The 55,309-nt window shown below is 68.7% G+C and carries 53 protein-coding genes and 5 pseudogenes (1 of these 58 cut by a window edge); 30 read left to right on the top strand and 28 right to left on the bottom strand.

The window, feature by feature from the left end; all coding sequences use genetic code 11:
- Positions 1-517: 517 nt before the first annotated feature.
- Positions 518-1,615 (bottom strand): LacI family DNA-binding transcriptional regulator, encoded by a 1,098-nt coding sequence (locus ACFYWY_RS29285; RefSeq protein ID WP_389191415.1) that lies wholly within the window; start codon positions 1,613-1,615, stop codon positions 518-520.
- A 246-nt stretch (positions 1,616-1,861) separates the two neighbouring features.
- Between ACFYWY_RS29285 and ACFYWY_RS29290 the strand changes: the two genes are divergently transcribed.
- The 7 genes and pseudogenes from ACFYWY_RS29290 to ACFYWY_RS29320 all read left to right on the top strand — a co-directional run bounded on the left by ACFYWY_RS29290 (position 1,862) and on the right by ACFYWY_RS29320 (position 10,195).
- Positions 1,862-2,779 (top strand): carbohydrate ABC transporter permease, encoded by a 918-nt coding sequence (locus ACFYWY_RS29290; RefSeq protein WP_389191419.1) that lies wholly within the window; start codon positions 1,862-1,864, stop codon positions 2,777-2,779.
- A 2-nt stretch (positions 2,780-2,781) separates the two neighbouring features.
- Positions 2,782-3,729, top strand: a complete 948-nt coding sequence (locus ACFYWY_RS29295) for a carbohydrate ABC transporter permease (RefSeq protein WP_389191422.1) — start codon at positions 2,782-2,784, stop codon at positions 3,727-3,729.
- A 56-nt stretch (positions 3,730-3,785) separates the two neighbouring features.
- Positions 3,786-5,129 (top strand): ABC transporter substrate-binding protein, encoded by a 1,344-nt coding sequence (locus ACFYWY_RS29300; protein ID WP_389191425.1) that lies wholly within the window; start codon positions 3,786-3,788, stop codon positions 5,127-5,129.
- A 676-nt stretch (positions 5,130-5,805) separates the two neighbouring features.
- Entirely contained in the window at positions 5,806-7,293 is a 1,488-nt protein-coding gene (locus tag ACFYWY_RS29305; RefSeq protein WP_389191428.1) for a ricin-type beta-trefoil lectin domain protein, read from the top strand.
- A gap of 164 nt (positions 7,294-7,457) precedes the next feature.
- The gene (locus tag ACFYWY_RS29310; RefSeq protein WP_389191431.1) at positions 7,458-8,906 is read left to right on the top strand and encodes a GH1 family beta-glucosidase; all 1,449 of its coding nucleotides are present in this window, start codon (positions 7,458-7,460) and stop codon (positions 8,904-8,906) included.
- A 332-nt stretch (positions 8,907-9,238) separates the two neighbouring features.
- Positions 9,239-9,379, top strand: a pseudogene (locus ACFYWY_RS29315) (transposase); the annotation flags it as partial.
- A gap of 123 nt (positions 9,380-9,502) precedes the next feature.
- Positions 9,503-10,195: an alpha/beta fold hydrolase gene (locus ACFYWY_RS29320; protein WP_389191646.1), complete on the top strand. Its 693-nt coding sequence runs from the start codon at positions 9,503-9,505 to the stop codon at positions 10,193-10,195.
- A 117-nt stretch (positions 10,196-10,312) separates the two neighbouring features.
- Here ACFYWY_RS29320 and ACFYWY_RS29325 read toward each other — a convergent pair whose 3' ends face one another.
- A complete protein-coding gene (locus tag ACFYWY_RS29325) occupies positions 10,313-10,942 on the bottom strand; it encodes a hypothetical protein (protein ID WP_389191434.1) in 630 nt (209 codons plus the stop codon).
- An 853-nt stretch (positions 10,943-11,795) separates the two neighbouring features.
- On the opposite strand from ACFYWY_RS29325, the gene ACFYWY_RS29330 reads away from it, so the two are divergent.
- Together ACFYWY_RS29330 and ACFYWY_RS29335 are read left to right on the top strand one after the other, a co-directional pair.
- Positions 11,796-11,981 carry a hypothetical protein gene (locus ACFYWY_RS29330; protein WP_389191437.1) on the top strand — a complete coding sequence of 62 codons (186 nt, stop codon included), beginning with the start codon at positions 11,796-11,798 and terminating at the stop codon, positions 11,979-11,981.
- Positions 11,982-12,359: 378 nt separating this feature from the next.
- Positions 12,360-12,749 carry a hypothetical protein gene (locus tag ACFYWY_RS29335; RefSeq protein ID WP_389191441.1) on the top strand — a complete coding sequence of 130 codons (390 nt, stop codon included), beginning with the start codon at positions 12,360-12,362 and terminating at the stop codon, positions 12,747-12,749.
- 106 nt (positions 12,750-12,855) lie between these two features.
- On the opposite strand, the gene ACFYWY_RS29340 is transcribed toward ACFYWY_RS29335, so the two are convergent.
- Positions 12,856-13,614, bottom strand: coding sequence for a hypothetical protein (locus ACFYWY_RS29340; protein ID WP_389191444.1), 759 nt, complete (start codon positions 13,612-13,614; stop codon positions 12,856-12,858).
- A gap of 240 nt (positions 13,615-13,854) precedes the next feature.
- Here ACFYWY_RS29340 and ACFYWY_RS29345 point away from each other — a divergent pair, with 240 nt between their 5' ends.
- Positions 13,855-14,745 carry a hypothetical protein gene (locus ACFYWY_RS29345; protein ID WP_389191447.1) on the top strand — a complete coding sequence of 297 codons (891 nt, stop codon included), beginning with the start codon at positions 13,855-13,857 and terminating at the stop codon, positions 14,743-14,745.
- Positions 14,746-15,860: 1,115 nt separating this feature from the next.
- On the opposite strand, the gene ACFYWY_RS29350 is transcribed toward ACFYWY_RS29345, so the two are convergent.
- Complete coding sequence (locus ACFYWY_RS29350; RefSeq protein ID WP_389191450.1) at positions 15,861-16,640, bottom strand: hypothetical protein; 780 nt, start codon at positions 16,638-16,640, stop codon at positions 15,861-15,863.
- Positions 16,641-17,032: 392 nt separating this feature from the next.
- On the opposite strand from ACFYWY_RS29350, the gene ACFYWY_RS29355 reads away from it, so the two are divergent.
- Entirely contained in the window at positions 17,033-17,224 is a 192-nt protein-coding gene (locus ACFYWY_RS29355; RefSeq protein ID WP_389191453.1) for a hypothetical protein, read from the top strand.
- Between the two features lie 355 nt (positions 17,225-17,579).
- Here ACFYWY_RS29355 and ACFYWY_RS29360 read toward each other — a convergent pair whose 3' ends face one another.
- Both ACFYWY_RS29360 and ACFYWY_RS29365 read right to left on the bottom strand, forming a co-directional pair.
- Positions 17,580-18,089 carry an RICIN domain-containing protein gene (locus ACFYWY_RS29360; RefSeq protein ID WP_389191456.1) on the bottom strand — a complete coding sequence of 170 codons (510 nt, stop codon included), beginning with the start codon at positions 18,087-18,089 and terminating at the stop codon, positions 17,580-17,582.
- Positions 18,090-18,168: 79 nt separating this feature from the next.
- Positions 18,169-18,423 carry an RICIN domain-containing protein gene (locus ACFYWY_RS29365; RefSeq protein WP_389191458.1) on the bottom strand — a complete coding sequence of 85 codons (255 nt, stop codon included), beginning with the start codon at positions 18,421-18,423 and terminating at the stop codon, positions 18,169-18,171.
- 12 nt (positions 18,424-18,435) lie between these two features.
- On the opposite strand from ACFYWY_RS29365, the pseudogene ACFYWY_RS29370 reads away from it, so the two are divergent.
- A pseudogene (locus ACFYWY_RS29370) lies at positions 18,436-19,016 on the top strand (IS5 family transposase); the annotation flags it as partial.
- A 205-nt stretch (positions 19,017-19,221) separates the two neighbouring features.
- On the opposite strand, the gene ACFYWY_RS29375 reads toward ACFYWY_RS29370, so the two are convergent.
- Positions 19,222-20,115 (bottom strand): LGFP repeat-containing protein, encoded by an 894-nt coding sequence (locus tag ACFYWY_RS29375; RefSeq protein WP_389191461.1) that lies wholly within the window; start codon positions 20,113-20,115, stop codon positions 19,222-19,224.
- Positions 20,116-20,285: 170 nt separating this feature from the next.
- Here ACFYWY_RS29375 and ACFYWY_RS29380 point away from each other — a divergent pair.
- The 4 genes and pseudogenes from ACFYWY_RS29380 to ACFYWY_RS29395 form a co-directional block, all read left to right on the top strand.
- Positions 20,286-20,974 (top strand): annotated as a pseudogene (locus tag ACFYWY_RS29380) (IS5 family transposase); the annotation flags it as partial.
- A gap of 628 nt (positions 20,975-21,602) precedes the next feature.
- Positions 21,603-21,803, top strand: a complete 201-nt coding sequence (locus ACFYWY_RS29385) for a hypothetical protein (RefSeq protein WP_389191463.1) — start codon at positions 21,603-21,605, stop codon at positions 21,801-21,803.
- A gap of 97 nt (positions 21,804-21,900) precedes the next feature.
- Positions 21,901-22,188 (top strand): hypothetical protein, encoded by a 288-nt coding sequence (locus ACFYWY_RS29390; RefSeq protein WP_389191466.1) that lies wholly within the window; start codon positions 21,901-21,903, stop codon positions 22,186-22,188.
- A 10-nt stretch (positions 22,189-22,198) separates the two neighbouring features.
- Positions 22,199-23,605 carry a caspase domain-containing protein gene (locus tag ACFYWY_RS29395; protein WP_389191469.1) on the top strand — a complete coding sequence of 469 codons (1,407 nt, stop codon included), beginning with the start codon at positions 22,199-22,201 and terminating at the stop codon, positions 23,603-23,605.
- A gap of 347 nt (positions 23,606-23,952) precedes the next feature.
- Here ACFYWY_RS29395 and ACFYWY_RS29400 read toward each other — a convergent pair whose 3' ends face one another.
- Complete coding sequence (locus ACFYWY_RS29400) at positions 23,953-24,855, bottom strand: helix-turn-helix domain-containing protein (protein WP_389191472.1); 903 nt, start codon at positions 24,853-24,855, stop codon at positions 23,953-23,955.
- Between the two features lie 408 nt (positions 24,856-25,263).
- Here ACFYWY_RS29400 and ACFYWY_RS29405 point away from each other — a divergent pair, with 408 nt between their 5' ends.
- Both ACFYWY_RS29405 and ACFYWY_RS29410 read left to right on the top strand, forming a co-directional pair.
- A complete protein-coding gene (locus ACFYWY_RS29405) occupies positions 25,264-25,842 on the top strand; it encodes a hypothetical protein (protein ID WP_389191475.1) in 579 nt (192 codons plus the stop codon).
- A gap of 604 nt (positions 25,843-26,446) precedes the next feature.
- Entirely contained in the window at positions 26,447-26,617 is a 171-nt protein-coding gene (locus ACFYWY_RS29410) for a hypothetical protein (RefSeq protein WP_389191478.1), read from the top strand.
- Between the two features lie 866 nt (positions 26,618-27,483).
- Here the strand turns inward: ACFYWY_RS29410 and ACFYWY_RS29415 are convergent.
- Complete coding sequence (locus ACFYWY_RS29415; protein ID WP_389191481.1) at positions 27,484-27,735, bottom strand: hypothetical protein; 252 nt, start codon at positions 27,733-27,735, stop codon at positions 27,484-27,486.
- Between the two features lie 383 nt (positions 27,736-28,118).
- On the opposite strand from ACFYWY_RS29415, the gene ACFYWY_RS29420 reads away from it, so the two are divergent.
- Positions 28,119-28,361: a hypothetical protein gene (locus ACFYWY_RS29420; protein ID WP_389191484.1), complete on the top strand. Its 243-nt coding sequence runs from the start codon at positions 28,119-28,121 to the stop codon at positions 28,359-28,361.
- Between the two features lie 730 nt (positions 28,362-29,091).
- Here the strand turns inward: ACFYWY_RS29420 and ACFYWY_RS29425 are convergent.
- Positions 29,092-29,241: pseudogene (locus tag ACFYWY_RS29425) on the bottom strand (MoxR family ATPase); the annotation flags it as partial.
- A 1,305-nt stretch (positions 29,242-30,546) separates the two neighbouring features.
- On the opposite strand from ACFYWY_RS29425, the gene ACFYWY_RS29430 reads away from it, so the two are divergent.
- Positions 30,547-30,942 (top strand): hypothetical protein, encoded by a 396-nt coding sequence (locus ACFYWY_RS29430; RefSeq protein WP_389191487.1) that lies wholly within the window; start codon positions 30,547-30,549, stop codon positions 30,940-30,942.
- Here ACFYWY_RS29430 and ACFYWY_RS29435 read toward each other — a convergent pair.
- On the bottom strand, positions 30,901-31,863 hold the full coding sequence (locus tag ACFYWY_RS29435; RefSeq protein ID WP_389191489.1) for a hypothetical protein: 963 nt from the start codon (positions 31,861-31,863) through the stop codon (positions 30,901-30,903). The two genes, ACFYWY_RS29430 and ACFYWY_RS29435, sit on opposite strands and share 42 nt — an antisense overlap.
- Between ACFYWY_RS29435 and ACFYWY_RS29440 the strand changes: the two genes are divergently transcribed.
- Positions 31,862-32,581: a hypothetical protein gene (locus ACFYWY_RS29440; protein ID WP_389191491.1), complete on the top strand. Its 720-nt coding sequence runs from the start codon at positions 31,862-31,864 to the stop codon at positions 32,579-32,581. The two genes, ACFYWY_RS29435 and ACFYWY_RS29440, sit on opposite strands and share 2 nt — an antisense overlap.
- Complete coding sequence (locus tag ACFYWY_RS29445; RefSeq protein ID WP_389191669.1) at positions 32,578-33,255, top strand: hypothetical protein; 678 nt, start codon at positions 32,578-32,580, stop codon at positions 33,253-33,255. The genes ACFYWY_RS29440 and ACFYWY_RS29445 overlap by 4 nt, the downstream gene beginning before the upstream one ends.
- Positions 33,256-33,324: 69 nt before the next feature.
- On the opposite strand, the pseudogene ACFYWY_RS29450 reads toward ACFYWY_RS29445, so the two are convergent.
- The 3 genes and pseudogenes from ACFYWY_RS29450 to ACFYWY_RS29460 all read right to left on the bottom strand — a co-directional run.
- A pseudogene (locus ACFYWY_RS29450) lies at positions 33,325-33,567 on the bottom strand (helix-turn-helix domain-containing protein); the annotation flags it as partial.
- A 9-nt stretch (positions 33,568-33,576) separates the two neighbouring features.
- Complete coding sequence (locus tag ACFYWY_RS29455) at positions 33,577-33,741, bottom strand: hypothetical protein (RefSeq protein ID WP_389191493.1); 165 nt, start codon at positions 33,739-33,741, stop codon at positions 33,577-33,579.
- 992 nt (positions 33,742-34,733) lie between these two features.
- Positions 34,734-35,342 (bottom strand): DUF2867 domain-containing protein, encoded by a 609-nt coding sequence (locus tag ACFYWY_RS29460; protein ID WP_389191496.1) that lies wholly within the window; start codon positions 35,340-35,342, stop codon positions 34,734-34,736.
- Positions 35,343-35,438: 96 nt separating this feature from the next.
- Between ACFYWY_RS29460 and ACFYWY_RS29465 the strand changes: the two genes are divergently transcribed.
- Positions 35,439-35,996 carry a TetR/AcrR family transcriptional regulator gene (locus ACFYWY_RS29465; RefSeq protein WP_389191499.1) on the top strand — a complete coding sequence of 186 codons (558 nt, stop codon included), beginning with the start codon at positions 35,439-35,441 and terminating at the stop codon, positions 35,994-35,996.
- Here the strand turns inward: ACFYWY_RS29465 and ACFYWY_RS29470 are convergent.
- The 5 genes from ACFYWY_RS29470 to ACFYWY_RS29490 all read right to left on the bottom strand — a co-directional run bounded on the left by ACFYWY_RS29470 (position 35,901) and on the right by ACFYWY_RS29490 (position 39,824).
- A complete protein-coding gene (locus tag ACFYWY_RS29470) occupies positions 35,901-36,605 on the bottom strand; it encodes a transposase (RefSeq protein ID WP_389191502.1) in 705 nt (234 codons plus the stop codon). The genes ACFYWY_RS29465 and ACFYWY_RS29470 overlap by 96 nt on opposite strands.
- Entirely contained in the window at positions 36,575-36,763 is a 189-nt protein-coding gene (locus tag ACFYWY_RS29475) for a winged helix-turn-helix domain-containing protein (RefSeq protein ID WP_389191505.1), read from the bottom strand. The genes ACFYWY_RS29470 and ACFYWY_RS29475 overlap by 31 nt, the downstream gene beginning before the upstream one ends.
- Positions 36,727-36,984: a transposase gene (locus ACFYWY_RS29480; RefSeq protein ID WP_389191649.1), complete on the bottom strand. Its 258-nt coding sequence runs from the start codon at positions 36,982-36,984 to the stop codon at positions 36,727-36,729. The genes ACFYWY_RS29475 and ACFYWY_RS29480 overlap by 37 nt, the downstream gene beginning before the upstream one ends.
- A gap of 372 nt (positions 36,985-37,356) precedes the next feature.
- Positions 37,357-38,373: an endonuclease domain-containing protein gene (locus tag ACFYWY_RS29485; RefSeq protein ID WP_389191508.1), complete on the bottom strand. Its 1,017-nt coding sequence runs from the start codon at positions 38,371-38,373 to the stop codon at positions 37,357-37,359.
- 869 nt (positions 38,374-39,242) lie between these two features.
- Positions 39,243-39,824, bottom strand: coding sequence for an XRE family transcriptional regulator (locus tag ACFYWY_RS29490; RefSeq protein ID WP_389191511.1), 582 nt, complete (start codon positions 39,822-39,824; stop codon positions 39,243-39,245).
- A gap of 489 nt (positions 39,825-40,313) precedes the next feature.
- Between ACFYWY_RS29490 and ACFYWY_RS29495 the strand changes: the two genes are divergently transcribed.
- Positions 40,314-40,661: a DUF6415 family natural product biosynthesis protein gene (locus ACFYWY_RS29495; protein ID WP_389191514.1), complete on the top strand. Its 348-nt coding sequence runs from the start codon at positions 40,314-40,316 to the stop codon at positions 40,659-40,661.
- A gap of 487 nt (positions 40,662-41,148) precedes the next feature.
- Here the strand turns inward: ACFYWY_RS29495 and ACFYWY_RS29500 are convergent, their stop codons facing one another.
- Both ACFYWY_RS29500 and ACFYWY_RS29505 read right to left on the bottom strand, forming a co-directional pair.
- Entirely contained in the window at positions 41,149-42,120 is a 972-nt protein-coding gene (locus tag ACFYWY_RS29500; protein ID WP_389191517.1) for a DNA-3-methyladenine glycosylase family protein, read from the bottom strand.
- A 2-nt stretch (positions 42,121-42,122) separates the two neighbouring features.
- A complete protein-coding gene (locus tag ACFYWY_RS29505; RefSeq protein WP_389191520.1) occupies positions 42,123-42,494 on the bottom strand; it encodes a VOC family protein in 372 nt (123 codons plus the stop codon).
- Positions 42,495-42,578: 84 nt separating this feature from the next.
- Between ACFYWY_RS29505 and ACFYWY_RS29510 the strand changes: the two genes are divergently transcribed.
- Together ACFYWY_RS29510 and ACFYWY_RS29515 are read left to right on the top strand one after the other, a co-directional pair.
- Positions 42,579-43,067: a MarR family winged helix-turn-helix transcriptional regulator gene (locus ACFYWY_RS29510; RefSeq protein WP_389191523.1), complete on the top strand. Its 489-nt coding sequence runs from the start codon at positions 42,579-42,581 to the stop codon at positions 43,065-43,067.
- Positions 43,068-43,430: 363 nt separating this feature from the next.
- Positions 43,431-44,684 (top strand): class I SAM-dependent methyltransferase, encoded by a 1,254-nt coding sequence (locus ACFYWY_RS29515; RefSeq protein WP_389191652.1) that lies wholly within the window; start codon positions 43,431-43,433, stop codon positions 44,682-44,684.
- A 43-nt stretch (positions 44,685-44,727) separates the two neighbouring features.
- On the opposite strand, the gene ACFYWY_RS29520 is transcribed toward ACFYWY_RS29515, so the two are convergent.
- From ACFYWY_RS29520 to ACFYWY_RS29540, 5 genes are all read right to left on the bottom strand, one after another.
- Entirely contained in the window at positions 44,728-46,098 is a 1,371-nt protein-coding gene (locus tag ACFYWY_RS29520) for a cryptochrome/photolyase family protein (RefSeq protein WP_389191526.1), read from the bottom strand.
- Positions 46,099-46,196: 98 nt separating this feature from the next.
- Complete coding sequence (locus ACFYWY_RS29525; RefSeq protein ID WP_389191529.1) at positions 46,197-46,943, bottom strand: anti-sigma factor domain-containing protein; 747 nt, start codon at positions 46,941-46,943, stop codon at positions 46,197-46,199.
- Positions 46,940-47,524, bottom strand: coding sequence for a sigma-70 family RNA polymerase sigma factor (locus ACFYWY_RS29530; RefSeq protein WP_389191532.1), 585 nt, complete (start codon positions 47,522-47,524; stop codon positions 46,940-46,942). The genes ACFYWY_RS29525 and ACFYWY_RS29530 overlap by 4 nt, the downstream gene beginning before the upstream one ends.
- A gap of 292 nt (positions 47,525-47,816) precedes the next feature.
- Positions 47,817-48,659, bottom strand: a complete 843-nt coding sequence (locus ACFYWY_RS29535; protein ID WP_389191535.1) for a siderophore-interacting protein — start codon at positions 48,657-48,659, stop codon at positions 47,817-47,819.
- Between the two features lie 51 nt (positions 48,660-48,710).
- A complete protein-coding gene (locus tag ACFYWY_RS29540) occupies positions 48,711-49,616 on the bottom strand; it encodes a 5'-3' exonuclease H3TH domain-containing protein (protein ID WP_389191655.1) in 906 nt (301 codons plus the stop codon).
- A gap of 345 nt (positions 49,617-49,961) precedes the next feature.
- On the opposite strand from ACFYWY_RS29540, the gene ACFYWY_RS29545 reads away from it, so the two are divergent.
- From ACFYWY_RS29545 to ACFYWY_RS29555, 3 genes are all read left to right on the top strand, one after another.
- Positions 49,962-50,552, top strand: coding sequence for a helix-turn-helix domain-containing protein (locus tag ACFYWY_RS29545; protein ID WP_389191658.1), 591 nt, complete (start codon positions 49,962-49,964; stop codon positions 50,550-50,552).
- A gap of 12 nt (positions 50,553-50,564) precedes the next feature.
- Complete coding sequence (locus ACFYWY_RS29550; protein ID WP_389191539.1) at positions 50,565-51,290, top strand: helical backbone metal receptor; 726 nt, start codon at positions 50,565-50,567, stop codon at positions 51,288-51,290.
- A gap of 233 nt (positions 51,291-51,523) precedes the next feature.
- Positions 51,524-52,783, top strand: coding sequence for a S8 family serine peptidase (locus ACFYWY_RS29555; protein WP_389191542.1), 1,260 nt, complete (start codon positions 51,524-51,526; stop codon positions 52,781-52,783).
- Between the two features lie 77 nt (positions 52,784-52,860).
- On the opposite strand, the gene ACFYWY_RS29560 is transcribed toward ACFYWY_RS29555, so the two are convergent.
- On the bottom strand, positions 52,861-54,000 hold the full coding sequence (locus ACFYWY_RS29560; protein WP_389191545.1) for a TDT family transporter: 1,140 nt from the start codon (positions 53,998-54,000) through the stop codon (positions 52,861-52,863).
- Between the two features lie 70 nt (positions 54,001-54,070).
- On the opposite strand from ACFYWY_RS29560, the gene ACFYWY_RS29565 reads away from it, so the two are divergent.
- On the top strand, positions 54,071-55,009 hold the full coding sequence (locus ACFYWY_RS29565; RefSeq protein ID WP_389191548.1) for a LysR family transcriptional regulator: 939 nt from the start codon (positions 54,071-54,073) through the stop codon (positions 55,007-55,009).
- A gap of 86 nt (positions 55,010-55,095) precedes the next feature.
- Here ACFYWY_RS29565 and ACFYWY_RS29570 read toward each other — a convergent pair whose 3' ends face one another.
- On the bottom strand, positions 55,096-55,309 hold the end of the coding sequence (locus ACFYWY_RS29570) for a gamma-glutamyl-gamma-aminobutyrate hydrolase family protein (RefSeq protein WP_389191550.1). The gene runs 464 nt beyond the window's last position; the window shows 214 of its 678 coding nt (coding positions 465-678); its start codon lies beyond the right edge, outside the window — the gene reads right to left on this strand; its stop codon occupies positions 55,096-55,098.

Raw genomic sequence — 55,309 nt, forward strand, 5'->3', positions numbered from 1 at the left:
CATGCCCGAGAGTCTGACCAGCATGCCGCCAACGCGCATCGCAATTTGCCTCATCGCGCGGCCGTCCGTCGCGGCGCGAGGTTAAAGGACAAGCTCAGTAGCTGTTGTCTTTCCGATCTTGAGAGATGCGCGTCGAACGGGAGTCCCAATTAGGTGGTCCTGGGTGCTTGGGGGCGCGTTCGCATCCCGCGGATCCGGGGTGACCCCCGTGCCGACGGTGTTGCCGCCGTCCGGAGCCAAGCACCGTGTTGACCCGCCTGCGGGCGATCACCCACTCCTGCCATTCCAGCTCGGCCGCGGCCAGCTCGGCCTGGATACGGCAGCCTCCTCACGCAGCCCGTCGACTCGACGGCGAGCGGCGAACTCGTACTGTTTCCAGTAGCCCGACCCCGACGGCATTCGAGGCCTCCCGGCGAGCGACAACACGACAGGCCACAGCTCCCACGGAATCACCGACCCTAAGCTTGACCAGCTGAAACGCCGTCCTCAAGTTCGGCAAGCCAACAGCCACCCACCCTTACCGCTTCAGGGGCGGCGGCGCCGTGCTGCTTCTGACCACCAGGCGGGTGGGAACGATGTCCGTGCCGGATCGGGGGACGTCGTGTTCGTGGATCTGCCGCAAGACCTCCTGGGCACTTTTCCGGCCCACCTCGGCGAAGTCCTGGTGGACGGTGGTCAGGGGCGGGGCGAAGTGGGCGGCATCGGGGAGGTCGTCGAAGCCGACCACGCTGATGTCGCCGGGGACGGCCTTGCCTCGTTCTTGGAAGGCGTGCAGGAGACCGAGTGCCATCTGGTCGTTGGAGGCAAACACCGCGGTGCAGTCCGGCTCTTGTGCGAGTTCGAGGCCGGCCGCGTAGCCCGATGCGGCGGTCCAGTCGCCGTGCAGGGGCGGTGGCACAGGCCGTCCGGCTTCCTCGAGCACGGTCTGCCATGTCTGGGCTCGGCGCTGGCTTGCGTACGACGTCTCCGGACCGGTCACGTGCCAGACGGTCTCATGTCCGAGTTCCAGCAGGTGGCTGATGGCCTCTCGGGTGCCGCCGGCCTGGTCGGTATCGACCACGCGATAGCGGTCTCCGGCGTCGGAGTCCACGACGACCACGCACACGCCGGGCGGCAGCTTCACGGTTCCCGCGTCAAGCAGGTGGACCTCGATGAAGACGATGACTGCGTCGACGGCCAGTTCGCCCATCCGGGTGAAGGCGCCCAGCACACTGTCCTGGGTCGGAATATCGACGGGGATCACCGTGATCGCGTATCCCTCGGCCGCGGCCTGGGCCGCGATCGCTTGCACGGTGTCGCTGTGGCCGGTGGCGGAGAGGCTGTGGAGGATCACGCCGATGGTCTTGAACTGCCCGTACCTGAGGGCGCGCGCGGCACTGTTGGGCCGGTAGCCCAGTTCCCGCATCGCAGCCTGCACCCGCTCCCGGGTCGAACCGATCACGCTGGGATGGCCGTTGGCCACCCTGGACACGGTCTGACGTGAAACGCCGGCAAGCGCGGCGACGTCGGCCCTCGTGACGTGCTGCCTGTGGCGCCCGCCCGGTACGGCCGAGCCGACTTGCTGTGCGCCCACCGCAGGACCAGGATCCTGCTGTCCCAGCTCACTCAGGTCCATCGAGCCTTCGCTCCTGTCTGTCCACTCGTCCCCGTCCGCTGAAGGCTCGGGCGGAAGTTTTAACGTGCGAGAAACCTTGACCTCCCACTGTGACGGGTGCCACGCTACCGCTTCATGTTCACGTGACCAACCGTTCTGCGGGCTGAATGGTCACGTGAACAAGGTTCAGGTCGGTGCGCTGAGCCGGACTCGATGTTCACGTGACCACGCAGTGTGGTCAGTGTTCGCGCAGCAAGGAGTGAAGCGGTGGTCGCAGTACCACAGGCAGGGGTTCTAGGTACCGGGAGGCCGTCGGCCTCGCGTCGGCGGTCATGGGTCGGCTGGCGGTTCGTCGGGCCGTTCGTGGCGGTGTTTGCGCTGGTCTTCCTCGCGCCGATCGGCTACTCGATCTACCTGAGCCTGTTCCGTACGCAGCTGATCGGCGGAACGGCCTTCGTCGGTGCCGACAACTACACCGAGGTGCTGGGGGACGCGCAGTTCTGGTCGGCCTTCGGGCGGGTGGCGGTCTTCCTGGCCGTGCAGGTCCCGATCATGTTGTTCCTCGCGCTTCTGCTGGCCCTGGCGATCGACAGCGGCCGCCTGTACGGGGCGGGCTTCTTCCGGATCTCGGTGTTCCTGCCTTACGCGGTGCCGGCCGTCGTCGCAACGCTGATGTGGGGCTTCATGTACGGAACCCGGTTCGGCCTGGTCGGCAACCTCAACGAGGCGTTCGGGATCTCGCTTCCCGACCCGCTGTCGCCCGGTCTGGTCCTCGCGTCGATCGGCAACATCGTGACCTGGCAGTTTGTCGGCTACAACATGCTGATCCTCTACTCGGCGCTGAAGGTGGTCGATCCGGCGCTGTACGAGGCCGCGGAGATGGACGGGGCCGGGCAGCTGCGGATCATCCGGGCGATCAAGCTCCCGGCGCTGCGCGGGGCTCTGTCGATCGCGACGATCTTCTCGATCATCGGGAGTTTCCAGCTGTTCAACGAGCCGAGCGTCCTCAAGAACCTGGCGCCGAATGCGATCACGTCCTACTTCACGCCGAACCTCTACGCCTACTCGCTGTCGTTTGCCGGACAGAAGTTCAACTACTCGGCCACGGTCGCCATCGTCATGGGCGTGATCACGATGATCATCGCCTACGCCGTCCAGCTGCGCGGCATGCGAAAGGAATCCTGATCATGGCGACCACGACTCCCCGGGTCGGGCACAAGCCGCGCACCGCACGGCACGCGGGTGCCTCTTCGGGCCCGCTGGTGGTCCGCCCCGCCCGGCGCGCCTCCCGCCGGAAGCGGCGCAGCGCCACGCTGACCGCCCTGACGGTGGTCATGCTGGTATACACGCTGCTGCCGCTGGCCTGGCTGGCGATCAACGCGACCAAAACGCAGAAGGGGCTGTTCGACTCCTTCGGCCTGTGGCTGGATGGCGACTTCGCCCTGTTCGGCAACATCGCCGACACCTTCAGCTACGACGACGGGATCTTCACCCGCTGGCTGCTCAACACCGTGCTGTATGTGGTGGTCGGGGCGGGCGGCGCTACCTTCCTCGCGACGCTCGCCGGGTACGGGCTGGCCAAGTTCGACTTCCCCGGCAAGAAGGCCGTCTTCGCGACCGTCATCGGAGCGGTCGCGGTGCCCGGTACCGCACTGGCGGTTCCCACCTTCCTGATGTTCTCCGAGATGGGGCTGACCAACACCCCGTGGGCGATCATCATCCCGTCGCTGGTCTCACCGTTCGGCCTCTACCTGATGTGGACCTTCGCCACCGACGCCGTCCCGAAAGAGATCCTGGAGTCGGCGCGCGTCGATGGCGCCGGCGAGTTCCGCACGTTCTTCCAGATCAGCATGCCGATGCTGGCGCCGGGAATCGTCACCGTTCTCCTCTTCAACGTGGTCGCGACCTGGAACAACTACTTCCTGCCGCTGATCATGCTGAAGGATCCCGACTGGTACCCGCTGACCCTCGGCCTGAACAGCTGGAACGCCCAGGCTTCCACCGTGGGCGGCGAAGCGGTCTTCAATCTCGTGATCACTGGATCACTGCTCACCATCGTCCCGCTGATCGCGGCGTTCCTGCTGCTCCAGCGGTACTGGCAGTCCGGCCTGTCCGCCGGAAGCGTCAAGGGCTGATCTGCGCCCGCCGACTGCCACCCCTCCCAGGTACACCGCACGAAAGGAAACACCCCATGACGAGAACCCGTCGTCACGCCCTGCTGCTGGGCGCCGCGGCCCTGTCGGTGGCACTCACCGCCACCGCCTGCAGCTCCTCCGGCACCGAGGACTCGGGCAGCGCCAAGCCGGCGTCCAACGCCGACATCCAGGCCGCCCTGAACACCGGCGGCGAGATCACGGTCTGGGCCTGGGACCCGACGCTGAAGAAGGTCGTCAGCGACTTCGAGGCCAAGTACCCCAAGGTCAAGGTCAACCTGGTCAACGCCGGTACCAACAACGACCAGTACACCGCGCTGCAGAACGCGGTCAAGGCCGGTTCGGGTGTCCCCGACGTCGCCATGATCGAGTACTACGCCCTGTCGCAGTTCTCGCTCGCCAAGTCCCTCACCGACCTCAGCGCCCTGGGTGCGGACAAGCTCAAGGGCACCTTCACTCCTGGCCCGTGGAGCGCCGTCCACGCCGGCACCGAGGGTATCTACGCCCTGCCGATGGACTCCGGCCCGATGGCCCTGTTCTACAACAAGGAGGTCTTCGACAAGCACAAGATCAAGGTGCCGGCCACCTGGGAGGAGTACATCGCCGCGGCCAAGAAGCTGCACAAGGCGGACCCCAAGGCGTACCTCACCGCCGACACCGGCGACGCCGGCTTCACCACCAGCATGATATGGCAGGCCGGCGGCAAGCCGTACACCGTCGACGGCACCGACGTCGGCGTGAACTTCGACGACGCCGGCACCAAGAAGTTCACCACCGCCTGGCAGCAGCTCATCAGCGACAAGCTGCTCGCCCCGGTCCCCGCCTGGAGCGACGCCTGGTACAAGGGCCTCGCCGACGGCACGATCGCCTCCCTCGTCACCGGCGCGTGGATGCCCGCGCCCCTCGAATCGGGCGTCAAGGCCGGCGCCGGCAAGTGGCGTGTGGCGCCCATGCCGCAGTGGAAGAGCGGGGACGCTGTCACCGCCGAGAACGGCGGCAGCTCGCTGGCCGTCATGCAGGCCAGCACCAAGAAGAAGCTCGCCTACGCCTTCCTCAAGTACGCCACCGTCGACGAGGGCGCGCAGACCCGCGTCGACGCCGGGACGTTCCCCTCCACCACCAAGCAGCTGAAGTCCGTGGAGTTCCTCAACAAGCAAGACCCGTACTTCGGTGGCCAGAAGATCAACAAGGTGCTCGCCAAGTCGGCCAACGACGTCCTCATCGGATGGTCCTACCTGCCCTTCCAGGTCTACGCCAACAGCATCTTCAACGACACCGTCGGCAAGGCCTACGTCAGCGACACCACCCTCCAGGACGGCCTCAAAGCCTGGCAGGACGCCTCCACCAAGTACGGCCAGGAACAAGGCTTCACCGTCAAGTAACACGCCCCCGGCCCGTGTCCCGCCCGCCTGTTGGCTGGACAGCAGGACCGTCCAACGGCACTTCTTCGCACCTCCACCCTGAGGGCACGAGGTCGCACCGACCGGCCCGCCACCGGACGCCGCTGACGACGACCTACGCGACCCGCCCCCACCATCGCCCCGCCGGCCACCTGACAGGCCGGCGGGGTCCCACCCCGGGCTCACCGAGCCACACGCGGCCTCCCTCCCCCATGCCCTGAGCCGCCCATTCCCGAAGGAGTAACCCGGATGCACGGACGCTCGCCCAGCATCCTGCCCAGGCCACCGCCCGCGCGGATTCGGCACCAGTGGTCGCGATCACCGCGGTCGGCCACGCAGCCGCCAACAGCATCCCGCGCCCGCCGCCCCGAGCAAGGACACTCAGCGGGCGGTGACAACGCCGTAGCGGGCCCCACCCGCAGTGGCTCCTTCTCCACAACAAAGGCCGTGCCCGCCAGCCCCCAGCGAGCACGTCAACTCAGCCGACCCCACGTTCCCCGGCTGCCCGGCGCCCATCACCACCTCGCGCTGTGCCTTCTCCGGAACACACCCAGGCGCCACCACCGCATCACAACCGCCCACCGCGGCAGATCGCTTCGTGGCGCCCAAGGCGGCAACGACCGCCTGCACAGAGCCGCATGCAGACAAGGAACACGACATGCCCAACTCCCCAAGCACCCGGCCAGGTCCTCACTCCGCCGTACTGCCTCCCGCCCGTACCCGCTTCCTCCGCCGCGCGCTGGCCTGCCTCGCGGCCGCACTGATCGCCGCGCCGATCACCATGCTGTCCACCGCGTCGCCGGCGGCTGCGGAAACCAACCCGACGGACGCCAGCAAGTTCAAGGGCGTGAACTGGGCCGTGCCGGGGGACAACTATGTCCACGGCGCCGTCGTCCCCGAGGGGTTGGACAGCTCCGACAGCTACGACACCGTCAAAGCCAAGGCCAACGCCATCCTCGGCGGATTCCAGAGCACGCTTGGCGCCAACACCGTCCGGCTGCCGATCAACACCCACTCCGTCCCCGGCACGACGTGGGGCGACAAGTACACCGGCGCCATCGACGCCGCAACCGCCAAGGGCTTCAAGGTCATCCTCTCCTACTGGGAGGACGATGCGGCCCAGAGCGGCAGGATCACCGATATGGCCGCCTTCAACTCGATGTGGGACTCGGTCATCGGTAAGTACGGCTCCAACAGCCTGGTCTACTTCGAGCCGATGAACGAGCCCAACGGCTACAGCGCCACCGACTGGGCGAACCTCGCCGCCAAGTGGATCACCGACCGCCCCTCGGTCCCCAAGAACCGGATCATCGTGAGCGGACCCGGCTCGAACGACTACGTCACGACCGTGTGCGCCGACTCCCGCCTCGACGGGACCTACCTCTCGCTCCACCACTACGCCTTCGGTAAGCCGGCGAAGACCTACAGCGAATGGGTCACCGACTTCAAGAGCAAGGTCGGCACCTGCGGCACGCGTACCATCCTGGACGAGTTCGGCGCGCCGATGGACACAGGTCTCAACTACAACGACGCGACGAGCACCGACAACTTCGTGCGGTACCTGCGTGCCGACACCGACACCGCCCGTTCCCTCGGCATGGGCGCGGTCTACTGGCCGGCCCTCGGCGGTAAGCGCATCGACCGGCCCACCTACGACTGGTACTCCCTGTTCGACCTCAAGGGCAGCGGCACCAACCTGGCGCTGGGCGTTCGCAACATCAGCGGCATCGACCGCCTGAAGTACGCCTGGGGCAGCGACCCCGGCTCGCACACGAGCATCCTGCGCAACGTCGGCAGCAACGGCTGCCTCGACGTCCCCGACCTCAGCCACAACAACGTCCCGGTCCAGGTCTGGGCCCAGTGCTGGGGCGGCGACAACCAGCAGTGGACCCTGACGCCCTCCGGGCAGATCACCGTCTACGGCGGAACGAAGTGCCTGGACGCCTACGGAGCAGGCACCAACGACGCCACCGTGGTCGGCACCTATGACTGCAACGGCGGGGCCAACCAGAAGTGGATGTTCTACTCCGACGGCACGATCCGGGGAGTGCAGTCCGGTCTTTGCCTGGACAGGGACGGGGCCACCTCCAAGGTCCAGCTCTGGTCCTGCTGGGGCGGCAACAACCAGAAGTGGCAGACCAGCTGAGAGGCCACCCCCCGCCTGACACACCCACAGGCCGGGCGCGGACGTCAAGAGCCGCGACCGGCCTCATCCCCGGGGCGCTCCCCTCCGGGCCCGAGCAGCCGACCGGTCCATCCACGGTCCCATCGGCACTCCGAACGTCTCCCCACCACGAAGCGAGGAAAGCTGTGCCCCTTGACGACCTGACCGCATTCCACCCCGGCTTTGCCTGGGGAGCGGCCACCTCCGCCTACCAGATCGAAGGCGCGGTCGCCGAGGACGGCCGAGCACCATCCATCTGGGACACCTTCTGCAAGCAGCCCGGCACCATCGCCGGCGGGGACACCGGCGACATCGCCTGCGACCACTACCGCCGGTGGCCCGACGACGTGGCGTTGATGAAGGCCCTCGGCCTCAACGCCTACCGATTCTCCATCGCCTGGCCCCGCGTCATGCCGGACGGGAACAGCCGCGTGAACCCGGCAGGGCTGGCCTTCTACGACCAACTGGTCGACGCACTGCTGGAAGCGGGCCTTGCTCCTCATGCCACCCTCTACCACTGGGACCTGCCCCAGGCCCTCGAGGACCGCGGCGGCTGGCCCGCCCGCGACACCGCCCTGCGATTCGCCGACTACGCCACCGTTGTCGCCGACAGGCTCGGTGACCGGGTCACCAACTGGGCGACGCTGAACGAGCCGTACTGCTCCGCATGGCTCGGCCACCTCCAGGGGGTCATGGCGCCGGGCCGCACCGACCTGACCGCCGCCGTGCGCGCCTCACACCACCTGCTGCTCGCCCACGGGCTCGGCGTCGAGGCCCTCCGGTCCACCGCCTCACAAGCGCGGGTCGGCATCGTCAACATCCTCACGCAGTCCGAGCCCGCGAGCGACCGGCCCGAGGACATCGCCGCCGCCCGCCGCGACGACGGGCACAACAACCGCTGGTGGCTCGATCCCATCCACGGCCGCGGCTACCCGGCCGACATGGTCGAGGTGTACGGGACCGAACCACCCGCCAAACCCGGTGACCTGGAGACGATCGCCGCGCCGCTGGACTGGCTCGGCGTCAACTACTACAAGCGGTCAGTCACCGTCGACGATCCGCAGGGGCCCGCACCGTTCGCCCGTCCCGTCACACCGCCGGGCACACCCCGTACCGGAATGGACTGGGAGGTCCACCCGGACCGGCTGGAACACCTGCTCGTCCGGATCAGCGAGGACTACGCACCGCGATCGATCCTCGTCACCGAGAACGGCTCCGCCTACCCCGACCGTGCAGCGCCCGACGGCAGCGTCCACGACGTCGAGCGCATCGCCTTCCTGGAGTCCCACCTGGCAGCCTGCGCGCGGGCTGCCAGGTGCGGCGTCCCGCTCGACGGCTACTTCGCCTGGTCCCTGCTGGACAACTTCGAATGGGCCTACGGCTACTCCCAGCGGTTCGGCATCGTCCACGTCGACTACGAGACCCAGACACGCACCATCAAGGACAGCGGCCACCGCTACGCCGAGATCATCCGCGCCCACGGGCGCACCACACAACACGCAGCTTCCGTCGCGATTCCCACCCCCGAGAAGAGAACCTCTATTCGGAGGAGCGGCGCAGTAACTGAAGACCCTCGTCACCAGGGGACTGTCTGACGCTCACATGTCCCGGGCCGACAGGACGCGGCGAAGCGGTGCGTGGATGCCGCCGAGGCCGAGGCTCTTGGTAGCTGTTGTTTTTCGATCTTGAGAGAAGCCCGTCGGACGGGAGTCCCGATTGGGTGGTCGCGGGATGCTTGGCGCATACGGGTGGGGCCTCCTGAACAACTCGTTGGTATCGAATCACCGAGCAGGAGGCCCCGGTGCCGCAGTGTTCCGTGTTGATGTCCGTGCAGTCCAGATCGGTCGCCCTGGAGTGTGACTGTCTGGCTCACCGGTTCGGAAACGCCGCCGACAACGGGTCCGGGCAGCCGCGTTATCCGACGGACATGACGGACCGGGAGTGGACGGCTGTCCGGCCGTTGCTGCCGGTGCCGGGCTGGCTGCGCGGTCGCGGCGGCCGGCCGGAGGCGTACTGCCACCGGGCCGTACTTGATGCGATCCGCTACCTGGTGGACAACGGCATCAAGTGGCGCGCGGCGTCGTTCACCAGAGCGTTGCCAAAACCGCTCCCCCTCGCGCGCATATTTCGGCAGCGGGGGAGCCAGTTGGCCGACGAGAGGGTCCGGATTACGGACCAGAAAGGTATGTCGATGAAGCTGCACACCCGCGAGTGGGGAACCGGCGACCGGGTCGCTGTCCTGGTCCACGGGATCATGTCGGACCACAGGACCTGGCGCCGTGTCGGACCGGCCCTCGCGGACAAGGGCTACCGCGTCATTGGTGTCGACCTGCGCGGACACGGTGCGAGCGGGCGCAGCGACTACAGCGTCGAGGGCTGGGCGGACGATCTTGTGGAGACCCTGCCGCGGGACGCGGAACTGGCGATCGGGCACTCGCTCGGCGGCATGGCGCTCGCCCTGGCCGTCGAGCGGCTCGCGCCCGCACGGGCCGCCTACTGCGACCCCGCGTGGGTGCTGAAGCAAGTGGACGGCGTCGACCGTTCGGTCTTCATGGACTTCAAGCACGCGACCCGGGAGATGATCGTCGCCCTCAGCCCGCGCTGGGAGGAGGCCGACGTCGACGTAGAGCTGGCCACGCTCGCGGCATGGGATCCCGATACGGCGCATGCGGTCTTCGGCGTGCACGCGATCGACCGTATTCCCGCGCGACCCGTGGTCCCCTCGCTGGTACTGGTAGCCGATCCGAGTTCCTTCGTATCCCCCGCGTTGAAACGAGAGCTAGTGGAGCGCGGTTTCGAGGTCCGGACGGTCGGGGGAGCGGGGCACACCATCCATCGCGACGACTTCGATGCATTCATGGGGGCGCTGGACGGGTGGGTTTGAGGGAGAGGAAAGGTACGCGAAGGGGGGTCGTGTGAAAGCCGAGGCGCGCCTGGCCAGTACCAAAGCGGCTACCAAGCCTCAACCTCGATCAGTAACTCTGCCCGGTAAGTTCCTGGGTCAGTGGACCGTCGGGCCGGTGTCGGTGATCCGAACCGTTTCGTTGTAGCCGATCGGCTCCCTGTTTTTGCCGACTTTCTCGCACTTGTACTTGGTCTCGCCGAAGGGAACCAGTACAGCCTCGGGGATGTCGTTGCACAGTGCGTATTGGAAGACGTCTGAATCGCCGAGCATGTGGCGTGCGACGCCGGCGCGTACCAGGAGCGCCTGTCGGGGGAAGGCTTCGTACTTCACGACGTTGTCCGACCATCCGGATTTCTCTCCGATGGTCACATCCCATACCACTTCCACGCCTTGGTAGGTGGTGGTGCAAGTGGCCTTCGTGCCGGTCTTCGAGCCCATGGCTTTCGGGCACTGACCGGTGGTCTTGCCTGAGGCGGAGGCCATGCTGAGCGTCTTGCGCTGCAGCTCGTAGGCCACCGTCTCGGCGAAGGGGGCATCGGCGGCCGGCGACGCTGCCGGCTCCAGGTCCACCCCGCCCGTCGGCTTGGTCAGCTTCTGCGTCAAAACGGTGCGCCCCGGCTTCGGCTTGGCGTCCGTGTTGTCGGAGCCACCCTCGCTTCCGCATCCCGTGGCCAGCAGACCCACAACACCGGCCGCTGCAACGGTCTGTATTTTCGTGATCTTCATGGCGGCTACCTTACGAGGTGTCAACAAGCGTGTCGGGGCAGCCGCTGTCCCGCCACGCCGACTGGCGTTGTCCGTCGCAACTGCCGGACCGGGCAAGCTCAAAGGTCACGGCACTCATCCGTGCTCGGGACTTTGCGAACGGCTGTGCAGTCTCGTGAGCACAACAGCCATCCGGACTGCCCGGCCAACGACGGCGGTCGCTGCGAGGCGGAGCTCGCGAAGCGCATCGTGCAACTTGCTCGCCGACACCGGCGGTGCGGCTTGGCTGGCGGTGCGGCGGGGCTGCGGGAGGGCGGTTTTCAGCAGGCTGGTCACGAAGACTCTGCGCGAGGCGGTCCGCCCGGTCGACGTGCGAAGGACGCCCGGGCGGACTCCGCTTCCCACACTGCCCTGTCGCTGGCCGGGACGCCGTGCACACGGCCGCAGTCTGGGCCGAACGAGGCATCGACCGACGCTGTCCTGACCGCTGATGCCGCCGCCGTTGACCGGGCCGGTGCGTGCGCCGAGCGCGTCGGCCGCAAAGCCGCTGCGGTCAGCGACCGCGCACCCGGCCACGTCCACCCCTGCTCGCCGATGCATGATCTGCCGTTCCGCTTTGTGCCGCTCCTTCTCGATGCCACACCTTCGACCACCACCGTGACGCAGGGGGGACTGTTCCGTTGACTGATGACCGTAGGGCCGTTGAGCAGTCCGCGCTGGATGCTTCACAAGCACACACCGAGCTGGTCCGGGCGTTGGTCGAATCGCCGCTGGAGTACCCGTCGGAGGCGTACCGGATCCTGAGCGGCCTGACGCGCAGCGCCCATGAACTGCCGCAAACTGCTCGAGCTTCTCAAGGGGCGGCATCGACCGGTTGCGAGCGGCTGGCCGCCTGGAAACCGACTTCCGGGGCGCGTCGCTGGAGGAGATGCTGCAGGACTTCCACGCCGGCCTCGCCGCAGCCAGCGAGGCCTTGCAAGCTCTTGAGCGCGGCCTGGACCAGGCGTACAGGGCCATCGGCCACGTCTCGTACAAGGAAGCCGCAGAGCCCGAGCTCTAGCATCGCGCACCATCGAGATTCACGACATCAGGACCATGAACAAGGCCGCATCATCGTCCGCGCCCTGGACGCGGCGGGACGCTGCGGAAAGTCCGGAGATCCGGAGGTCCTGGTCCAGATACCTTTCCTTGGCCGGAATCAGGATCCGAGGGGGCGACGGCAAACGGCGTGTGTGTACGGGGGGTGTCCTGGGCTGACGACAGGGCAGGGGGAAGGGGACGCGATGGCGAGGGGATCCTGGCCGACGACACAGGAGCGCCAGCGGCCGGACGTGCGGTACCCGCTGGTTCAGAACGGTCTCGACTACCTGCTCGACGTCGTAAACCGGCTCGCCACGGATCCTGGTCAGTTGCCCAATGGCGGACGCTGAAGTACGCCGTGCTCCACCTGCAGGCCGCCACGGAGGTCCTGCTCAAGGCCCGCCTCCAGCGCGAGCACTGGATCCTGGTCTTCAAAAAGCCCGAGACGGCCACTCAATCCGCTTTTGACAGCGTGGACTTCGAGAGCTGCACGACGGACGAGGACTTCACACGGCTGACGCGGATCTGCGGTCTGGACCTGCCGGACAAGGGCATTGAAGCGGTCGGGAAGCTGGCGCGTGACCGCAACGCCCTTCAACGCTACGGGATGACCGCGCCGGCGGGTGCCGTGGAGGCCCGCGCCGCCGGGACTGCACTCCAGCAGCGAGGGGGAGCGAGTACGAGTCACGGGATCAGAACGGGACGGCGACTACACGCTTTCCGGCCGCGTGCCTCTATGCGGGGGTGAGGTGAGAGCGTGGGACGCGTAGAGGCGGCCCGGAACGGTTCTCGGAAGAAGGGCTGGGGATGGGCGGAGAGGTTGTCACGACGTCGGCGCGCGTGGGATGGCCCGTTCAGACACGCAGCTGGCGCGCCACCGTGGTGGCGCGGGTGACGGCTTTCATGAGCTCGTCGGCAGTACTGGCCTGCCGGTAGACCTTGGCGAACGAGCCCAGGCCTGCCGCGGCATCCGTGCCGGGTGGTTCCGCCGGATGCGCGACGCACTCGGTCATCAGACCATGCACGCGGCTCAGCTTGTCGCGCAGATTCCCCGCGCACTGTGCGATGGCCTGCTCGACGTGCGGGACAAGGCCGTCGAGCTTGGCGAGGTTCTCTGTGTTCGCGGTGCCGTTCAGGCGGGCGAGGCGCCGGGCTTCGACACCGACTTCGTTCAGCATATTGATCGTCTGTTCGAGGTCCCTGTTCGCCAGGTCGTCCATGCGCCACCGCCTCGCACGCCGGAATCCGGCCAGCGTGAGCAGCCCCATCACGTACCCCCCGAGAGCGGGCGCCACTACCGGGCCGTAAGCGGCACCCTGGGCCGGCACGGGGCTGACGGGAATCTCCTGCCGAGGCGTGTCCGTCACTGGCATCGGGTAGTCGACGTTGTCGATCGCAGGGACCTGATCGGCTGCAGCGCGCTCACTGTGATGGTGCGGCAACACCAGAGCCGCGCTCAGCGCGACGGCTCCGGTCAATCTGCTCACCCGTACCAGTAGCTTGTGCACCCTCCACTTCTGCTCGTGGTGGAGGGAGTCGTTGCCGGTCGAGGCAGCGTTGAACCGGGGCGCACCAGAACGCCGACTCAAGGTGCTGGCGGAGAAACGCCTCATGGGATGGTCTCCTGCGTCGTGATGCGCCCTCCTGCGAGGCGCGTGCAGGGAGAGCGTCGGTGAGAGGTTGCACCTGAAGCCATGGAAGCCCACTCTGGGCACAGGCGCGGGGAGGGAACACCTGCCGCCGACAACTACCCAGGGAAATTGGTATCGCTGGCTGCCATTGATGACTGCCATTGATTCTGGAACTTCTTCAGGCGTCTCCTGGTCCCCGACAACGGTTGCAAGGAGGAAGCCATGGGAAATCAAATCGAGACGTCGCCGGACTGGGAGGCCTGGCGAGGCTACGTCTCAGGTGACGAGGACGAAGATCTCGCTGACGTCTTCAAGCACGTGCGCATCCAGGCGATGCTTGCCACTCAGATGAAGTGGGCGCGGGACTGGCGGACGCAGCCTTTCTGCGACCTCGGCCTCTACCTGATCTACGAGAACCACATCCGGCGCGTGGAAAAGCGTGACACAGAACAGAGCCGGATCTTCGCAAACGTCCAGGCGAGGGAACTCCAACACCACGCCTTGCACAAGGAGTTCTTCGTACGCAATGAGGACCGAGAAGCGCTCAGTGTCGACCGCTTCAACGACACCTGGGGCCTGCAGTCTGCCTACTGCCGGGATCTCATCGCCTACCTGTTCCGTCCCACGCCGTATCTGCGCCGACTGAAAGGGATATACCCGGAACTCCTCCGCGCGGCCGAGACCATGCCCCTCGGGGCGTGGATCCGCCACACCTCGGCTACCGAGCTCGCGTCCGTCCTGGGCAATCCGCTCGTGTCGCTCCACACCTTCATCGAAACCGTCCTTCCCACCGATACGGAGGTACGGCAGTACGTGCACCGCCTGCGCCGACTGCGGCTGCAGGAGTGGGCCAGCCTGTACGAGACGGTCTTCACCGCCTACGGGGCACCGCTTCGCTCCGACCGAGACGATCTCGACTGGCTGGGCCTCGCCGAGCGGTTCTCGACCGCCGCCGGAGGTGCCTTCGTCCGGGCGCAGACTCGGCCCGTCGACGAGCCGGTCGACGCCACCCTTCTCGGACAGATGGTTATCGAAATCCTTCCGTCTCTACTCGACATCGACCCGAGCGACATCGAAACACGCTCCCTGCAAGAACCCACCGCGGCACTCTGATAGTTGCCAAGCTACCCGCGCCAGGTGGAAGTCCTCCAGCAGCGTCTCCCAGCGCGCCACCCTGGTCGTCGCCGGGGACGACGCGGGATCTAGGCGCGCTAAGGCCCAGGAGCTCGGCGTCCGCCTGGCCACCCGGACGAGTTCGCCGCGATGGCGGCGGAGCTCCTCCCCTGATCCAGCAAACGCCGCACCGCACCAAGTGACGAACTGGTACACGTAGGCACAAGCCCCTGGCTCGATGCCCGGGGCTTCTGCGCAGGTCGCTGCTGGTGCGGACGTCGTAGACGATCTTTGAACAGCCGGCGTTGCTGGTGGTGTCGCCCCCGACCTGGATGGTCCTGTTCTTCCAGCTGAGGTTGCCTCTCACGACGGCTGGTGGCTGGGAGAGGTAGCAGCTCGTGGTGCTCTCTGCCGGGACGGATTCGGTGGCCTCAGCGCTGGGTGACTGGCGGGTCTCAGGGGTGGGCGACCGCTCGATCTGGGGCGGGGCTCTGTCCGGACCGGTCACAGGGGGCTGGACTGGGCGGCCTCGGCGCTGGGTGACCGGGGGGCATTGGCAGGTGGGCTTGCGGACTTGGTCGCAGCGGGGCTGGACGATTGCGGATCGCGGGGGCGTTTATCTCGGTCAGCGGATGCGCTGTCGTCCGTCGTGGTGTGGGAAGGCCCCGGCAGCTGATACCAGCCCCCGATCAGAGCCAGGGCCAGGACTGCCAGGAGCACGAGCCACCGGCGTCGGAAAGGTAAGCGGCCTATGAGCCGTGCGGTCGCCGCGTGCGGGACGGGTGCGACAGGCGCTGCTGGAGAAAGGGCGGAAGGCGTTGATGTGCGCGGTGGCGACTGCTCGGGTGACCCGCTGATCTTTTCCGGGGTGCGAGGCCTTCGGTGGGTCCGTGGCGCGCCGTGTATGGGGAGGGGCTGTCGAGTCCGGTGGTCCGTGGTGCGCACCAGAGCGAGCTGGTGGGGTGAGGCGGAGGGCCCGGAAGGGGCCTTCCAGCGTCGCGGCCTGAGCGGCGCCGCCGACACCGGAGCGCGGTCGCGCCCCTGCGGTCTCATGGGCGAGTGCGACAAGCCCCCTGGCGCAGCTCGCCTCCGGCGAACGCTCAACGGCGGCCGACCTATCGGCCGGGTGGGTGCGGGAGTATCGCGTCCAGGGCGAGCTGGTACCCCGGCTCCAGACGGATTGGCCATCTGACGGTGCGGTGCTCAATGTCTCCTGCAGCTACGTCACACAGCCCGGGCAGCATCGCGAAGATGGCTCCTGCAAGCACGTTGTCGTCGTTATCCAGGCATGGCACGTCTCCGTGCAATCTCGCTTTGAGGAGAGCACCCTCGATAGCAGTGTCGAACAGGCGGGCCATGTCCCCCCAGCTGAAGCCGGGGCGTAATTCGATCCCATAGGCGGGAAACACCGCTGCGTACAGCGACGCCCACATGCCAAGTAACGCGTTCTCGATGGTCTCAGTGGCGTCCCGGATCAAGGGATGCCCTGGAAGTGCCGCCTGGAGGAATGTCTGCAGGCTGACTGTGGGGTCGTCAAGCGTCGATCGCAGCTCTGCTGCGGTGCCTTCTCTGACGAGCTGTCCCAACGTCAGGCCGGGTGCCTCGGCCAGCAGCAGCACCTGCACCTCTCGCACGCGCCCTACGGTGATGGCCGGACGGAAGAGATAGGCGATGAGGTCCTCGAGGAAAGCTGCGTGGTGGTGCCAGGTGTCGAGCCAGCGCTGCCGGTCGATTTCCTCCGCTGCCGCAGGGTCGGGGATCAGCAGTGCAGCGTGCCGCATGAGGTCTTCGGGGCCCAGGTTCCTGAACAGCTTGATCTCTGACGTCACCGAGCGGTGGGCTGCGCCAGCGAAGTGATGCTCGTGGAGCAGATGCAGGCCGAGATCCAGAAACATGCGCGTACGAGGATCTCGGGCGCACCTGATCTGCGTATCGCGTCGGGTTTGAACCTTGACATGCGATAACACCTGCGCCAGGTCTTCGCCCTCGGGGCTGGACAGGCGCCGTGTCCACTCTGCCCATTCCCAGGTCTGTCGCACCGGTCCCCCTCATCTTGCGCGGCCCTAGCGCGTAGTTGTCACCCAAGTCAATGGCAATCGACAGCAGCCACGCGGAGTGGCTCTGCTCCATGGTTGCGGGCTTCGCACCCGGAAGGCAGCCAAACGCGACATCCATCGCGTTGTGAAGTGAACGGAACCGAGACTGACCACACGAGCCGCCGCCCAACCAGCCGCCGGAGAGTGCAGCGATGACGTCTCCATCCGCCCGTTTCAGCCGCCCTCTTCTCATGACAGTCCGCTACGTGCTCGCCGGGGTGACCTGCCTGGCCGCGGTCGTCTGCAGCGTGTTCATGTTGTGGCACCTGTGGGCCCAGGACGGCGTCATGGCCTCGGCATCCGGTGCTGCATCCAGCGTCTTCTTCACCGCGTTCACTGCCATTGCACCGTCCGGCCGCACCGATCAAGGCACCGCTGCCTAAGGGACGCATCCTGAGAGGGCCGAGGTGGCCCACCACGTAAGGCTGACGGTCCGGCGGGTCAGGGGGCGTCCCAGTCGTCCATACGCTCATCACGAGCCCTTGCTGGATGCGGTCCGCGGGCAGCCGCAGGGCGGCTCAGGCGCCCGCTTCGCGGCCTCGGACCCTCCCCGCCCGGGGCGGGCCCGTTCGGCCTTCGCCTCTTGCTGCGTGCGGGGCGCTCCGCCGTGCTGCAGCCCCGGCCCGAGCGTCTGCTCCTCGCCCTCATGCACGGGGGAGGCCGGGAACAGCTGACCCGCTTTCCGGACTGGCAGGTAGCTGGTCCGGGAAGCGGGTGGCTGGGTGTTGGTGGCGGCTGCTAGTTGAGGTAGAACCGCTGGTTGGCCCGGTCGTTGCAGTTCCACAGGATGAGGCGAGCGCCGTTGTGCTTACTGCCGCCCTCTACATCCAGGCACGAGACGCCCACGTGGATCTCGTACGTGTTTTTGCCGCGAGGTACGACATGCCAGGCTTGGTTGATACGACTGTGGCAGGGCCACTGGATCACCTTGCGGCCCTTCTTGAGGTCTCCGCCGTCGAGACATTTGTTGCTGGACTCGGACTTCACCAAGTGCCGGAAGAATTTGTTGTGGATAAAGTTCCAACGCTGGTTCTGCTGGCCATGGCAGGTCCACTGATCGATTTTCGCCCTGGTACTCGTGTCCCAGCCGTGCACGGTGACGCACTTGTTGGGTGCGTGGGCCGGCCTGATGTAGTGAATACCGGGAATTGGCCCGGATCCCGCAGAGGCCGAGGCTGCGGGCGATGCCACCCCCAGCATGCTCGCCACGGCCAGCATGACCACCAGGAGATGCCTGACGTTCTTCACTGTCTTCCTCCTTTCCGAGGACTAACGGCACTTAGACGCGGACCATTCGGAACTGCTGGTTGCTGACGCTCTTGCACTTCTACAGAATCGCCTGCACGTTGTTCTGCTGGGACGCACCCGGGATGTCCAGGCACTTTTTTCCTGCATGGCGGGGCTTTAGGGCCACATAGCCAGTGAGGTTCGTCCTTACGCGGAAAGTCTGATTGTTGCGGCCGTTGCAGTCCCATTGGATGAACTTGGCGCCGTTGGCCTTGCTGCCGCCCTGTACGTCCATGCACTTCCCGCTGTGCTCGGCGATGACATAGGCGAATCCTTGCGTGTCGGTGTAGAGCACCTTCCAGCGCTGTGGACGAAAGCCAGGGTGTGGGCCAAACTCCACCGCCTGGTCCTTGATGAGCTCGGCTCCCGCGGCGAGTTGGACTGGTCCCGCTGTGCGATCGACTCGGTGAACATGCGGGCTCTGAAAAGGGGGATCTGACAGGTCCCAATCCTGTCGACCGGGGCAAGTACGGCTCAAAGATCCACTTGATCACCGAGCGGACCGGTCTGCCCCTGTCCGTCGGAATCTCGGGGGCGAACCTGCACGACAGCCAGGCCCTGATCCCCCTGGTGAAGGGCATACCGCCGATCCGCTCCCGCCGAGGACGCCGACGACGCAAGCCGGACAAGCTTCACGGGGACAAGGGCTACGACTACTCCCACCTGCGGCGATGGTTACGTGCGCGCGGCATCAGGCACCGCATCGCCCGCAAGGGCATCGAGACTTCGCAGCGGCTGGGCCGTCATCGCTGGACCATCGAACGCACCATGGCCTGGCTCGCCGGCTGCCGCCGCCTCCACCGACGCTACGAGCGCAAAGCCGAGCACTTCCTCGCCTTCACCAGCATCGCCTGCACCCTAATCTGCTACCGCCGACTCGCCAAATGAGATGACTTCTAAGACCGTGTCCTACATGGTGAGGCGGAGTAGTCGCTTGTAGCCACAGATGGCTGCGGCGGGGCCGGGGAAGGCCGGGTAGTTGCGGGCATGGCGCTCGTCGCGGTGGTGCCGAACACCTCAGCTCCTGTCGTGCGACGGCCACTGCCACGCTGGAACCGCGATGGTGCAGATCGTGGGAGGCATGCATAAGCATCTAGCGGCGATGGCACCGCACGCCATCGTGCGTCGTTTCCGTGTGGTTGTTCCCGTCGAGAACGGTGTGCGTGCCCTCAAAGCTGCAGTCAAGGTTGCTTGGAGACCCGCCGGACACCAGAGCGACAAACGCGACAGCTCCAACGATGGGTAGCAGCACTAGTGTCACCACCTCCCAGCCGCCAAGTTCAGCTTCCAGGGTCGAGCTGCTTTGTGTTGCGGTGCCTAGGGCATCCCAGTTGTCGCGGATCGCCTGCTCGAAGCCGCTCTCGTCCCAGTCTTCATCGCGGCCGTCCACAGATGTTGTACCGCCAACGTTGGCTTCGTACCGCGCCGCCACCGCCTTATCTGTTCCGGGAATCTTGACCGCTGTCGCCACGGTGCAGTACAGGCCGACGAATCCGCTGTTGTGTAGGTGGCCTCGATAATGGAAGCTGCCAGCGCTGGTGAGGACGAGCTGTACCCATCCGCCGATCGATGAGACTCCGATGTGGCTAGTATGAAAGACCTTTCGAGCCGGAAATTCTAGGGTCTCGCCGCTGTCGTTGACGAAGAAGATCGCGCCTCGATCGAAATGGCTGATCACTCCTGCCTTGTTCGTGTCCGGATCGGTCCAAGGCTGTTCGTCGGTGCGAGGCAGCCCCAGATAGCTTCCCTCACCCCCCTGCTCCATCCAGCGCTGGTAGATTGCGCCGTGAACCCAGAACGCATCTTGGCTCCGACGCCAGTAAATGGCGCTTCCGTTGTAGTGCTGAACGTAGGCGGTGCCACCGACCACGCGTTCGATATCTCCAACGGCTGCTCCTGGTGCGCCGTGGAGCTCGGCGTACTTACTGCTGATCGCGGAGCTTGCGAGAATAATTGGATTGAGGCCAATTCCGCCAATCTCGTGCATCTAACCCCCCTTGCCAGCACTCGATGCTGGCGGCCCAGGCTACTCGGGAATACGCGGTTGGAAAATAGGCCCGACCGCGGAAATGAGCCCCACCTGCAACAACCTTCCCATCGTGCCCGCAGGCCAACTAAGACCGTGTCCTACATGGCCAGTTGACAGTTGTCCTGATCATGGGGAGTGGACGGTGGGGTTGGATCGTTCCGGAGGGCCTGTGGGGGATTGCGAGGCCGTTGTTGCCGCCGGCTCGAGTGCGGCCGCAAGGCGGCGGGGTCGCGAACATCGATGATGAGGCGGTCTTCGCCGCGATCATCTACGTACTGGTCAGCGGTTGTGCCTGGCGGGCCTTGCCCCCGTGTTTCGGGGCATCGAAGTCGACCGTGCATCGGCGGTTTGTCATCTGGTCGCGTGCGGGGGTCTGGGGCCGACTGCATCAGAGGGTTCTCCAACTCCTTGACGAACGGGACCTGGTAGACCTCTCCCGCGCCGTCCTCGACTCTGCCCACGTCCGCGCTAAAAAAGGGGCGAACTTGCAGGTCCGAGCCCCGTGGACCGAGGTAAGCCCGGTTCCAAGATGCATGTCCTGTCCGACGCGGCCGGGCTGCCCCTACGCGTCGGACTCTCCGCGGCCAACACCCACGACAGCCAGGCGCTGAAGCCGATGCTGTCCCATTTCCACATGGGACACGAATCCCACGCAGCCGAGTCCAAGCCCCAACGCCTTCACGCGGACAAGGCTTACGACGTCCCTCACCTGCGGAAATGGCGATGGTGGAAGCACATCGGTGTCCGCATCGCCCGCAAGGGCATCGAGTCCAGCGAACGACTCGGCCGGCGCCGCTGGGTCATCGAGCGCACCATGTGCGCCACGAGGCGCTCTGTTTGTATCCCCGGCTCAGCCGGGAGGAACTCGGAAGGAGGTTCCTGGGCCTGATGACTTACCTGGATCCGAAAGGTGAAGGGGACAACAGCATGTCAGGAAAGCAGCGACCGGGCTCAGTTGTCAGAGACGGTGCGCTGGGGGGCCCGCGCGATATGGCGAAGACTGGATTGTTTGAAGCCCAATCTCCAGCAGATGCAAGTTCCCATCCGCCGGAAGGACAGCTGAAACCGGCGCCGCGCCCTGCACGGGGTTCGATTGTGCTCCCGTGCACCTCCGGGGTGCGGAGCGATGCCCAGCGAGGGCATTGAAGGAGATGAGTGGGACGCCTAACTCGCGCTAGAACGTACAGCAGAGACGAACGTGGGATCGCCTACGGGACGCGAGTCCTATGGCGACGGAGGCCCCGTAGTAGTCGCCGGAGTAACGACCGGCCAGGGAGGACGGGAAAGCCGTCCACATCGGGCGAAGGGGGCCAGGTGACTCGGACGCATCAGACCCGGGAGGTATGCGAAATGCAGATCGCCGCAACGGCGTTGTGTGTCCTGCGCGAGCAGCCTGAATCGCTCACGCTGTAGTCACTGGAGAGCCGGATGATCGGGAAACCATCATGTCCGGTTCGGCGGGAGGCCGCGCGGAAAAGGACCTGCTACGGCAGACACCTCGCCGCGCGGCCGACCCAACGTCCTGGCTGACCGGCTACCGCAGACTCAACCACCGCTACGAACGACATCCGGGCAACTACCTGGCCTTTCTCGGGCTGGCCGCCGCCATCTGCTGCTACAAACGCTTCCGCAACCTCACCGTGTAGGACACGGTCTAAGCCGTCGATCAGTCTCTGTCTCGTCAGCCGTACTTCAAGCCGAGGGCGCTTCTCGCCGCTCAGTGAACCGTCGCTGCCCTTCTGGGTGTCGTACGACGAACAGAGCGGGGAGCCCGGGGACTCGATGGGGCTGTTCGGCGATGGCGGGGACGCCGCCCTGCGGAACGTACCGCTGGGCCCCCTGCGCAAGAATCTGGCCGAGGCGGTGGACGCGCTGCAGCAGCTGTTCACCGATGTCGCTGCGCGCGGCGGGCCGTTGCCACTGCGCGAGGCGCACCTGTCCTTCCAGGTGACCGCGGCCGGCGGCGTGCAGTTCATCGGCACCGCCCAGATGCAGAGCAGCCGCGGCATCGTCCTGGTCTTCAAGCAGTGACTGGCCGGCCATGGGGCGCTACAGAGCCCTGCTGATCGGGGCGAGCGACTATGAGATGCGGGGCGTCCAACCGCTTCCCTTCGTCCCCGGCGACCTCGCGCGCCTCGGATCCGTGCTCGAACAGCGCGGCTTCCAGGACGTACAGGTCCTGTCCAGGAGGGCCGACGGGAAGCAGGTCTCGGCGAACTACGTGAACGCCCGCGTCATCGGCTTCCTCAGACGCGCGCGGCGCGGCGACACGCTGTTCATCTTGCTGAGTGGTCATGGGGTGCATGCCAGGGGCCGGGACTATCTGGTGCCGGAGGACATCGATGAGGACATGCATCCCTTCGAATCGGGATGCGTGCCGATCGACTGGCGGCAGCATCTCGACGAGACCCCCGCCGAGCATGTGGTGATCCTCATCGACGCCTGCCGGGAGGGCATCGACCAGGATTCGATGGGCGTGGCGGGGGTCAGGGAGTGGGGCAAGCAGAAGATCGGTGCGGCGTTGCGCCGCAAGGTGGCGTATGTGTACGCCTGTTCGCCCGCGCGGCTCTCTCTGTTCGTACGTACCCACGAATCGGTGCCGGACGGATCCGACCACGGCACGGGCCCCGGCGATTCGTTCAGCCTCTTCTCCCGGTCGGTGTCGGATATCGTCGCCGCGCATCCGGGGACCGAGGCGCTGGCCCTGGGGCAGTTCATGGAGGCGGTCCAGGACCGGGTGACCGAGCTGCACCGGGCGTACCGGAAGAAGGGCGATCCGCAGATCCTGCGGGTCGTCACCGACATTCCGTCCGACGGATTCTTCTTCCTGCCGGGGGGTGGGCAGCCGGTGCAACAGGTGCCACGGGCCACTCCTGTCGCGACGGCTGTGCGCGACGGCTCGGCAATGGGTCTGGACCTGGGGGGCGGGGTCCTGGATGGCTCGGCCTTGGGGACGTTCGGTCCGTCACCGGTCATACGCCCCGTCCCGCCGCCACCGGCGAGTCCCCCGGTCACCACCGCACCCGGCCACCGGCGCAGTTCGCGGATCGTGCGGGGCATCGTCGGAGGGGTCTTGCTCGCCCTCGTGACCGGCGGGCTGGTCGGCGGCTGGCAGTGGACCAGGACCCAGTACTACGTCGGCGTGGACGACGGCCATGTCGCCATCTATCAGGGGGTGAAGGAGAAGCTGGCCTGGACCAGCCTCTCCGAGCTCGAAAAGACTTACGTGGACATCGAGGTCAAGTACCTCCCCAGCTACCAGCGCCGTCAGGTCGAGCAGACGATCGCCGAGAACAGCCTTGGCCAGGCCCGCGCCAAAGTGGAGGAAATCAAGGTCCAGGCCTCCACCTGCAAGAAGGAAGCCGAGCGCCGCAAGGTGGGCAGCGGGGGCGGCCAGAGCCTCACGGAGGAGGAGCAGAAACTGGTCCCGATGTGCGACGCCTCCTGAGTCACCGGGCCCAGGCGTCAGTCACAGGCGTGATCGCCGGCCGCCCCTTCGGCCGCGCAGGGCTTGCCCACCGCACTGAACCAGGCTTGCCCACCCACCCCCCAGGCCGAGGCTGGCCCAGCCCCCGGAACTGCGCCAGAGCCCGGCGGCGACCTACCGGTGCCTGTTCTCCAGGCTTGCCCAGGCCCGCTGCGACGGCCGCCTCCTGGTCGACTTAATGCCGCCGGCGCGGACTGGGGCGGGCTGCGGCCGCGCTGCCGACGTCGGGACGCCTTCAGAAAGACGTCTCTCGCACACTGGCACGGTCCGCGGGAACGGTCGTCGCTGTGATCTCCGAGCGGTGAAGGTCACCGGCGAAAGTTACCGTCAGGGTGTTGGTCGCGCTCTGTGTGGTGCTTGCTGTGAAGCCCTGGCACCGCGGAGATGAGGCACACCTCGCTGCTTCCGTAGCGGACGGTGGCCTTCCCGCCCTGGGACGAGATGGTGTTCACACCTGGCCCGCCCTGTTCGCAGCCCTCGCCGCCCGAGTTCGCTCCGGACGGCTCCTGGGGAGGCCGAGGAGTTGTGCGGGCCGCGGGCGTTGGCGACCGGGGTGCCTTTGAGGGTTGGCTTGCGGACTTGGTCGCAGCGGGGCTGGACGGTTGCGGATCGTGGGTGCGTTTGTGTCGGCGAGCGGTTGTGCTGTCGTCCGTCGTGGTGTCGGAAGGCCCTGGCAGCTGATACCAGCCGCCGATCAGGGCCAGGACTGCCAGGAGTACGAGCCACCGGCGTCGGAAGGGTAAGCGGCCTATGAGCCGTGCTGTCGCCGCGTGCGGGACGGGCGCTGCTGGGGAAGTGGCGGGCGGCGAGGGAGTGTCCTGGCTGTCGGCTGGTGCCGTGGCCGGGTCTTCCTCGGGTGAGTGTTTTTCACTTGCCGGGGCCGGCGTTGAGGACGGTTCCGGCTCGGGGATGGTCGGTGTGGGTGTGGCGGTTGCCCTGCGCAGACGGGCTGCGTCGGCTTGGTCCCACAGCTGCAGCGGTCGGGTGGCGTCCAGACGGCGTCGGGCGCACAGCTTGGCGAGAGCATCGCGTGGGGGAAACGCGATGCCGTTGAAGACCCGGTGCCAGGAGGCTCTGGAGTAGCCGGTGCCGCGGGCTAGCGCCTCTAAGGAGACGCCCGTGCTGTGCCGTAACCGCCTCAGTTCCTCGTACAGCGCGCGCTCTTCCGGCAGCAGCTCTTCGGGGAGGGCCTGACTCACGTATCTCTCCATGGTCCATCTCGGTGCCGCGCGTCTCGTTGCAGTCTCTTGTCGCAGGTCAGAGCGGCATGAGACGTCGTGAGATAAGGCGGGATGAAGCGAAACGGGATCAGGCTACCGCTGAGACGGCGGCCGGTGGATGGTCATCTCGGCAGACGGCGAACAACCGCTGCCGATCACATCGGCACCCCAACTCCCCCCTGCAGCACAGCCCTTGGTCGCACTCAGGAGGAACGGGGCACAGCGATCATCCGCCCGGCGAGACCATGGCCACTTCGTCTGACCACACATGAGCCGGTCGCTGCCTTCACGTTCGTGCCCAGGAAGCAACCGTCCGGCCAACTCCTGGCGCAGGCGTTCGATGAGGCTACTGCTCACCTGGGCCTGCCGGGGTGTTGGAACCGTGGAGCTGCAGCGGGTGTGAGTGACGACGACGGCTTTTGTCGTTTCTCTCGAATGGGGAGGTTGCAGATGATCTCACTGCTGGGTGTGACACTTGGGGCGGTTATTGCACTTACCGCAACTTTGTTGGCGGAGTCGATAAGGGCGCGTCGGGAGCGTGCTGCCGTTTTCGCTAGGTTGCGCCACGATGCCTATCTCGGTTTCGTGTTGGCGTCTGTGCGGGCCAATGACGCTCTGCACGCCATTTCCGTCGGCGACCGGGACGGTAACGCGTGCGTCGCCGAGGCGATGCGGGATTCCGGTCTTTACCCTGCGCGGGAGCGATTGCTGGTCACGGGATCCCCGGAGATGGTGCTCGCGAGTGAGGCCGCGTTTCGCACTCTGTTGGATGTCCGCGATGCCGTAGCGCAGGGAGTGCCTCTGGCGTGGCCCGACTACCGTCCGGCCGCCGACGGGATGGCAAAGGGGGTGTGGGCTCTGCGCCAGGCCGCCCGGCGTGAGTTCGACGGCAGGCCGCTGGATCTGGAGCAGCTGTCCGCCGTCCAAAGCGCGGGAATCGCCGAACGTCTCCTGCCGCTGCCGGATCCCGCGCCTTGACCGGCTCCGGCGGCGTCCGGGGGCACCGGTCAGCCGGGCGCGGGGGGTGATGACCGGCTGGTTGATGTCTAGCCCGGTGCAGTCGGGCGCGCAGCAGTTCGAATCGGCGATGTGAGGGATCTGCGCGCCTGGTTGTCGCCCTGGTCTGGCCCCTCGGTGCGGATGCCGACGGGGGCGGCGTCGCCGCTCAGCAGGGGCAAGGCCTGGCGCGGCTCGACGTTTCGGCGAGCTCTGTCGCTCCGGCCGTCACGGGGCTTGAAGTCGGCCTGAGGATACGCATTTCAGGGTTTTCTTTGGCGCCTGCTGAGTGGCATGTCTGTGCGCTCGGGACCCACCTGGGGGCTGTGACCGACACACTGTTGGTGTGGATCGGGAGGACAGCGCTCGAGCGACGCCACCGCGCTCTCGGCACAGAGAGTGCGCCTGGCGTGCGGGGCAACTGGAGTACAAGGGCAGAGGGCGACTGCCTGTGTATTGTTCGTCAGCCTGTCGGCAGCGTGCGTACGAGATCCGCCGAGCGCGCACGAAGATTGAGAGCGAGCCGGCTACGAACGAGCCCCGGCCCCTTGAGGACGTCATCAGCGAGATAGACCGCCTCGCGGACATGTTCAAGGCGGCGCCGTCCGGTACATACCGCGAGCAGCACGAGGAACTGGCGGAGCTCGCTGCCGCCGTGGACCACTTGAGCCTGCTGATCGCAGTGCGCAGCCCTCGGACTTTCTACTCGGACCGGCAGAGCCGTGCGGGGGCTCGCTTCACCACCCCGGGGAAGTGACTGTTCGGGGTCTGCGGACCCGTAACGTCAGTGACGAAATGCTTTGCCGTGGCCCTTCTGGGCGGGAGCGGATCGGCCGTGTGCGCAGGTCCAGAAGGGGGAAGGGCCCACGGCTGAAAAAGCCCGGCTTCATGGGTCGCGAGGCCGTTCTCGATCATGTAGACATCTCTTAGCGAACCCCCGACGGCCCAGATGCTCCTTCAATGGAGAGGTCTGGGCCCGTTTGTTTTTCGAGCCCTGCACCTCGTCTGAGGAGGTGCAGGGCTCCTTGCCGTTCGGCGAGGGGCGATGTTGTTGCCTGCTCGCCCCGACTCTCACGCCCGGCGAGCAGGCCCCGGCCGAAGGGCACTGCGTTGAACGACAGCGCGTTTATCAGCCTCCAGGGCATTGTCCTGCTCCTGGTCGGTTTTCTTGCGGCGTACGCCGCGTACAAGTGGAAGGACTTGGCTGGCCCCATCACCGTTGGCGCGGTCGTCGCCACACTACTGATCCTGCTTATGGGGGCGCAGGAGGAGAACTCCACCGCGCCGCCGCCGGCTCCCTGCGTGGAAGCGGTAGTGACTCGAACAACCGGAGCCGCGTGTCAGACCCCCGTCTCGGGGCCGGGTACACCGAGGTAGAGCCCAGACGACGGCGGACGGGACGGCAGGAGAATGCCGTCCCGCCGGTTATCGGCGGAGCTCATTCCGACATGGTGACAGCCTCGACGAAGGCGGCGAACCGCGGCGCCTCCCCCGCCGCTGGCGGCGCCGCGAGGCACTCGGCCGCCGCCCGGGGCATCGGACCGAGTCAGCCCTGCCCCGTGTCGAGCATGTGACTGAGCGTGCTACTTGGCCACTGCGCATTTCAGTTGGCCACTCTGGTGCTCAGGCTTTCATTGACTGCCCTTCGTTTGGAGGTCGCCCGGAGAAACGCTGAAGCGGTCCTCCGGCGGGCGAGAGTCGGCGGCGCGCGGTGACGATGAAGCTGTTCCGCGCTGACTCCACGCGTGAACGCAGACTGAACCAGTTCTCCTCGGGGGTCAGACCGTGTCTGATCTTGGTGTGAACACGCCATATCTGCTCATCAAGGATGTGAGCGGCTTCTGCGATGTCCTTGTCAGCGACAAGGTTCACCATGCTCAGGGCCTCATTCCATGGCCGCCAGTCAATGGTGGTCGGGTGGACGACGCCTTGAGGGAGGGAGCTAGGGCGAGCCAATTCCGCGTCGCTGAGGCTCACGAGCAACCCTGATGATTCGCGAAGTACACGTGCGCACGCTGCCGCCAACTGCTCCCGGTCCCAATGTCGGTCTTGCGCCCTCCTGCTGACCGCACTTCCCGCAAAGACACCGATCAGCGTAGTCGCGACGGCCCCGGCGGGGGCAGCAAGCAAGCTCCACAGCGCAGACATGAGACTAGTTTGAAGCCTCCAGGATCTGCCGGTGGTTCGATTCGCTGCTGTGGCACTCCTTGTCCGGACGTTGATGGATAACGGTCAGGCAGACCTGAAGCCCAACGGGTGTGCGGCCAACTGCAACCCACGGAAGCGCCGACACCCTGCAGGGCAACCTGCTCGCCCTCAACCCGGCCTTCCTCCTGGACGCGCTCGGCACGTTCACCGGCGACAGCATCACCCTGCACATCCGCGAGATGAAGGACGGGCAGACCACCAAGCCCGTGCTGCTCACGGAGGGGGCCGACATGGCCGATGACGGCTACAGGCACCTCCTGATGCCAGTACGGTTCGACGCCGCGGCGAAGTAGCCAGCTCCGCGGGGCGGGAGAGTCCTCCCGCCCCGCCGGTGGGGGGAGCGGCACCCCCGCCGTGCCGTGGTAGCCGGTGCTGGCGGGCCTGCGGTCCCGCCTGTGTGGCCGCGGCACGGACCGCGCGGTGGCGGGCGTGTGGTCGTCGGCGGTACTTCCGCTGGCGGGGCGCCCGTTGTGCTGTATCGCTGTGGGAACGGCGCTACAGCGCAACGGGGTTCGGTGGTCGTCGCAGTGACAGCGGGTGGTGGTGGCGAGCATGGCGATGAGGGTGATCATCAGGGTGATTGCGCCGAGTGCGGCGTGGAGTGGTCCGGTGAGGGTGGGGCGCGAGTGGACGAGTGCGCCGAGGTTGAGGGCGAGGAGGAGGGTCACGATGACGACGATGGCGGCGAGTACGAGGGTGAACAGCAGGGGCATTGGAGCTTCCTTCGGGGTGGTGTGCGGAATGCACGGGCGGGTAGAGCGGTCGCGCTCCACGGGTCTGGGTTGTGGACCGCTCTGCAGCGGGGCGGGTGGGGTTGTCGTAGAGCGGGGCGACTGTGGGGGAGGCATGGGTTAGCTCCGCAACCTGCTGTCGAGCTGGGCTTTTTGGGTCGGGGCGGCGGGTTGTGGTGGCTTACACCGGCCGGTGGCTAGCTGCGCAACCTGCTGCTGAGCAGGGCGTTTTGGGGCGTCGGCAATGAGCTGCGGGTTTTCTGGCGTCTGCGGTGGGTGGTGGTGACCTGCACCGGCCGGCCGTGCACTCCAGCTCAGGCAGCGCGAACTCGCCCTCGTCCGTCGCGTTCAGCAGGTCGTTGGGCAGGTTGATGTCGCTCTTGTCGAGCTCGTCGATGAGCAGCACCCGGGGCCGCCTGGCGGGTAGCGGTGCGGTGCTGAGGGCTGCGGGGTTGTAGAGGGGGGCGAGTGTGGGGGATGCGTGCGTTAGCGGCGCAACCCCCCGGTGAGCAGTGTCTTTTCGGGGCCGGGCGGCGTGCCGTGGTGGCAGGGGCCGGCCGGTGGTTGGGTGCGCGCCTCCGTGACCGGTGCCCCGGTAGACACGCCGCATCGCGTTGTGTCGTGTCGCCGGGCGTGCGCAATTGCTACGCGCTCTGGCGTGGTCGGGCGCGGCCGTGTTCGACGGGCCTGGACGGGGTGGTTGGAGTGCGCTGCGGCTGGCGCCGGCAGGCGCGCTGCGCCGTCTCCATCGCGGCCGCGTCCTGCTGGTCGACGTGAGGGACAAGAGCGATATCGGTCTGCTCAACGGCCTGGGGCATTGCCGGGACGCGCATCGCCTTGGCTGCCACTCATCCAGGGGGCCCAACGGGCCCGGCCCGCACTTTGTCTCGCGGGCGCCGTCAGGGGCCCGGTCCTCACCGTCCCGCTGGCCCCGGCAGGGGGCAGCCCCCTGCCGGGGCCAGCGGCCGGCCCCCGGTCTGCTGCGCCCGCACTTTGTCTCCCGGCCCCGTCAGGGGCCGGCCGCTCACCGTCCCGCTGGCCCAGGCTGGGGGCAGCCCCAGCCGGCCAACGGCCGGCCCGCTTCAGATCCAAGCTAGCTGCTCCGCACTTTGTCTCGCGGGCGCTGTCAGGGGCCTGGCGCTCACCGTCCCGCTGTCCGCGGCAGGGGGCAGCCCCAGCGGCCTACGGCCGGCCCGGCGTCTGTTGCCTGTTTCTGTGTCAGGACTGCTGCCGTGTCCGGGGCGGGGGCGCTCACGGGTCACACGACGGAGGCCGCCGCCGTCGGGGTCATCGGCGGTGCCGTCTGCGCCGGCGGTGTCAGTGTGACCGTGGTCATCCGCCGCTAGCTGCTGAGGGCTCGGAGGTACGGAACCTCCGAGCCCACACCAGCGGCGTCAGCGCTTCGGCAGCCCCGCACCTCTTGCACGCCTGGGCACCCGGGCGCCGTAGCTCGGCCGGCGCCTGGTCGATGTCGAGGCACGTGACTTACATGCCTGCACCTCGGCCAGTGACCTGACGTGGATGGACACCTCCGAGCTCCAGATAACCGCGGAACCGACGGCGGTCTGCCCGGCGGGCGTTGAGGCAGTCCGGGCTGCACGGGGGCCCGCCCCGCGGTACAGACCGCGGTTCACGGCTCCAGCACCCTCCACCCCGGCCGCGGCGTAGCCGCGGCATGCATACCCATGCGGCCTGGTGTGCGGAGAAGCGCCCCGAGCAGAGATGGTGCGCGTCTACGGTGTGCCGGGTGAGTGACGAGATGCCGGAGCCCGGTGTGGACGTGCCCGTGGTCGACGAGGTCCTTGCTGGTGCGCTGCTGACCCAGGGCGAGGCCGGCGCCCGCGCGCTAGGCCTGCTGCGAGATGCACACCGGATCCTGGCCGGCGCCGGGCTTGAACGGCCCGACGAAGTCGCCGAGTCGTGTCTGCGGGGCGCGGCCGATGCACTGCTGAGCCTGCCCGGAGCGCCGGTCATGGTGGGGCTGAGGTCCGCGGCGGGCAACCTGCTGGACGCGGTCGACGCCTGCTCCGCCCCGACCGACGGCACCGCCCCCGCGCTCCCGGGGCCCTGCCGCCTGGACCGGCCGCGCCGCCGGGGGCCCTCACCGTCTCCGGAAGCCAGGCGGCGGTGGCCGCCGTGGTAGGCGCCTGCCCGCGCGCTGGGCTGCCTGCTGGAGTACGCCGTCCACCGGGCCCGCACAGACGGCGCGATGCGTGGCCGGACCCGTCATGCAGGCCGCGACGGTCTCAACGTGGTCGGCCAGCCACGCCGCGCACAGCTGGAGCGCCGCGGCGATGGCCTGGCGCATGCTCAGTTCCGGCAGGCGCCGGGCCGGTAAGCCCGCTACCGAGTCGGAGATCGCTGCGGTGACCGTCATGTGGCGTGCCGCGCTTGCCGCCGACCTGCCGCCCGGGGCGCTCGACGGCGCCGGCTGGTTCGCTCCGCGACTGTTCTGTTGCCACTCTCGCAGCGGGCACAGGCTCCGGGAAACCGGCTGCGTCTGCTGGTCGGCACACGCGATGATCTGCGGTCCCGCAGCCTCCTGGCCGTCGCCCGCGACCAGGGCGCCTGCACGGACCTCAGCGCAGCCGAGCCGGAATCCGTCTGCCGGAGCCTCACCACGTACGTCAAGCGGCTCTTGACGACCGAAGGCTGCCCATATGCCGACGGCGCCAGGCGAGCTGCCCGCGACGCACTCGCGCAGGCCATCGCCGCACGGCTCACCGAACAGGGCCGCCATGGCGGTTTGGCCGACGCCGACGATGCTCTCGAGTGGGGCGAGTTCCTCACTGCGGGACTCTACGTCCACTACCTCCTGGCCACCGAGAAACCCCGCAGTGCCCCTGAAGAGGCAGCAGCCCTGGGCCAGGCCGTGCCACGCAGCCTGCCCGTACTGCTGGAACTCGACCTGCAACGCCACACCGGCCAGCCCCTCCTGGGCCCAGTGTTGACCGCGCTGGCCTTCGCCCAGGGCCGGGGCATGCCAGAAAGCGTCCTGGCGCACGCGGCGACGGCCTTCACCACCACCGCCGACGGCGGTCCGCTCCCCCATCGGCAGCTGCATGCGCTCCTTGACGGCGAAGCACGCTCTGACCACCGGCACCCAGACTCGTCGGCTGACCGGCCACCCCGGCAGGGTCACTGCGGTGGCGGTGGCGGAGCTGGAGGGCCGCCCCCACGCGATCACCGGCAGCCAAGACGGGTTCATGCGGGGATGGGACCTGACCACCAGCAGCGAGCCCCTCATCCTTTTCGGCCACTCCGAGGGGATCACTGCCGTGGTGATGGCGGAGATTGAGGGCCTCCTTCACGTGGTCACCGGCAGCGACAACGGGGCGGTACGGGTGTGGGGTTTGTCGACGGGCATCGAGACTCATCGGCGGACCGGCCACACCAGTTGGGTCACTGCGGTGGCGGTGGCGGTGGCGGAGCTGGAGGGCCGTCCCCACGCGATCACCGGCAGCAACGACCGGTCGGAGGGGGTATGGGATCTGACCACCGGCATCGAGTTCCGAATCGAGTTCCGCACCCGGCTCGGCCACGTCGAGGGGGTCTCTGCGGTGGCGGTGGCGGAGCTGGAGGGCCGCCCGCACGCGATCACCGGCAGCGACGACGGGTCGGTGCGGGGGTGGGACCTGACCACCGGGTCCTGCCGCACCAATTTTCACCTCCCTGACGCAGCATTGGCCGCAGCCATCGCCCCTGACGGCACCGTCGTACTCGGTGTCGGCCACGAGGTCGTCGCCCTCAGCCTCAAACCCCTGGCAGGGAGGCTTCATTGACCAGCCCCGATACTCTTCCGGTCCGGATCGTCGCCGTACACGGTGTAGGCAACCACTTCGGCGACGACATCCACGAAACCCGTCTGGAAGAGCTGCGCCTGCTTAAAGCTGCCCTCTGGACCCGGCACCTGATCAGCGGTCTCGGTATCGCCCCGGACCGAATCGCTGTCGACCTCGCGTACTACGCGGACAAACTGGTCACCGGTCCGGTGGCTCATGGCGCGGGAGATCCCGACCGCCTGGACGATCCGCTGGCGCAGGAGATGCTCGCGGCCTGGGCGCGGGAGCCGGGAGTTCCCGAGGCGGTGTCGCAGGGCCACGCCACGGTACCGCTGCGGGCGCTGTCCTCCTGGGTTGCCCGCAGGTTCGACCTCGCTGAAGGACCGCTGCGGGTCTTCATCCGGCTGCTTTTCAGCGAAGTCGCTGTCTACCTGCGGGCCGAGGACGCCCCGGAACGTATGGCGGCACGTGAAGAAGTGGCCGCGCGGATCGCCCGGCACCAGCCGCGCATCGTCATCGCGCATTCGCTGGGCTCCGTAGTCGCCTACGAAGCCCTGCACGCCCACCCGGAACTGCAGCCGGAACTGTTCCTCACCCTGGGCTCGCCTCTGGCGCTGCCCCGCGTCGTCTTCCAGAGGCTCATCCCCACACCGCAGCACGCTGGCAGCGCGTAGGCCGGGCAGGATCCCGCGTTCTTCGGCCCGGGCGCTGCGCCACCGCCGCAGTGCTTCGTGCAGTTGGGCTTCGGTTCCTGCGCACCCGCAGACGAATGCGGTGACGGTGGCTTCCTTGGGGACGGTGCCGGTGATGCTCTCCGCCCGCTGGAGTGTGGCCTTCGACCGGCCTGGCCCGTACTGCCTGGTGCGGTTGGCGAGTTCCTCGAAGGTCAGTGCGGCCCGGTCTCTCAGGGCGGCCAGGAAGTCGGCGAGCGCGGCGTGCCGGGGCGCGCGCCATGGGCGCCGGCGGTCGGTGATCGAACTTCGCATGCCGGGTTCCTACTTGCCCGCAGCGGTGCGCAGGAGGGCTTCTGCGAGGGCGCCCGCGAGCCGCCGTCCGCCGCCGGCCGCGGTGAAGGTGGCCGCGCCGATGGCTCCGCAGCCGCCGAGCAGGACGAAGACGTCCGCCACGGCCATGCCCGTCCAGCACAGGCCGCTGCCCATGAGGGGGAAGGCGACGAGCCCGGCGACCTACGCGGAGTCGGGCCCGCTGCGTCCGGTCCGTGACGTAGTCTCGTTGGCAGGTCCGGGGCCGGGCAGGGGTGTGCTGCTGTTCGTGGGCATGAGGGGTCTCCTGAGTCCTGGGTCGTCACGGCTGTGGTGACGGCCGTCCGCTACTGGCCGCAAAGTCCCCAAGACCGCGGGCAGTTGACGCTGCCGGTGCGGCTCGGTGCGCATGAAGCATGCCACCGACGGCACCGCACCGCGCGCCCGACCGGCACGCAATGCGCGGTATGCGCGCTTTCTGGTTCGCCGGTGTTCCAGACGTCCCATCGGGGAGGGTCGTCCCCTGACGTCCGGCCTGCTGGGCCTCTGCGCCTCTCACCTCGGCCGTGTCCGCTGCAGCTGGGTCGCGGCGCCGGAGATCTGTCTCACAGGCGTTCCAGTCCGGGTTGCCTGAGTACGTCTTTGAGGCGATGCTGCGGCTGTACCTTCTGCCGGACGCTTGGCTGGCAGGAGGGTCCCTGACCGCTACTGGCCGCAAAACCACGCTGTGTGCGGGGACTTCGACAGGTCATGTTGACGCGTGCCTGTCCCCGGCGGAGCCGGTGCCCACTCGGCGCCTGGCTCCGCCTGTACGCCATGACACAGCTCCTGCAACGCGTACCGACAGACGTACGAACCTCGCTGCTGCAGAACGCATCGCGCTCTCCTCCTGCGCCGGCTCCGGGGAAGCCACCGGCATGGTGGCAAAGGAATGGCACGGCCGTGTCGACCCGCTAAGCGGTTTTGGTGAAGTTCGCTGCTGATCCTTGGATGCGGGTCGGTTGGCGGGTCAGCGCCTGGTCCATGGCGGTCCCGATCGCTTCGAGACTGGGCTGCGGTGTGGCGGGTAGAACAGCTCCACCACGATCCCTTGTGCCTTCGCTCAAGCCCCCGCCGGTGTTTGAGGAGCGGGGGCTTGGGCGGAGCCTGGGTTACGGGGAGGGGAGACGTCAGCGTGCCGTTCGGCGCGCCGTGTTCTCTCGCCACTCCCGGCCGATCGATCGCATCAGGGCCGGGTACACCCCCAGGTACCGGAAAGGTTTGATGCCGAGCATGTACAGGGAGCCGAGGCGGCCGTTGGGCTTCACCAGGACGGCCATCTGGCCGCGGTAGCCGCCGTTCCCGTCGGAGACCCAGCCGATGTGCATCACCCCGTGCATGGTCTTGTTGGCGTACTCGGCGGCCCACTCGTCGTGTGTCTGGAAGACCGATGTGAAGGGCGCCGCGCTGAGGTCGGGCCCCCGCGGCCCCTCGCGCAGGTCGTCCGGCAGCCGGTCGCGCAGCGTCGCCACCCGGCCGCCGACGCCCGAGTCCGGCTTGTCCCAGCCGAGCAGCGCGCCGAGCTTCCAGCGCACCGCGAAAAGGAAGCGGCCCACGGGGTTGCCGCCGTCCGGACCGTCCTTGCCGTCCGCCATCTGCTGGACCAGGAGGTGCAGGTCGTCCGGGCCGCCCGGCGTCGGCAGCGCCCACAGATCCTCGAGCCGGAAGTCTCCGGCGATCTCGTGGATCCGCCAGGGGCGGGACACGTGGTCGGTTGAGGGAAGGCGCAGATCGCTCATGGCAGACCCCTGTCTATACGGTGGCGTATAGAGCGAGCATAGACCCATCCATACGGCTCCGTATACTTGGCCGGGGCATGTGAGGGGAGACACGGCATGGGCGCGATCCGTACGCCGCGGGACAAGTGGATCGAGGAGGGGCTGCGGGCGCTCGCCGCCGGCGGCCCCGAGGCTGTCCGGGTCGAGGTCCTCGCCCAGGCGCTCGGCGTCAGCAAGGGCGGTTTCTACGGCTACTTCCGCAACCGCGCCGCCCTGCTGGAGGAGATGCTCGGCACCTGGGAGCGCGGGGTCACCGAGGATGTCATCGAGCGGATCGAGAACGACGGGGGCAACGCCCGCGAGCGGCTTGGGCGTCTCTTCGACTTCGTGGGGTCGGGCGAGACGCCCGTGACCAGCGCCGGGGTCGAGCTCGCGATCCGCGACTGGGCCCGGCGCGACGAAGGCGTCGCGCGTTGCCTCCGCCGGGCCGACAACCGGCGCATGGACTATCTGCGCGAGCTCTACGGGGCCTTCTGTCCCGACGAGGGCGATGTCGAGGCCCGCTGCCTGATCACCTTCTCACTGCGCATCGGCGACCACCTCATTGCAGCCGACAACGGCCCGCGCAGCCGCACGGAAGTCCTCGCCGCGGTCAGGAACCGGTTGTTGGGCTAAGCGGCTCGGTGAAGTCCGCTGCTGTCCTCGGATACGGGTTCGTTGGCGGGTCAGCGCCCGGTCTACTGCGGTACCGATCGCTTCGATGCTGGTGTGGGCACGGTCGGGATAGTCCTCGTACTTGGCCGAGCGCCAGACGTGCTCGATGTCGTTGAGCTCGGGGCTGCGGGGAGGCAGGTAGAACAGCTCCACCCCGATCTTCGCCAGTTGCTCGCGGCGGCCCTTGAACACTTTGTCGATGTGCGCGGAGGCGTTGTCCAGTACCACTGTGCACCGCCGGGGCCGCCGCCAAACGGGCAGTCGGGCGCCGACACCGTCCGCGGCCAGGGACAAGGCGCCGGCTCCGCCGGGCAGGCCGGCCAGGCGTGAGCAGACGAACTCCAGCAGCCCGGCCGCGTTGATCTTGCCGGGGGTGTGCTCCCACAGCAGTTCAGGATCGGCGCCCACGACCAGCGCACCGAGCACGTTGACCCGCCGGTCGCGGGTGTCCTCGCGCGCCACCACTGCGCGCTGCCCTATCCGTGACCAGGTGTAGCCGGTGGGCATGGTGGGCGCGAAGCCGGACTCGTCGAGGAAGATCACATCGCGCGTGCCCGCGTCGGCCTCCATCCGTAAATCCGCAAGTCCTCCAGCTGGTCCCGGGCGGCCTGCTGAAGGACGGGGTCGGCCTTGTGCCGGAGGCTGTCGCGGGTGCGTTTCCACCGAAATCCCTCGCGGTGCAGCAGCTCGGTCAGCCACGCCGCCGATACGCGCACGTCTCGCTCCATGGCCAGCCAGTCGCACAGCTCGGGGCTGTCCAGGTCACCCCTGCCTCGGCCGAGGCATCCAGTAACACGCCCAGCGCCTTCAGATCGTCGTCGGTGATCTGGGCGGGCCGTCCCGGACGCGGGGCATCGGCCAGGGCGTCGAACCCGCCGCCGGTGAAACGGTGCACCGCATCGCGGACCGTGACCGGGTTGCATTCCAGCAGGTCGGCGACCTGTGACACGGTCAAGCCCCGGCCAACATCCGGATGCACTCCAACCGCCGCCGCTCGTTACACGACAGATCACGCCCGGCCAGCCGTCGGCGCACCTCGGCCTGCTGCTCGGACGTCAACTCCACTGTCAGGATCTTCGGCATCATCACCACTTCCCGCCAAGGCTCCTACCCCAACAGGGAGTTGACTTCACCGAGACCGCTTAGTCATCGCCCAACTGCCCCGGCTCCACCACTACATCAGCCTTACCTACCAAGGCCACCTGATCGGGCCGCTCCTCATCCGCAACCCGCGACTTGACGAGGTGTTCGGCGCCCTCGCCCGCCCCAACAAGACACGGCTCCTGCCCCTGACCGCGGACACCAACCTAGGGCTGGATCTTCACGCGGGGGACGTCGTGTCCGACGCGGCACGCGCGGCCGGCACCACGACGTCCGGCTGCGAGGCGGTGAGCGCCTGATCGACGAAGCCCCGTACGAGCGCCACGGTCTCGGGGATCGTGACGTCCTTCGTCCACATCTCTCTGTGCCACCAGCATTCCAGCTCGAAGTGGCGTGCGCCGTGGGCGAGTTCCACGTGCCTGATCCACGTCTGGCGTCGGCATCGGCGGTCGCGGTGGCGGTGGCGCTCGGCCGCCTCCAGATGCTTCTGGGTGATGCCGACGTGGTACCGGCGGGGCAGGGTGCGCCGTTCCAGGCAGCCGCGGCACTCCAGTAGGTGCAGCACGGCACCCTCCTGCCGCACCAGGAAGCTGCGCGGGGAGCTCTTACCCTCGAAGGTGTTGTAGCTGCCGCACAGAGGCCCGCGCAGAAAGCCATGGTCGTGGCAGTGGTCCCAGGCCGCCGCCCGGGTCTCGGCGCACAGGCGGCACAGGTAGTTGTCGGCGCGGGTGCCGCGCACGCGGGGCGAGTCGTACAGCACGCCGCGCAGGTGACCGGTGTACTGCTGGAAGGCGGCTCCCGAGCACAGCGGGCACAGGGTGACGTAGCCGAGCGGGCTCTGCGTACGCCAGCCACCCCAGCGCGGGCCCTGAGCAGCACAGCCTTTACAGATCCGGGCCCGGGCGACCAGGTCCTCCTCCACCTGCTCCCAGCGGTCCAGGAGTTCGGCGAAGGCCCTCGGCAGGAACAGACTGCCGCCGGAGACGGTGATCAGCTCCAGCGGCCGGGTGTTGGCGATGTTCTCCCGCAGCCGTTTTCCGCTGCGCGCCGCGACGAATTCGTCCCAGGTCAGCTCGCCGGGCAGCCCGCTGGCGCCGATGCGTTTCCAGCTGTCGTCCCACTCTTCGTAGGGCCGCCTCCTGGTGCTTGTCGCGGGCCTGCCAGAACATCCAGGACGCGATCTTCTGCCGCCAGTCGGCCCGGCCCCAGTCCTCCGGGTCCCGGTCGTCACGGTCACGGAAGGCGCCGTCATCGGCATCGCAGTCGGCCGCGGAGGCGACAACAGCGACAAGCCGTCCGAAACTGCTGCGGCCCGCGCCAGAGAAGTCGGCCGAGGAGAAGGAGTCCGACGCCAAGACCGCCGTTAGGTAGGCCGCTGCCATGGCGGCGAGATCGGCGTCGGCCAGCAGGCAGGCCGCCCAGAGAGTAAGGCGGCCGCCTGAGCGGCAACAGGACGTACGTCAAAGCCGGGGTGCCCGTCGCCCTGGCCGGTCTGCACCTCGCAGGCATCTTCCTGTGCTCCGCACGCTGATCCGACACTGCTGCTCTAATCTGCGGTGACCCCCAGTAGCCAATCTCCGTGGGCTCACCGTCGCGGTAGAGCACCGTGCAATTCCCGCAGGCGCGTCCGGGGTAGGGCAGTCGCTCGGTTTCCAGGGCATCGACCCACTCGGCGTAGTTTGGCCGGCCGCTGGGAGCCCACCCCAGCACCTCACGATCGGTCAACGGCCGCATGAAGGGACCCCATTCGGTATCTGTGGGATCCACAATGTGGACGAGGTCCAGCACCGTGCCGGTGCCGCCGGTGAGGATGTACTCCTTCCACTCCTCGTCCTGCCACAACTCTTCTATGGTCCGGCCCTCAAAACCGTGGTTGTCCTTCGCCAGCTCCCGATGCCTGCCGGAACGCCGCCGTCAGATCATGCTGATGTGGGCCTGTCTGCCACCACGCGTCGCCGCCCAAGTCATATCCCTTCTCACCCGAACCGTTCGAACAGTGGCGCAGCTTGGGGTGACACCGACAGCGAAGCGCCTGGGGCTTGATCCTAAGAGAGGCCCTGGACAGAGAACCCTTGGACGGTTGTCCGCGGCCTCTGCTCATCACTGTCAGTCGGCCACCGGTAAGCCTCGGCTCCACAGCTCCTCGGCATGCTCCGCGAAGCGGTCGAACATGCCGCCGTCTCCGTGACGGCGCAGGTGCAGCAGCGGGGAGTCGTGGCCGACCAGCCGTGCCAGGTGCGGGGTGACCATGGCCTGATCATCGAAGCGGAAGACCGACAGGGACACGTGGTTGACGGCGTCGTCCGAGGCGCTGAAGCGTGCCTCAAGCCCCTCCAGCGGGCCGAGGCGGCCAAGTGCCTCAAGCGTCATGCGGATGCGTGTGGAGACCGTCAGGGCAACGTCTTCGATGGCTTCCCGCTGACGTGTCACTTCGCCTTCGGGGTCCCCGAGCAGGAAGCGCACGCGACATCCTGACTCGGTCTTGCGGCGCAGCATGTCGGCGAACGCCGGGATGGACGTCCAGAAGAAATAGTTCGTGTATCCGCTCAGGAAGATCTCTTCCGTGGCGTCGCCAACCAGCTCGCCCCACACCGTGGACGGGCAGGCCGAGCGGTACGGGTACGAGCGGATCAGCTCGCGATCGTTGCCGGTCTTGATGCGGTCCGTGACCGCCGTCGTCCAGAGCATTTCCTCGTCCACTCCAACGCCCGGCAGGCGTCCTCGCGGTTTCGTGCATGCGGTGTCAGTCCGGCGTCGGCCAGCCACCGCTCGACGGTCTTGCCCGTCACGCCTACGCGCAGGGCGAGAGTTGCCGAGGGGTCAGACCCGCCGACTCCATAGCTGATCGTAATGCCGCGTTCAAGGCATCTCCCCGGGACGTTTGGGCCGTTCTCTGACCGTAGCGACCTATGGCTCAAACGTCCCTGGTTCGGGGGGAGATACGTCCGCGAGGGCGATGCACGCTCCACCCATGAGCAGCCCACGGACCACCATGGACAAGCCCGCATACCTTGCGCCCCCACCTGAGCAGCCTGTTCCGGGGGCCGCGTGCGGCGTCTGCGCAGCCCTTGTCAGACAGCGTGCTGAGGCCGTAGCCGCAGGCGACTACTCCCGTGCCGCTGATTGCAATGTGGAGATCCGCAACCACGGCGCACACAGGAAGGGGAGGAGGAACCAATGACCGGCGCCCTGCCCGTCGACAGCCCGACCATGCGTGAACTCGTATCCCGGCTGCTCGGGTCCGACTCTGAACTGCCGTCTCATGACGAGCTGGAGATATGGACGCTCCAGCTGCGCGGTCACCTCATGCTGCTGATCCCGGAGGTGGAGAAGGTGACAGCCGGGCGCTCCCTGGACGACATCCCTCGGGCATGCGCCTTGGCTGGAGTCGCCGAGGCTCGCACCCGGCTGGACCTCACTCCCGGTGCCGGGCTGCCCGCTGGCATCGCGCACGCGCAGCGTCTCGCCCGTTCGGTGAACGCGCTGCTCGACCATCTGCAGAACTTGCCGCCCCGGCCACTGTGAGCGCGGCTGGACGGACAACACGAGGCCCCGGGCAGATGCTGGGGCCTTACGCATGTAGTGGGAGCACGGGAATGTGGCGATTGTCGATAACAGCAAGGGGAGGCGCTGGCAGGTCCGTCAAAGGTCCCCACTGCGTCGGCGAGTTGAAGACCAAGGAGAGCTACCGCACGCCCCGCCGGCGAAGTCGGCCGTCGAATGCCTAGCTGCGCATCTCCAGTCGTTGTTTCCCAGGTGATCGAGGACCGGACCGACCCGACCGAGCCTCGGCATGACCAGTGCGTCGCCGACCGCTGAGCTACGACCGTGCCGATCACTCGATCCATGCGGCGCATCGAGCCGGTGTAAAGAGCCGATCAAGGGATCACCGGGTCGACCAACGAGCCTGCCGTCCCCGGATCCAGTCCAACGAACCACACGGCGACCTGTCGAGCCGCTTGCCGCATCGCCGTGGCGGTTGCGGTGCCGGCGCACTTGACCGCCGCGGGCACTACCGCACCGAGCGACCGCGGGCCGCCGGCCCGGCCTTCTCCTCACGGCGGGTGCGCAGCAGGAGCGCGACCCAACTGCGGTACGGCGCCCAGTGATCGCCGATCTCGGCGAGCCGGCGCACATCGGAGGCGTCAGGATAGCCGAGGCCGTAGGCCTCGGCCATCGAAGCGTGAAGCCGGCGTTCATGGCGGGGGAAGACGTCGGGGTGTCCGGTGCCGCGGATGAGGATGAGCTCCGCCGAGAAGGGGCCGATGCCGGGCAGGGTCCGCAGATGAGCGATGGCGTCTTCCACCGGCATCGCGCGCAGCCGGGCGGCGTCGAGATCACCGGCGAGAGCCGCGTCGGCGAGGACACGCAGCCGTTCGACCTTCGTCTCGGGCAGGCCCGGAACACGGCTGAGTCCGCGCAGGACCAGCGGGGTGGGGAAGGCGTGCAGCGACTCCCCGGCGACGGTGACGCGCTGTCCATGGTGCTCGGCGATGCGGGCCTTGATCGCGGCGGCCTGGACCATCCGGATGCGGTGGCCGATGACCGCCCAGGCCGCGGCCTCGTACGGCGAGAAAAAACACACCGGCCGCAATCCCGGGTACGCCGCGATGAGCTCGGCCACGACGGGATCGTCCTCGGCGAGCCGTGGGAACCCGCTGCCGTCGACGTCGAGCGAGAGGATGCGGGCCAGTTGCGCCCGCACCGCGCTCATGCCATCCGATTCCGCAGCTGCCCTGCCCATCCCGTCCTTGCCCGGGGTCCCGGTGTGCACGGTGACATTCGCCTGTACGGTGCCCTCCGAGCGCTGCGCCTGCCGTACCTCCGCGCTCACCGTCGAGTGGCCGTCGTCGGCGGGAAAGGCCAGGCGCAGCACCCTGCCGTCTGAGGCGTCGCGGTGCCCGGCGGGTGTAAAGCCCTCCAGGAACCGCACGCCCGCCGCAAGTGAGAACGGCCCGTGCGGCGTGATGACGATGGCGGTCATGGTCAGTCTTCATGCGTAGTGATGGCGTAGCCCCCAGGGCCGACGAACGTGAACATCCTGCCGAACGGACCATCCTCGGGTGCCTTGACGATGTGGATCCCGGCGGCGTGGAGCCTGTCGTGCAGAGCCTGCGCGTCAGTGGTCCGAAACCACAGGGCGATCCCTAGGCCGGGCCGCTCGACGGCGTCGAGATCCACTCCCGGCAGCGGCTCGCGGACGGCGAACGGAACCGGCTCGGTGGCGAACACCACGGCGCCGGGCGGCGAGGCAGGCGCCCGGCGCAGACCGAGATGCTTCTCGTAGAAGGCGGCAGCCGTTTCGATGTCGCGCACCTGCAGAGCGATGAAGTCCGGCCCGCTGACGGTGACAGTCATAAGTACTCCTCGATCGTGGTGCATGTCAGGACTTTGACATAGGAGAAGCTAGACGACGCCTCGCATGCATGTCAAACTCCTGACATGCATGATGGGACTCCCTCCAGCCAGGCCCCGGCCGCCGACGTGACCGAGCGCCTGGGGTACCGCCTCAAGCGCACCGCCGCGACCCTGCGCAGCGCGCTGGACAGAGCACTGCGTGAGTACGGCCTGACGGTGCCGCAGTACGCCTGCCTCGAACTCCTCGACCAGCGCCCCGGCCTGTCCAATGCCGAGCTGGCCCGCGGCACCTTCGTCACGCGGCAGTCCATGAACGTCGTCCTTCGCGGGCTGCAGGAGGCCGGCCTCATCACGCGGCCGGCCACCACCGACCGCGGTCGCGCTCTGCCCGCCCACCTCACCGAGGAGGGCCACCGTCGCCTCGCGGAGGCACGCTCCGCCGTCTACGCCATCGACCAGCGCATGACCGGCGCCGTCCCGGAGCGGCGTCTCGCCGAGCTCCTCGCCGACCTCGACCGCATGGCGGCGGCACTCGACGGCTGGAACGGGCCGGGTGAGAACGGCCGCGCCTAACCCGTGAGTGCGTTGAAGGAGAAACCGGCGGCGAAGGAGCGTACCGCCCCATGCTGCGGTTCGGCTCCTGCCGGTAGCCGAAGCCGACCGGCGCGGCTGCGTCGCCGCCCTGGCCGGTCTCCGGAGGGTCAGGTCCTACGTCCGTGGGTGCGGTGGCGGTCATGGCAGCCCCCTGTCGCTGTTTCCCGTCGGGTGACAGAAATTAGGGACGAGCTGTTTCACCGGCGTCACACGCCATGTCCGTACAGGGCCCAAGTCCTCACGCCCGAAAGATCTCCCACTCGACCAATCCGGGGCCGCCGTCGCACCGAATCAACTGCGTCTCCGTCAGCTTTCCCTGGAGGGTGTGAAGTGAGCGTGTCCGTGTCTCCGGCGTCCTCAGCGTCCTCAGCGTCCTCGGTGTCTGCGCGAATCGCGTCCGTCGACGCCCGGAGGTGGCCCGATGTGGCCACCCTGCCCCGAGCCTCCCGGATGCGGACGGCCGCCGCCGAACGGCACGTCCGCCATGCCGTCGGCAGGCTGCCGCTGCGGGTGCGCCTCGCCGGTGGCTCCCCGACCGGCCGGGGTGGACCGCTCATGGTGGTGCACGACCCGCGCGCCTTCTTCCGGCGCATCGGCTGCGGCGGCCTCGTCGGCTTGGGCGAGTCGTACATGGCGGGGGAGTGGGAGGCCCACGACCTCGTCGGTGTGCTGACCGTGTTCGCCGAGCATGCCGGCACTCTCGTCCGCGGGCCGCTCCAGCGGCTTCTCGAAGCCGGACCGGCCGGGCAGCCTGCCGAACACGCCTGCGGCCTGCCCAATGACCTGCTCAACGAACTGTTCGCGCTCTTCCTCGACGAGACCCTTACGTACTCCTCCGCCCTCTTTCGCGGCTTCCCGGCAGAGCAGCATCTGCTCTCCGCCGCGCAGCACCGCAAGATCGACCGGCTGCTCGACCTGGCACGGGTCGGGGCGGGCACCCAGCTGCTCGAAATCGGCACCGGCTGGGGCGAATTGGCGATCCGGGCGGCACAGCGCGGCGCGCGCGTGCTGACCGTCACGCACTCGCGCCAGCAGCAGGATCTGGCCCGGCGGCGCGTCCGCGAGGCCGGTCTCGAGCACCGCGTGACCGTCCTGCTGCGCGACTTCCGCAAGGTGCTCGGCCGTTACGACGCGATCGTCAGCGCGGAAATGATCGAGGCCGTCGGCGAGGAGCACTGGCCGCAGTACTTCATGACGCTGGACCGGCTGCTCGCGCCCGGCGGCCGGGTCGCCCTCCAGACGATCACGATGCCGCACGACCGGCTGCCCGCCTCCCGGACCACGTACGCCTGGACGCAGAAGTACATCTTCCCTGGCGGGCTGCTGCCATCGATTGAGGTGATCGAGCGGATCGTCACCGGCCGCACCGGGCTGCGGCCGGCCGAGCGGGTCGCCTTCGGCCCCCACTACGCCGAGACGCTGCGGCTGTGGCGTGAACGCTTCACCCAGCGCGCCGCCGACGCCGAAGCTCTCGGCCTCGACGAGACCTTCCGCCGGATGTGGACCTTCCATCTCGCGGGCTCGGAGGCGGGTTTCCGCGCGGGCTGTCTGGATGTGCAGCAAGTGCTGCTGACCAAGGACGAGATGGCCTCCTGAGCCGCGCGGATCAGACGCGGATCAGACGCGGATCAGAAGCGGATCAGACCAGGCCGCGTGCCCGCTCGAAGCGCGCCCGCCCCTCCGACACTTCCACCAGCGGGTCCGGATAGTCGAGCCTGGCCCGGTCGATGCCGTCGAGCTTCCACGGCTCGTGGACGGCGGCCCCGGCCAGCTGCGCGAGCTCGGGGACCCAGCAGCGTACGTAGTCCCCGCGCGGATCGAACCGCTTCGCCTGCGCGAGCGGGTTGAGGACGCGATTGGGGCGGGTGTCGGTCCCGGTGCCCGCCGCCCACTGCCAGTTGAGCTGGTTGCTGGCGATGTCCCCGTCCACCAGAAGGTCCAGGAAGTGACGGGCGCCGATGCGCCAGTCGATATACAGCGTCTTGGTGAGATAGCTCGCCGCCAGCAGCCGCGCGCGGCCAGGAATCCACCCCTCGTGCCGCAGTTGGCGCATCGCCGCGTCCACGATCGGGCAGCCGGTTCTGCCGTCCTTCCAGGCGGCGATCTCCTTCTCGTCCCTGCGCCAGTGGTCGCCGCGGGCACGGTAGTCGGCGTGAGCCGCGTCGGGCCGGGCGGCGAGGACCTGGTAGTGGAAGTCCCGCCAGGCCAGCTGCCGTACGAACGCGTCCGCGCCCGGGCCGCCCTTGCCGCGTGCCCGCTGGACGAGTTCGGCGGCGGAGAGCGTCCCGAAGTGGAGATGGGGCGAGAGCCGGGAGGTCGCGTCACCCGGCAGATCGTCGTGGAGCCGCTCGTACGCCGCGATGCCGCCGCTCTCGTCGGCGAGCCAGCCGCTGAGCCGCCGCCGGGCTTCCGGCTCGCCGCCCCTGGCGAGCTCGGGCGACACCCCGGCGACCGCTGTGCGTCGCGGCAGCGGATGGCCCGCGAGCTCGGGGACCGGAACGGTGCGCGGCGCGGCCACTGGCTTCCGCGGCCCGGCCGCCTCCCACCTGCGGTAGTACGGCGTGAACACCGCGAAGTGGTCCCGGCCCGTGGGTGTCACGCGCCCCGGTGGCAGCGCGGTGATCACCCCGTCATGGACGTGCAGGGAGCACCGGACCGCCTCCAGCGCCTCGCGCAGCCGCTCTTCCCTGCGTACGGCGTAGGCGCTGACGCCACCCGCGACATGCACCGAGCGGGCCCCGCTCTCGGCGACCACCCGGCAGACCTGCTCGGTGACTTCGCCGATACGGATCACCAGCCGGCCGCCGCGCTCGCGCAGCCCGGCGTCCAGCGCGGCCAGGCAGTCGGCGAGAAAGGCGCGGCGGTTGGGCGCGTCGAAGCCCGCTCGTTGCACGCCCCGGTCGAGCACGAACAGCGGCACCACCGCATCGGCGCCGCGCAGGGCGGCGAGCAGCGCCGGCTGGTCGTGGACTCGCAGATCGGAGGTGAAGAGCATGACCGCAACGCTCATGTGCCGTCCTTCCTCGAGGTGGGGAAGTGCATCAGGCGGGGAAATGCATCAGGCGGGGAAGCACATCGGGTGGGGAAGCGCGTCAGGGGAACGGCGCATCAGGTGGGGAAGCGCATCAGGGCGAGAGGATCGGTGGTCGGCTCGGGGGAGCCGCCGGCCGGCTCGACGGTCAGGCCCATGCCCGAGGCCGCACCCACCGGTCCGTCCATCAGTACGGCGTTGTCGGTGACGGCGGGGTCCATCAGGCCGGCGGGACGCATCTTTCCCCCGTCCTCGAACCAGAGTTGGTAGACCTTGCCCTGCGGCGGCTTGGGCAGCCCGGAGGTGAGGAAGGCCGCCTTGTTCCTGCTGTGCGAGACGACGACCGTTCCGCGCGCCCCCTCCGGCAGCTTCGTGGTGCTCACCCTGGCGTCGGGCGCGGCGAGCACCGAAGCCAGCTCCTCCGCCTGCCGCTGCGAGCGCTGCGCGTCCTGGCGTGCGTCCCGCGCCTCCTGGTGCTGCCAGGCGGCGACCCCTCCGAAGGCCGCGGCGGCTGCGACACAGGCCGCCAGTACGAAGCGCGACAACGCCCGGCCACGGCGGGTGGCACCTCGGCGGGCCCGCGAGACGCGCGGCGCCTCCTGGCGCTCGGCGGAGATCCGCCGCAGCACGTGCTGCTTGAGCGCAGGCGGTGGGGTCACGGCCACGGCGAGTCCCAACTTGCCGACGGTGGCGGCCAGTTCGCGCACCTCCTGAGCGCAGGCCGGACACACCAGAAGGTGCCGTTCGAACTCGGCGCGCTCGTCGGGCGACAGCGCGTGCAGCACATACGCGCCGGTCAGCGTGTGCAGATCAGCGGCGTTCATGCGCTCACCCCCAGGCAGTCGCGCAGGCGGATGAGCCCGTCGCGCAGTCGTGTCTTGACCGTGCCGAGCGGCACGGCGAGCAGTTCGGCCACTTCCCGGTAGGCCAGCCCGCGGTAGTAGGCGAGTGTCACCGACTGCCGCTGCAGCTCGGTCAGGCCGCGCAGACAGCGTCGTACCTGCTCACGCTCCAGTCGGGCCTCGACCTGTTCGGTGACCTCGTCGTAGGCGGGGGTCTGCTCCAGCAGCGCCGCCCGCCGCTCGCGGTCGGTCGCGGCCTGGGCCGACCTGACCCGGTCCACGGCGCGTCGGTGGGCGAGCGTGAGTATCCAGGTCATGGCCGATCCGCGGGACGGCTGGAAGCGCGCCGCGGTACGCCACACCTCGATCAGCACCTCCTGCGTCACCTCCTCGGACTGGGCCGGGTCGCGCAGCACGGCGCGCACCAGCCCCAGGACCGGACCGCAGACCGCGTCGTACACCCGGGAGAAAGCCTCCTGGTCGCCTCGGGCCACCAGGCCGAGCAGCTGCTGCAGATCGGGCCCCGCCGAAGCGGGTCCGCCGATGTGTACGGCTTGGTTCACGCGGCTTTCCTCCACTGTGCGGGCATGTCGTCCGGACAGATTCCACCAGGCATTCGGAGCCCATGGAGCGGCGGATTGGTCCGGGTCCGCAGATGGTTGCACGTGAGGCGCGCGGAGCCGCATCGGCGCCCGCCCCGCGGACAGTTGCGGTGGTCCGCATCGCGAAGCCCCCGGCCGACTCGCCACAGCCTGCCGCCGCATCGCGAAGCCCCCGGCCGTGTCGCGAAAGCCCGCCGCCGCATGCGAAAGCCCCCGGCGCGTCACGCAGCCGGGGGCCGAGAGTGAGCGGGCGTCAGGCCGCCTTCTCCTGTTCGCGCTCCACCTCTTCGTTCCACTCGCGCTTGACCGCGCGCCACGCCTCGTCCGTCTGGCCCAGCCGCCAGTACCCCGAGATCGACAGCCGCTCGCGCGGAATCTGGCGGTCCACCCGCAGATGGCGGCGCAGCTCCTTCACGAACGCCGCCTCGCCGTGGACGAACGCGCAGACGTCGCCCTCGGGGAAGTCCAGCGCGCTCACCGCCGCCACCAGCGCCTCGCCCACCGGCCGCGCCCCGCGGTGCAGCCAGTTGATCTCCACTCCGTCCGGCGTGACGATCTTCTGCTCCTCCTCGGGGCCCGCGACCTCGACGAAGGCATGAACACGTGCGCCTGTCGGCATCCGCTCCAGCGAAGCGGCGATCGCGGGCAGCGCGCTCTCGTCGCCCACCAGCAGATGCCAGTCGGCTGCCGGGTCCGGGGCGTAGCCGCCGCCAGGGCCCTGGATCCGGATCGTGTCGCCCACGCGCGCCCGCGCCGCCCACGGGCCCGCCAGACCCTCGTCGCCGTGGACAACGAAGTCGACCGCGAGCTCGCGGTGGGCGGGGTCCCAGCTCCGGACCGTGTAGGTGCGGTTGGCGGGCCACTGATCGCGCGGGAACTCCTCGCGGATCCGCTCGATGTCGAACGGCTCCGGATACGTCACGCCCACGGGCGCGAACAGCAGCTTGACGTAGTGATCGGTGAACCCGTCGAGAGCGAATCCGGCCAGCCCCTCACCGCCGAGGACGACACGCACCATGTGCGGGGTGATCCGCTCGGTGCGCACCACGCGCGCCTCGTAGGGCTTCGGTGCCTTGCGGGCCGGTCGTTCTGCCACGGCGGTCTCCCCTGGGCTCGTACGCTGCTTAGGCTTGCCTAAGTTAACACCTCAGTGCTGAAGCGTGGACAGCAGCCGCGTCAGGGCGCCGCCGAGCCCCCACCGGGCGGCCAGCTCGTCGAGCGTCGCCGGATCGCGGGGCTCGGAGGGCAGTGCGGGGTCGAAGTCCGGCAGCGGTACGTCGGACGCGACCCGTACGACCTTCGGCGCGACCGCGACATAGTCCCTGGCCTCGTCAAGCCGCTTGCGCTGGGAGGGCGTCAGCTTCGCGGTCCGGTCGTCGACGGCTGCCATGATCCCGGCCAGATCGCCGAAGGTGTCCAGCAGCTTGGCTGCGGTCTTCTCGCCGATCCCGGGCACGCCCGGCAGTCCGTCGCTCGGGTCGCCGCGCAGCAGCGCCAGGTCGATGTACCCCGGGCCGTCGACGCCGTACTTCTCGCGCAGCCACGCCTCGTCCGTCACCTGGAGCGTCCCGACGCCCTTGAGCGGATACAGCACCCGCCGCTCGCGCGCGTCGTCGACCAGCTGGAACAGGTCGCGGTCGCCCGTGACGATGTCGACGGGGCCCGTCGCACGCCCGGTGAGGGTGCCGATGACGTCGTCCGCCTCATAGCCGTCGGCCCCGACGCGCGCGATGCCGAGCGCCTCGAGCACGTCCATGATCACCGGGACCTGGGGGGCGAGGGTGTCCGGGATCTCCTCGTCGTCAGGACCCGTCGGCGTCTCCACGGCGACGCGATGCGCCTTGTACGAGGGGATCAGCTCCACCCGCCAGTGCGGCCGCCAGTCGTTGTCCCAGCAGGCCACGAGGTCGTCCGGGCGGTGGTCCTGGACCAGCCGCGCGATGAAGTCGAGCAGCCCGCGCACGGCGTTGACCGGGGTGCCGTCGGGGGCCCGGACCGAATCCGGGACCCCGAAATAGGCGCGAAAGTACAGGGAAGCGGTGTCGAGGAGCATCAGGCGTCGCGTCACAGACCCGATGATGCCGCACCCCACTGACAGCCACCCCGCGCAGCCCCCGTGCGATGGATCGCCGCGGATGAAACAGAACCCGGGCATCGCGGAAAAGATGGCTCCGCAGTAGCCCGCAGCGTGTACAAGGGGTGGTCCCGCCAGTGGCGGGGCAGCCCTTGTGGCTTTCCGGTCCGCGTGCCGGCCGGCCCGCACAGGGAGGGGCTTGCAGGGAGGGGCTTGCAGGGAAGCCCGGGCAGGAAGCTGCGTAAGGTGAGACTGGACCAGGGAAGGGGAGCCCGGCGGATGGACGCGAAGGGCGCGAAGGACGCGAAGGACGCGATGGACGCGATGGACGCGATGGGCCCGAAGGACCCGAAGGAGACCGAACCCCTTCGGGTGGGCGCAGCTGTGCGCAGGCGCCGCCGTGCCCTGGACCTCACGCTCGCCGCGGTCGCCGCGCGCAGCGGCCTCTCCGTGCCCTTCCTCAGCCAGGTGGAGAACGAGCGCGCCCGCCCCAGCATGCGTTCCCTCCAGCGGGTCGCGGACGCCCTGGAGACCACGCCCGGCCGGCTGCTGGCCGCGTCCGACGCCGCGCGCACCGTCAATGTCGTACGCGCGGCGGCGGAAGGGGCACCGCCACCGGGCGCCAGGACCCGTCGGCTCGTGCGCGGGCACCATCAACTGCAGGCCCTGGAATTCACCGGGGAGCATGACCCGGGACGCGAATTCCAGCACCGCAACGACGAGCTGATGTACGTCGCCGACGGGGCCGCGGAGGTCGAGGCGGAGGGCCGCGCCTACCGTCTGGCGCGCGGCGACACCCTCTTCCTCTCCGGCGGCGTACGGCACCGGTGGCGCGCCACCGCACCCGACACCCGGATCCTCGTCGTCTCGGTCGCCGACCACATCGACGACGCGGGCCCCGAGCCCCGGCGCTGAGGGGCGGCCGACGTGCGCGTCGTGTCACTGGTGCCCTCGCTGACCGAGGCCGTGGCCGTCAGCGCGCCCGGAGTGCTGGTCGGGGCCACCGAATGGTGCAGCCACCCCGCCGAACTCGATGCCGTACGGATCGGGGGCACCAAGAACCCGGACGTGGCGGCGGTGATCGGGCTGCGACCCGATCTCGTGATCGCGAACGAGGAGGAGAACCGCGCGCCCGATCTGGCCGCCCTGCGGGCCGCAGGCATCGAGGTGCTCGAGACGGAGATACGCGACCTGGAGCAGGCGTTCTGCGAGCTGGAGCGGGTGCTGGCAGCCGTCTGCGGGCAGGCCCGGCCGCGCTGGCTCGACGAGGCGCGGCAGGCGTGGTCCGCGGTCGAGCCGGTGGGGGAGTGGCGGGCGATCGTGCCGGTCTGGCGGCGGCCGTGGATGGTGCTCGGCCGCGACACCTTCGCCGGCGATCTGCTGGCCCGGCTCGGCGTCCGGAACGTGTACGCGGGGCACGCCGAGCGCTATCCACGCATCCCGGTGGACGAACTGCGGGACAGCGGCGCCCAGTTGGCGGTCCTGCCCGACGAGCCGTACCGCTTCGCGGTGGACGACGGGCCCGAGGCCTTTCCGGGACTGCCGGCCGCGCTGGTCAGTGGCAGGCACCTGACCTGGTACGGGCCGTCGCTGGCCGAGGCACCCTCGGTGCTCGGCGCGGCGCTGCGACGAGCGACCCGGCAGGCGGGCTGATCCCACCCGTGCCACCGGCCGAGGCCGGCCGGCCGACCGTCGTAGCGGCGAGGGTCGGAAGGGACCACATGGTTGACAGGCGGTCAGAGAATCCGGTGACCGCCGGATGTCGGGCTGCCGCACCGCCGCAAACCTGCTAGCTGTGAGCGCGGTAGCGAAGCAGACATGCCATGAACTCCCCAGAAGCACCGGGTTGAGTCTCGGCTCTCACATGCCCTCAAGAAAGGTCCGGGATGCCCAAAACTTTCCGTATCGCCCTCTTTGCGCTCGTGCTTGCGGCCGCATCACCGACCCCCGCGATGGCCAAGGCGCCCGCACAGTCCGACCAGATCCCCGGCGCGTACATCGTGACCCTCGAGGACACAGCCGCCACCGAGGGTGCCGATATGAACGAGGCTGTGGACGCCGCAGTCGAGCAGGCCTCCACCCTGGGTGCCAGGGTGCAGCACGTGTACCGCTACGCCCTTCACGGCTACTCGGCCTCCATGAGCCCCAGCGTCGCAGCGGAGCTCGCCGACGACCCCCAGGTGCGTTCGGTGGAGCCCGACCGGGAGGTGCATGCCACCGCCCAGTCGACCCCGACCGGCGTGGACCGGGTGGCGGCCGACCAGAGCCCCACCGCGGCCATCGACGGTGTCGACACCCGGGTGGACGCCGACGTCGCGGTCATCGACACCGGAATCGCCCCGAACCACCCCGACCTGAACGTGTACCGGGCCGGCGGCAAGAGCTGCTGGCTGTCCCTGCTGCCACCCTCCGACTTCCACGGCCATGGCACGCATGTCGCCGGAACCATCGGCGCCCTGGACAACGGCACCGGCGTGGTCGGTACGGCACCGGGCGCCCGGCTCTGGCCGGTGCAGGTGCTCAGCCCCCTCGGCAGCGGCAGTATCTCGAACGTCATCTGCGGCATCGACCACGTCACCGAGCACGCCGACGAGATCGAAGTCGCCAACATGAGCCTGGGCGGATCGGGCACCGACGACGGCAACTGCGGCAATACCAACAACGACGCCATGCACCAGGCGATCTGCAATTCCGTCGCCGCGGGCGTCACGTACGCGGTGGCGGCCGGCAACGACCACTCCGACGCCGCGGACATGATCCCCGCCGCATACGACGAAGTGATCACCGTGAGTGCCCTGGCCGACTTCGACGGCAAGCCGGGGGGTCTCGGCCAGGCGACGTGCCGCAGTGACGTGGACGACACCTTCGCCAACTTCTCCAACTACGGCTCCGATGTCGACCTGATCGCGCCGGGCGTGTGCATCCGCTCCACCTCCAGCAGCGGCGGCTCCACCACGATGTCCGGCACCTCGATGGCCGCGCCCCACGTCGCGGGCGGCGCAGCCCTGTATCTGGCCGGCAACCCCGCCGCATCGCCCCAGAACGTCAAGGCGGCTCTGCAGGCTGCCGGCAGCTTCGACTGGACCTGGCCGTCCCAGGACGGCGACGGCACCAAGGAGCCCCTGCTCAACCTCGCGAACTTCTGACGGCGGCCGTCCTTCTGACGGCTGTCACCTGAGTCATGATTTGGGCGCGCACCGGCATCGGTGCGCGCCCACACCTGTCAGCGGGCCTTCACAGGCGCTGCGAGCAGCGCCCCGCCCAACAGGCCGCGCAGCGTACGGACGCCGGTCACGGCCCACGCGGCGACGAGAAACGCGTACAGGCCGACCGCGAGCCATTCGAGGGCCACCAGGCCGGTGTGGCGCGCAAGGCCCTCTGCGCCCGTCACGCAGGTGCCGACGGGGAAGGTGAAGGCCCACCAGGTCAGCGCGAACGGCATGCCGCCGCGCGCGGCCCGCACGACCATCGCACCGGCAAGCGCCAGCCACATCAGGGCGAAGCCCAGCACGGGGATTCCGTAGATCACGGCGAAGGCGGCGAGCCCTTCGGCGTACGGTGCCTGGACCGCGCCCGGCGCCACGTCCGCCAGCTTGCTGACCGCGGTGGTCGACTGGCCGAGCGGGCCGAGCACCAGGAAGAGGGTGGGGGTCAGCGCGAGGGGCAGCGGGCCGTGGTGGACCAGCCGGGCGAAGACCATCGGCAGGATGAGCAGCGAGGCCAGCAGGCTGACCCCGAACATCGCGTAGCTCCCCAGCAGCATCGCCTCCCGCCACTGCCCGGCAGGCAGATGCGGGACCAGGAGAGGGCCGAAGGACGCGGAGACCATCGGGGCGACGACGGGCAGCAGCCACACGGGAGAGGCCGTGCCGGGCTCGACCTTGTGGCGTACGACCATCAGATACGGGACGACCACGGCGGCGGCGAGCCCGGTGAGGGTGCCGGCGCCGAAGAGCGTGGCCGCCGTCGCCACGGCCGCGGGTTCGCCGATCACGCCCTGGCCCACGGTCAGGGTGCCGATGCCGACGGCCAGCAGCGCCATCGACAGACAGCCGTAGAAGGGCGCGACCGCCGGGTCGAGGAGGTGCGCGCGGGCCTGGTCGCGGTGGTGGGTCCAGTGCGTGGCGCGGGCGGCCAGGACGACGGCCAGCAGTACGGCGGACAGCGCCCACACCGCGGCGCAGGCCGTCCGCAGGCCGGGGATGCCGACGGGCAGGGCGGCACCGGCGTTCGCGACGATGGCGGTGCCCATGACGGTCGCGTACCAGTTGGGTCCGAAGTGGCGGAGGGCCTGCAGCCGTACGGTGGCGAGGGTCGACCCGGCAGCGCTGCGGCGGGGGTGGGGCTGCACGGCGATGACCATGTCTGCACTCTCACCCGGGCCAGGGGTCCCCACCAGGGATCTCTCCCCTATGAGCCCATAAACTGGATTTATGAGCGACGAGGATGAAGAGCGGGTGCCGTTGGCGCACCGGGTGCCGGATCTGGGGGCGCTCGAGCTGCTGCTGGCCGTCGCGCGACACGGCAGCCTGGGGCGGGCGGCGCGCGAGCTCGGAATCACTCAGCCGGCCGCGAGCAGCCGGATCCGCTCGATGGAGCGTCAGTTGGGGGTGGCACTGGTCGACCGCTCCCCGCGCGGGTCGCGGCTGACGGAAGCGGGGGCGCTGGTCACGGACTGGGCGTTGCGCGTCGTGGAGGCTGCCGAGGCCTTCGACGCGGGGGCGCAGGCGCTGCGAGGGCGGCGCGATTCGAGGCTGCGGGTGGCTGCTTCGATGACCATCGCGGAGTACCTGCTGCCGGGGTGGCTGATCGCGCTCAGGGCGGCGCGCCCCGGCACTGCGGTCTCGCTGCTGGCAGGGAACTCCGCGGTGGTGGCTCAGCGCCTGCTCGCGGGCGAGGCGGATCTGGGCTTCGTGGAGGGGCTGTCCGTGCCGGACGGCCTCGACGGGGCGGTCATCGGCCACGACCGCCTCCTGGTGGTCGTGGCCCCGAGCCATCCGTGGGCACGCCGCCGCGCCCCGCTGACCCCGGCGGAACTGGCGGGCGTGCCGCTGATCCTTCGCGAACGGGGCTCGGGCACCCGCCAGGTCCTCGACTCGGCCCTGTCCGCCTGCGGCGGCCTGGCCGAACCGCTCCTCGAACTCGCCTCCACGACGGCGGTCAAGTCAGCGGCGGTGAGCGGCGCGGGCCCCGCGGTCCTGAGCGAACTGGCGGTCACGGAGGAACTGACGGCACGCCGCCTGACGAGCATCCCGCTGGCCTCGGTCGACCTGCGCCGCGCGCTGCGTGCGGTCTGGCCGACCTCCCACCGCCCGACGGGTCCGGCGCGCGACCTGCTGACGCTGACGCGCGGGGGGCCCAGTCCCGGCTGACGGGGCCAGGGGCCGAGTCCCGGGCTGGCGGGGCCACGGACCGAGTCCCGGGCTGACGGGGCGGGCCCCGCACCGGTACCCCGCCGCTACCCCGCCGCCCGGACCAGCGCCGACATCACCCGCAGGTCGTCCCCCGCCTCCGGATGCCACTGGACCCCCAGCGCCCACCCCGGCCCCGACAGCTCCACCGCCTCCACCGTGCCGTCCTCCGCGTGCGCGCTCGCCACGAGGGTGTCGGCCAGGCGGTCCACCGACTGGTGGTGGTACGTCGGGACCGACGACTCCTCCGGGACGATCTCC

The organism is Streptomyces sp. NPDC002870, from assembly GCF_042888505.1.
GTDB lineage: Bacteria > Actinomycetota > Actinomycetes > Streptomycetales > Streptomycetaceae > Streptomyces.

Coding starts and splice junctions, on each gene's coding strand:
- ACFYWY_RS29285 (WP_389191415.1), bottom strand. CDS start 1,615: ATGGACCTGAGTGAGCTGGGACAGCAGGATCCTGGTCCTGCGGTGGGC.
- ACFYWY_RS29295 (WP_389191422.1), top strand. CDS start 2,782: ATGGCGACCACGACTCCCCGGGTCGGGCACAAGCCGCGCACCGCACGG.
- ACFYWY_RS29300 (WP_389191425.1), top strand. CDS start 3,786: ATGACGAGAACCCGTCGTCACGCCCTGCTGCTGGGCGCCGCGGCCCTG.
- ACFYWY_RS29305 (WP_389191428.1), top strand. CDS start 5,806: ATGCCCAACTCCCCAAGCACCCGGCCAGGTCCTCACTCCGCCGTACTG.
- ACFYWY_RS29320 (WP_389191646.1), top strand. CDS start 9,503: ATGAAGCTGCACACCCGCGAGTGGGGAACCGGCGACCGGGTCGCTGTC.
- ACFYWY_RS29325 (WP_389191434.1), bottom strand. CDS start 10,942: ATGAAGATCACGAAAATACAGACCGTTGCAGCGGCCGGTGTTGTGGGT.
- ACFYWY_RS29340 (WP_389191444.1), bottom strand. CDS start 13,614: ATGAGGCGTTTCTCCGCCAGCACCTTGAGTCGGCGTTCTGGTGCGCCC.
- ACFYWY_RS29345 (WP_389191447.1), top strand. CDS start 13,855: ATGGGAAATCAAATCGAGACGTCGCCGGACTGGGAGGCCTGGCGAGGC.
- ACFYWY_RS29350 (WP_389191450.1), bottom strand. CDS start 16,640: ATGTTTCTGGATCTCGGCCTGCATCTGCTCCACGAGCATCACTTCGCT.
- ACFYWY_RS29355 (WP_389191453.1), top strand. CDS start 17,033: ATGACAGTCCGCTACGTGCTCGCCGGGGTGACCTGCCTGGCCGCGGTC.
- ACFYWY_RS29375 (WP_389191461.1), bottom strand. CDS start 20,115: ATGCACGAGATTGGCGGAATTGGCCTCAATCCAATTATTCTCGCAAGC.
- ACFYWY_RS29385 (WP_389191463.1), top strand. CDS start 21,603: ATGTCCGGTTCGGCGGGAGGCCGCGCGGAAAAGGACCTGCTACGGCAG.
- ACFYWY_RS29395 (WP_389191469.1), top strand. CDS start 22,199: ATGGGGCGCTACAGAGCCCTGCTGATCGGGGCGAGCGACTATGAGATG.
- ACFYWY_RS29400 (WP_389191472.1), bottom strand. CDS start 24,855: ATGGAGAGATACGTGAGTCAGGCCCTCCCCGAAGAGCTGCTGCCGGAA.
- ACFYWY_RS29410 (WP_389191478.1), top strand. CDS start 26,447: ATGTTCAAGGCGGCGCCGTCCGGTACATACCGCGAGCAGCACGAGGAA.
- ACFYWY_RS29415 (WP_389191481.1), bottom strand. CDS start 27,735: ATGGTGAACCTTGTCGCTGACAAGGACATCGCAGAAGCCGCTCACATC.
- ACFYWY_RS29440 (WP_389191491.1), top strand. CDS start 31,862: ATGCGCTCCTTGACGGCGAAGCACGCTCTGACCACCGGCACCCAGACT.
- ACFYWY_RS29435 (WP_389191489.1), bottom strand. CDS start 31,863: ATGCAGCTGCCGATGGGGGAGCGGACCGCCGTCGGCGGTGGTGGTGAA.
- ACFYWY_RS29455 (WP_389191493.1), bottom strand. CDS start 33,741: ATGGGCAGCGGCCTGTGCTGGACGGGCATGGCCGTGGCGGACGTCTTC.
- ACFYWY_RS29460 (WP_389191496.1), bottom strand. CDS start 35,342: ATGAGCGATCTGCGCCTTCCCTCAACCGACCACGTGTCCCGCCCCTGG.
- ACFYWY_RS29465 (WP_389191499.1), top strand. CDS start 35,439: ATGGGCGCGATCCGTACGCCGCGGGACAAGTGGATCGAGGAGGGGCTG.
- ACFYWY_RS29470 (WP_389191502.1), bottom strand. CDS start 36,605: ATGGAGGCCGACGCGGGCACGCGCGATGTGATCTTCCTCGACGAGTCC.
- ACFYWY_RS29475 (WP_389191505.1), bottom strand. CDS start 36,763: ATGGAGCGAGACGTGCGCGTATCGGCGGCGTGGCTGACCGAGCTGCTG.
- ACFYWY_RS29490 (WP_389191511.1), bottom strand. CDS start 39,824: ATGCTCTGGACGACGGCGGTCACGGACCGCATCAAGACCGGCAACGAT.
- ACFYWY_RS29495 (WP_389191514.1), top strand. CDS start 40,314: ATGACCGGCGCCCTGCCCGTCGACAGCCCGACCATGCGTGAACTCGTA.
- ACFYWY_RS29500 (WP_389191517.1), bottom strand. CDS start 42,120: ATGACCGCCATCGTCATCACGCCGCACGGGCCGTTCTCACTTGCGGCG.
- ACFYWY_RS29505 (WP_389191520.1), bottom strand. CDS start 42,494: ATGACTGTCACCGTCAGCGGGCCGGACTTCATCGCTCTGCAGGTGCGC.
- ACFYWY_RS29510 (WP_389191523.1), top strand. CDS start 42,579: ATGCATGATGGGACTCCCTCCAGCCAGGCCCCGGCCGCCGACGTGACC.
- ACFYWY_RS29520 (WP_389191526.1), bottom strand. CDS start 46,098: ATGAGCGTTGCGGTCATGCTCTTCACCTCCGATCTGCGAGTCCACGAC.
- ACFYWY_RS29525 (WP_389191529.1), bottom strand. CDS start 46,943: ATGAACGCCGCTGATCTGCACACGCTGACCGGCGCGTATGTGCTGCAC.
- ACFYWY_RS29540 (WP_389191655.1), bottom strand. CDS start 49,616: ATGCTCCTCGACACCGCTTCCCTGTACTTTCGCGCCTATTTCGGGGTC.
- ACFYWY_RS29545 (WP_389191658.1), top strand. CDS start 49,962: ATGGACGCGATGGGCCCGAAGGACCCGAAGGAGACCGAACCCCTTCGG.
- ACFYWY_RS29555 (WP_389191542.1), top strand. CDS start 51,524: ATGCCCAAAACTTTCCGTATCGCCCTCTTTGCGCTCGTGCTTGCGGCC.
- ACFYWY_RS29560 (WP_389191545.1), bottom strand. CDS start 54,000: ATGGTCATCGCCGTGCAGCCCCACCCCCGCCGCAGCGCTGCCGGGTCG.
- ACFYWY_RS29565 (WP_389191548.1), top strand. CDS start 54,071: ATGAGCGACGAGGATGAAGAGCGGGTGCCGTTGGCGCACCGGGTGCCG.